The sequence below is a fragment of the Peribacillus acanthi genome, assembly GCF_003073175.1.
Lineage (GTDB): Bacteria > Bacillota > Bacilli > Bacillales > DSM-1321 > Bacillus_BN > Bacillus_BN acanthi.
The window spans coordinates 110940-168610 of the sequence record NZ_QBBX01000005.1 but is presented as its reverse complement, the minus strand read 5'-3'; the positions used below and the strand labels follow the sequence as shown (position 1 = coordinate 168610).

The following is a 57671-nucleotide window of genomic DNA, read 5'->3' as shown; positions in this document are numbered from 1 at the left end:
TTCAAAAACTACATGAACTTACAAAGATTGACCTATTTTTCCTATCGAGTTTTTCACAAATAACCGAAATGGAAAAGAAAATACAAGAGTCTTCCATATCCAATGTAACAGAAGAATTCATGTTATATATCAAAGAAAAAGGTTTTTCTGATGCGTATCTTGCAACCAATTGGAACGTCACCGAAATGGAAATTCGTCAAAAGCGTAAGTTCTTCAATGTGGCGGCTACCTATAAAACGGTGGACACTTGTGCAGCAGAATTCGTATCACATACTAGATACTATTACTCGTCCTACTTTGGAGAAAATGAACAAGTAAAATCTGATAAGAAAAAAGTATTAGTGATTGGCAGTGGTCCCATTAGAATCGGTCAAGGAATAGAATTTGATTATTGTTCAGTCCATGGAGTATTCGCGCTACAAAGCGAAGGAATTGAAACCATCATGATCAATAACAATCCAGAGACTGTAAGCACGGATTTTGCTACTGCAGATAAATTGTATTTTGAACCATTGACCTTTGAACATGTGGTAAATGTAATGGAAGCTGAAGGTATTATCGATGTGATTGTTCAATTTGGGGGACAAACGGCAATAAATTTGGCACAAAGACTAGAAGAATACGGCGCAAATTTACTTGGTACCTCTTACGAAGTATTAGATCAGCTTGAAGATCGTGACCGATTTTATTCATTGCTTCGAAAGCTAAAGATTCCGCATGTCCAAGGCACTATTGCTAATAACATGGTGGAATTACTCCAGAGTGTGGAAGAAATTAGCTTCCCGATTTTACTTCGTCCATCCTATGTAATTGGTGGAAGAGGTATGGAAATTTTTACGGATAAAGAAGAATTGAAAAAGAATATTTCGTTGCGAACGAATATGGAATATCCCATCTTAATGGATCGCTATCTGCCAGGAAAGGAAGCGGAATTAGATTTAGTGACTGATGGAGAAACCATCCTGGTACCGACTATTACAGAACACATAGAAAAGGCGGGTGTCCACTCTGGGGATAGTATGTCTATCATACCTGCAAAGAGCCTTTCAAATCATGTCCAAAAAACGATGGTTTCTTATGCAAAAAAACTAGTTCAGGAACTACAGTATAAAGGCTTAATGAACATCCAGTACGTCATTGAAGGCGAAAATGTTTATGTGTTGGAAGTAAATCCCCGAGCTAGCCGTACTATTCCAATCATCAGTAAAATTACGGACACTGCCATGGTACAAATTGCGACAAAAATATTGCTCGGGAAATATAAATTGTCAGAATTAGTAGATTCTACAGGACTTTTAGAACCTCTTCCATACACAGTTATTAAATATCCAGTGTTTTCGACCTTTGCATTAAACGGTCTTGATCCAAAAGTGGGTCCTGAAATGAAATCAACTGGAGAGGGAATTGCCATTGGTAAGGATTTGGAGAATGCATTATTTAAATCATTCCATTATTTGGGGAGACAGGGGAAAAAGGGAGCTTTACAAGTTTATGTAGATTCTACAGTTCAAATTAGTGAAAAGATAGCAAATTATAGCAAAGTGGTTGGTGTTGAATTTGTTAATCAGGAAAACTTTGACGACTGGGTGAAAAGCGATCAAGCGATGGCGGTTCTTGCTTATGGTAAAAGTGGAGAATCCTTACGAATAAAAGGGACTAAATATCGATTATTCACCTTTACAGAGGAAGAAACCTTCTTGGCTTTCTTGATTTCTAAAAAAGTGCTTCAATGGGATGTTACTCCATTGCAAACATGGCTATCACATAGAAAAGAAGGGGTTTTGAAATGATGAATGTAATGAAAGAGGTCAAAAAAGGGGAAATTATTCAACAAAAAGATTTTTTAAGTATGCAAGACATGACAAAAGACAAGATTCACTCACTTTTAAATCTTGCTATGCTGATAAAACGAAAATTCATATTAGGTGAAGCGTTTGTGCCTCTTAAAGGGAAAACGTTAGGGATGATTTTTGAAAAATCTTCAACTAGAACGCGTGTATCCTTCGAAGTGGGGATGCTTCAGTTGGGGGGACATGCATTGTTTCTAAGTGGAAAAGAGCTACAATTAGGACGTGGAGAAACCATTTCTGATACAGCTCAAGTACTTTCACAATACTTAGATGGAATAATGATACGTACGTTTGAACATAAAAAAGTTCAGGAATTGGCAAAGTATGCCTCTATCCCAGTGATTAATGGTTTAACGGATTATGACCATCCATGCCAAGCGCTTGCAGATCTCTTGACGATACAAGAAATCAAAGGTGAATTAAAAGGGCTAAAAATAGCTTACGTTGGGGACGGTAACAATATGGCGCATGCATTAATGATGGCAGCAGCTAAAACTGGAATGGATTTTACGATTGCTTGCCCTAAAGAGTATGTCCCTTCTGAAGAAGTAGTAAAACATTCTGTCGAAGCTGGCCAAATTAGTGGTAGTAACATTGTGGTTACAGAAGACCCAATCGAGGCTGTAAAAGAAGCAGATATCATTTATTCTGATGTATGGACTAGTATGGGACAGGAACAAGAAAATGAGGTCCGTTTAAAAGCATTTGAAGGCTATCAAATCAATGAAAATCTTGTGAAGTATGCAAAAGAAGATTATATTTTCATGCATTGTCTTCCTGCACATAGAGAAGAAGAAGTTTCAAGTGGAGTCATTGATGGCCCAAACTCTGTCATTTTTCATCAAGCGGGTAACAGGTTACACGCCCAAAAAGCGTTACTTGTAGATTTAATGGGTTAATACTTGAGAGCGATTTTCCACAATCGCTCTTTTCTAATTTCTTATAGATTTTTGACTCATTGAAAAAAAACGTTAGGTCATAATAATAGGGAAAGAAAAGGAGGGAAACAAAATGGGTCAATCACATCAGTTTAGATCAGGCCAAAAAGCTCCAAATAACGGCTATTACGTTGAAGTTGGAGATACTGGCAGCAATGTTACTAACCCTAAGAAAATCAAATTAAAAGCGGGAGATTCATTCCCAGAAACTTCAAACGATAAGCGCCACTGGACATACCATCCAAAACAGTAATAAAGAAATAAGCAATGACTAGCTCAAAATTTTCATATTAATCTAAAAAGGATGCTTAGAGGTTCATTTATTATGGAACTTCAAGCATCCTTTTGCTATTTAAGACAATATAATAGAAAAAAGGGCGACTAGCTAATGACTAGTCACCCTAAATTTCTTAGTGATGTGCGTGATCCACTGGATCATTTGGAATTAAGAAGCTAAGCACTGTAATTAAAACAAATACTACAACTGCTAGTGTAGTTCCTGTAGTGAATGAAAAATCAACTGAAATCATGGAACTAACTACGTATGTAAGCATTTGACTTAATAAAAACGTCCAGAAAAAGGTCATTACGTATTTCATGTTTTCACCTCTTTGTTTAACAATCCTTTATATAGTATCATACTTTTCATTTAATGAAAACGCTTTTTAAGCTTAAATTGCCCGTAATACTAAAAACCATGTAAGAAACCATTTTATCTCTTATCTAGGCTAATACGCTTTCGAAAAGCCAATCTTTTCATACATTGAAGTGAGAATTAGAGAAAGGGGACAGAAATGATGAAACGTTCTTTTCTAATGGACAGCCAATGGAATATTGTCTATTATCCAGAAAAACCAAATGGCTTTTCTGTCTTTCTCATTGGCGATCGAGAGCATTACGTGGAAGAGAAAAGTAGCTTCTGGGATCAACATCCTAGTCGGATTAAACTGATAGAGGCCATGATGAATCAGGGATATACCGCATTTTCTTCCCACTTGTACGGTAGACATTGGGGAAGCGAACGAGCTTTCCAATTATCCAAGCAATTATATTATATGATTATGAAGAGTGAAATATTGAATGATAAAATTCACCTTTATGCTGAGGGAATGGGAGTGATATTAGCTATTCGAATTATGAAGGAATGGCCAGATAAAGTCCGTTCCGCAGTATTTGTAAATCCTTGCCTCTGTTTTAAAGAGAAACTAGCCAATGAAAAGGAGAAAAAGTTTTTTTATAAAAGATTTATTCGCGAATTAGAAATGGCACATGGGTTACCAAATGGTAATTTTTCGTTATTAGGTGACACTTCACCCTTTGAGTTTAATTCATCTATTCCACTTAAGATTATTCATGTACTAGGACATCAAGGAGATAATCAATCGCATCTTTATCAGCGTATAAAACCTGTTATAGAGTCTGGTGCCAAGGTTGAATTTCAATATCTTGTTGCGGAGCAAAGATTTAAGTTGGCTCGTCAAGCGGTTTCTTTTTTTCACCAATTCGAGCAAGAACTTTAGTAACCCATTGGTAATTTTCAAATAATCTGCATAGGATACAACATGGCAAATGGGTTCGTATCCTGTGGTAATTTGAAAAAAGAGCGGACTAAAAACTTGGGGGAAGCTATGAAAAAGCATATAGTATTAGGTTGTTATCGGTTTGTAGGTTACCATTTATGTGAGTTTTTATTGGAAACGGGAGAAGAGGTAATTGGTTTAGATTGGAATTCCGGGATGGACGAAGATGAGAGAGAGGAAAAAGCCTTATCATTTGGCCGGAATTCTAATTTTACTTTTTACCCTATAGAGAATCGAAATACGCTTGATATTGAAGCTGATTCAATCATACATGTTCCTTACTATGATTTTGACGATCTTCTACTTGATATTAAAGAGCAAATAAAGGGAATAACAGATGAAGTCCGTTCAAAAGGAAATGTAATCATCGAGATTTATCCTTTTAGAGAAGAATTAATCGATGAGGAAGAAAAGATAAGGTTACTAGCACCGACTATTTATGGCCCTTGGCAACCAAAGGGAGCTTTGATTCGGAGTTTATTATCAGGAGAGTCTTTTTCTTCATTGACAGGTTTGCTAGATGATGCCATATACGTTCGTGACCTTGTGGAGGATTGGTCCCAAATAATTAACTTGCAACCAGGTGTATATGAATTAGTAAGTGATTTAGACCATCATCTAAAATCCTGCCTAGAACATGCAGGCAACAAAGAAGAAATTCCTCTTCTGACAACTAGAATTTCAAATCGAAAGACACACAAAATTCATGTGAAAACAAAGCCTGATGAAGGGATATCTAAACAAAAACAACATTTGGAAATTCAAAAGAAACTACAAGAGTGGAAAAAGAAATAATGAGGAAGCTATGTTACTTTTCAAAAATACCATCCAGAAGTAAAATAGATGTGAGAATTGAATAAGAATTTCGGGTGCATGTAAATGTCTAATAAGACAATGCGCCCGTTTTCTAGTAGCTTGGTTCATTTTGAATTGGACATCCAGCTCTAAAGGGTTAATCAACAAATTATTTTTCTATTAAAGGAGGCATGCAAAATGGAAGGAAATCAAAATATGCAATTCATGCAAATCGCCATGAAATACTTTCCTGAAGCGAAAGCAAAATTAGATGATGCAGGCATTCAATTATCTATGGAAGTCTTACCGACGTTTATGGAACTTTTTACAAAAGTTATGCAAGAAGCATACGACTTAGGAAAGCAAGACGCCCTAAAAGAAGAAAAGTAAAGTACATATGTAGATGAGCTGCCAATTCGGCAGCTTATTTTTTTTTCAATAGGCCTTCCATTAATGGTTTGAACTTTTGTATAGTTGGTTTTATCTGAGAGAATGCTTGCATGAGAGTATCAGCATGCACCATTAATTGTTCGAGGTCAACACCTTCTTGTTTGGTAGGTGGTGGTTCTATTTGTCTCTTTGTACCGAACATGAGTTGATTCATTTTAGAATTGCTTCGCATGGGTCTCTTGGGGTTATAGAACATATCATTACTCCTTTCCTTATAATTTAATAGTGTAGAATATGAATGGACAACTCTGAATGGTTTGGATTATTGTCCTATTTAAACTGATAGCTGTTTAAACATAACGAATTCTCTCTACAAAATATAAAGTTCTTGAAAGAAAAAAATTTTTTCGTTAATATTAGTACCAAGTCATAAAGTTTGGTAATAAAATTAGTGTCTAAAGTAAATAGAATGTTTATTATGAATAGAAAAGGGGCTACCGATTATGAATGCTGGAATATTAGGAGTAGGCCGTTGTTTACCTGAAAGAATCATGACCAATTTTGATTTAGAGAAAATTTTGGATACGTCGGATGAATGGATTCGAACCAGAACTGGAATTGAAGAGAGAAGAATCGCCGAAGAGGATATGGATACTTCTGACATGGCATATGCTGCAGCTTTGCGAGCAATTGAAAATGCAGGTATTACAGCAGAAGATCTAGATTTGATTCTCGTTGCGACTGTAACACCTGACCAGCCTTTCCCAACGGTTGCTTGTATGATACAAGACAGATTGGGAGCTAAAAAAGCAGCAGCCATGGATCTGAGCGCAGCATGTTCAGGGTTTATGTACGGAGCGGTTACTGCAGCTCAATTTATTCAATCAGGGGTCTATCAGAATATTTTAGTGGTAGGCGTTGAAAAACTCTCAAAAATTATGGATTGGAATGACCGTAATACTGCAGTGCTATTCGGCGATGGAGCTGGAGCAGTGGTCATTGGACCTGTTTCGGATGGAAAAGGAATCTTATCTTTTGAGTTAGGTGCTGATGGTTCAGGTGGAAAGTACCTCTATCAAGATAAAAACCTATACATGAACGGTAGAGAAGTGTTCAAGTTTGCAGTTCGTCAAATGGGTGAATCTTGCATTGAAGTGTTAAATAAGGCAGGATTGAATAAAGAAGATGTTGATTTTTTAATTCCTCACCAAGCCAATGTAAGAATTATGGAAGCAGCTAGAGAACGTCTTGAACTACCAATAGAAAAAATGTCCAAAACGATTCATAAATACGGAAACAATTCTGCAGCTTCTATACCTATCTCCCTAGTGGAGGAATTGGAAGCGGGTAAGATAAAAGATGGGGATTTAATCGTTATGGTTGGTTTTGGCGCTGGCCTTACTTGGGGTGCGATTGCGCTAAGATGGGGAAGATAATACAAAACTAATGTACCCTATAAATCACGAAAAAATGTTGAAATTCGTTATTACCTAACATATCCAATTATTACAAAGGAGAAAAATAAATGAAACGTAGAGTAGTAGTTACAGGATTAGGTGCTGTGACACCAGTTGGAAATGATGTAAGCACAGCTTGGGAAAATATTCTGCAAGGAAAGACAGGAATCGGTCCTTTAACGAGATTGAACGCGGATGAATATCCGGCAAAAGTAGCGGCAGAAGTAAAAGGTTTCAATATTGAAGAGTACGTTGATAAAAAAGAAGCTAGAAAAATGGATCGTTTCACTCATTATGCTGTAGCAGCTTCACTTATGGCTGTCAAAGATGCTAATCTTGAAATTACAGATGAGATTGCTCCTCGAGTAGGTGTGTGGATTGGCTCTGGTATCGGTGGAATGGAAACGTTTGAGAGTCAGTATGAAACCTTCTTGAATAGAGGATATCGAAGAGTAAGTCCTTTCTTCGTACCTATGATGATTCCTGATATGGCGACGGGTCAAGTTTCAATCATGCTTGGAGCTAAAGGCTTCAATTCATGTACAGTAACTGCATGTGCTACTGGAACGAATTCTATCGGAGATGCATTTAAAGTCATCCAACGCGGAGACGCAGATGTAATGATAACGGGTGGTGCTGAAGCTCCAATCACCAAAATGTCTGTAGCTGGTTTCTGTGCAAATACTGCACTTTCTACGAACACAGATCCAAATACTGCTAGTCGTCCATTCGATGCCAAACGTGACGGATTTGTAATTGGTGAAGGTGCAGGTATCGTGGTTCTTGAAGATTTAGAACATGCATTAGCACGCGGAGCAAATATTTATGCGGAAATCGTGGGGTATGGAGCAACTGGAGATGCCCATCATATCACAGCTCCAGCACCAGGTGGAGAAGGTGGGGCTCGTGCAATGAATATGGCATTGAACGATGCAGCTCTTAAAGCAGAAGATATCCAATATATTAACGCCCACGGAACGAGCACACCTTATAATGATAAGTTTGAAACGATGGCAATCAAAGAAGTGTTCGGAGACCACGCATATAAATTAGCGGTTAGTTCAACGAAATCCATGACAGGACATCTATTAGGTGCTGCAGGCGGTGTGGAAGCTATTTTCACCATTTTAGCCATTAAAGAAAATGTTTTACCACCTACTATGAACCTAGAAACTCCTGATCCTGATTGTGACTTAGATTATGTAGCTAACGCTTCTAGAAAGCAGGAAGTCTCTGCTGCAATGAGCAATTCACTTGGATTTGGTGGACACAACGCTACAATCGTATTTAAAAAATATCAATAATGCTAATTGAAACGAAGGCTAACGCCTTCGTTTCAGATTGTCGACAAAAGACATCGAGAGGCCTCCATCTTGATGTCTTTTGTCATTTTTGGATAGGATTGCGGGTAAAATACGTTGATTTCCACTCCAGGCACTTGCTTTCCGGGGGGCAGGCGGTGAGCTTCCTCGTCGCTAACGCTCCTGCGGGATCTCACCTGTCCTGCTAATCCCCCAGGAGTCAAGCGCCCTCCACTCCAATCAACTAGTTTGGCTCACACTCTAGTAGGTTACCAAGTCCAAGTTGCCATTTTCTTTACATTCATGGCAGCAAACGTAAGCATCGGCTGCATAGACAATTTTTTGAGACCTCGTAAGGTTGTCCATCGCATACCATGCTTTTCTTTCGCATCTGCAAAAACACGTTCAACCGTCTCCTTGCGTTTCGCGTATATCTGTTTGATTACATCGTTGTGACGTAGATGTTCTGCCTCTTCTAAGTAAGCTTCCCAAATATGACGTTGTATAAGTTTTTGATGGTTTTTACTTTCCGTACATTGCGATAGAAATAGAAGATATCCTCGAACACATCGGTATCGAGAAAACGACGCACATAATTTTTACCGAAGGTAGAGAAGTGAGGGACTTCTGTGTAGAAACCAAATCCTAGAAACCACCGATAGGCCATGTTTGTTTCAATTTCTTTTATGGTTTGGCGCATAGAACGTATGCCAGATATGTATTGGATGAATACCATTTTAAACAAGACTACTGGATCAATACTTGGACGACCGAGCTCAGAATACAGCTTTTCAACCAATGGATAGATAAAGGTAAAATCAATCGTTGCCTCAATTTTTCGTACTAAATGGTCATCAGGCACAAGTTGATCAATCGCCAACATTTCTAATTGTTCTCGTTCATTTGATTGGTTTCTCGTCATCATTTTGTACGTCACCTCTTCTATTTTAACCGGTTACTAGTTGATTGGAGTGGAGGGTGACGACTCCTGCAGGAGTAGTGTGAAGCTTGAGACCCCGCAAGGAGCATAGCGACTGAGGAGGCTCAAGTCACACCCCGCGGAAAGCGTTCGCCCGGAACGGAAATCAACGGATTATCTAGTATATAAATTATTTTAATTGAAGAAAGACTGTAGACAAACTCGTATTTTTACGAGTTTGTCTACAGTCTGAAACGAAGGCTAACGCCTTCGTTTTTTATTTTTCTTTCACAAAGTATAAATTGGCAGCGAAGAATTAAGGAGACATAGTAGCCAATTTCAGGAATAAAGGATAAATGAAAATAGGCCAATACCTACGCTTAGGCTTGTAGCTTCCCCCTGTTATCTATTGTTTTTTTCAGGTAGTGTCATAGGTAATTTACATCAAAAAGAAACAAACTTATCAAGAAGCTTTGATAAATGGAAGAAATTAGAATGGTTATGTTGGACTTTTAGAATAGGTACAAGCATATAATCCATTGTATGTCTGTTTTAGCAGGTTCCACTGTTTCCCACTTTGCATAGACTATCTCAGCAAATATTCATCAAAGAGGTGACCTAAGTGGGGTAGTGGATACGAAAGAATGGCTGGAAAAACATGCAGACAATCCTATTGAAATAACAAAATTACTATTAGATGCATTCCAAGAAGATGATGTTGAAAAGCTACATCAATACCTACAAAATCAAGGAATGTTTCGGGGTGGTAAAAAATCTGAGGAAGATTTCCGTAAAATGGTTGATAGATCTCTGTGGGCGGAAGCTGAAAAAATTTTTCAGAACTACAAGATCCAATGGAGTGGAGTAGACATTCCAATTTATCTATTCCCAATTAAATCAGCTTCATTATTCATCCGAGGCGAGCGTAAGTTAGGAATCGCTTTTAAGGATAAAATGATTCTTTTCCTTTCACCTAATGTGGAAGTTAAAGAATTAGAAGCCATAATGATTCACGAATATCATCATGTAAACCGATTAAATAAGATGACGAAGCCTGCTAAAGAAATGTCATTGTTAGATTCCCTCATCATGGAGGGGTTAGCAGAATATACAGTCAACCAAATATTAGGCGAACGGTATACGGCAAAGTGGACTTCTATCTATCAAGAAAGCGAAGTAAACAAGTTATGGGAAAAACATATAAAAGAAAATTTGACTATTCAAAAACATGAAAAATTACATGAAGCTATTATGTATGGAAAAAATGGATACCCTGCCTTGCTAGGTTATTGTATTGGCTATTACTTAGTAAAAGAATATTATTCAATTCATCATTATTCTACCAAAATGTCATTTTCTGTGACTTCTGACATCTTTCGAAATACTTACGAAAAAAAACGAGAAAAACCTTGATGTATCAAGGTTTTTTATTCAAATCTAAACATTTTTCCCAACATATCATGTAAAAAAAGTAAAAAATAGCTTGAAAATGTAAAAAGTTTGTAATATTATTTCATTAAAATATAATGAATTTACAGAAAATAATAACTATTAAAAAAATACTCTTAATTTAGTTAAATAAGAGTACTGTAGATTTAAGGGGTGACGTCATGCCAAATTACCGTTCCACAAAAGAAGAACCACTTCTTGAAGTGAAAAATCTAGAAACTGGTTTTCTTATTGAGGGTGAGTACTATAATGCAGTTGATAATGTCTCTTTTAAGGTTAAGCCTAAACAAGTTATCGGTATTGTTGGTGAATCTGGTTGTGGAAAAAGTGTAATGTCTCTATCTATTATGCAATTGCTTCCAAAAGGCACTGGTAAGGTCCGTAATGGGGAAATCAAGTTCCAAGGAAGAAATATTGAAGGATTATCAGATAAAGAGATTAATAAGATTCGAGGAAAAGATGTTTCAATGATCTTCCAAGAACCTATGACTTCTTTAAATCCCGTTTTTACAATCGGTTTTCAATTGATGGAAGTACTTTTCAACCATGAAAAGATTTCTAAAAGAGAAGCAAGAGACCGTTGCGTCAAACTTTTGAAAAGCGTAGGAATATCAAGAGCAGAACAAATTGTAGATGAATATCCACATCAACTGTCAGGTGGTATGAGACAAAGGGTCATGATCGCGATGGCAATTGCCTGCCAACCAAAATTGCTTATTGCGGATGAACCTACAACTGCACTTGATGTAACAGTTCAAGCTCAGATTCTGGAACTGTTAAAGGAAATTCAACAAGTGAATGATATGTCTGTAATCCTTATCACGCATGATTTAGGCGTTGTAGCCGAAATGTGTGATGACGTCATCGTAATGTATGCAGGTAAGGTTGTAGAGAGCACAACCGTTGACGCTCTATTTTATAACCCAAAACATCCATATACGAAACTCTTGATGGGATCGATACCAAAACTTGATGAAGAAGTTGAAGAGTTAGCATCCATAAAAGGAATCGTCCCTTCATTAAAAAACATGCCTAAACAAGGCTGTCGATTTGTGGATAGATGTCCTTCAGCAATGAGTGAATGTCGTACAATCTCACCTCTACTAGCTGAAAACGAGCCTGGCCATGAAGTGGCATGCTTACTATATGAATCTAGTAAACCGAAGGCTGAGGTGCATACATAATGAGCGTTACTGAAGTAAAGGACAAGAACAGTTCTGGAAACAAATCGTCAGAAAAGCTTCTAGAAGTTAAAAATCTTAAAACCTATTACCCTGTTAAGGGAGGGTTTTTAAGAAAAGTAATCGGTATGGTGAAGGCAGTAGATGACATCTCCTTTGAAATTAATAAAGGAGAAACATTAGGGCTCGTGGGTGAGTCAGGTTGTGGTAAATCGACTGCTGGTAGAACATTGCTAAGATTATTGAAACCAACAGATGGCACAATCCTATTTGATGGAAAAGACATCACAAAAATTGGTGGATCTACCCTTCGAAATATCCGAAAAGATATACAAATGGTTTTCCAAGACCCATATGCATCCTTGAACCCTACTCAGATGGTCGGTGACATTGTTTCTGAACCAATCCGTAATTTTACGAACAAGAGCAAGGCTGAATTGAAGGATGAAGTAATGGAACTTCTTGGAAAAGTTGGTCTCCCAGAGGATGCCTATTACAAATATGCACATGAATTCTCCGGAGGTCAAAGGCAACGTATTGGTATTGCAAGAGCACTAGCTCTAAGGCCGAAGCTAATCATTGCCGACGAACCTGTTTCGGCACTCGATGTTTCAGTGCAATCTCAAGTTTTGAATCTACTTAGAGAATTACAAGATGAATTTGGCTTGACCTACCTATTTATTGCCCATGATTTAAGTGTTGTTAAACATATGAGTGATCGAATCGGGGTTATGTATCTAGGAAACCTAGTGGAAATCGCGGATAAGAAGTCCATTTATGACGATCCGCTTCATCCTTATACAAAAGCATTAATATCAGCTATTCCTGAACCGGATCCAAGAAAGAAGAAGGAACGAATTGTACTTGAAGGCGATGTCCCAAGTCCAATTAATCCTCCATCTGGTTGTCCATTCCATCCAAGGTGTCCAGTTGCGATGCCGGAATGTTCTCAGGTTAAGCCAGCTTTAAGGGAGGTGAAGCCTGGGCAGAGAGTTGCTTGTCACTTATATAACTAGTAAGTCTTTAAATTAAAATCATACGATTTGGGGGGAAACAAATGAAAAAGAAAGCGTTTTGGCTAGCGTCCATTATGCTTGTTTTATCAATGTTCCTTGCTGCATGCTCGGGCGGAGAAAAAACAACAACTACTAAAAAAGATCCAGCAAAATCAGAAGAAAAGAAGCCTGTTGAAGGTGGAAGAGTTACATTCGGTTATACACAACCATTTAAAGGCGTATTATCTTACGCATTCTATGAAGGAGAAGATGATGCAAACATCCTTCAATTCATGCACGAAGGTTTATTCTCAGTAAATGATGAGCTTCAATCTGAGCCTAACTTGGCTACTTGGGAAATCTCTGAAGATAAAATGAAGCTTACGTTTAAGCTTAAAGAAGGCGTTAAATGGCATGATGGTGAAGAGTTAACTATGGAAGACATGGAGTATGCTTGGTACCTAATCGCTGATCCTACATACGAAGGCCCTCGTTTTGCTAACGTAGCTATGATCAAAGGTGCTCAAGAGTACAAAGATGGTAAAGCTGACAAAATCGAAGGTATTAAAGTCGTAGATCCTTACACAGTAGAAGTTACTCTAACAGAGCCTTCTATCAACGTAATTGACAATATCTGGTCTATTCCAGAACCAAAACACTACTATGGCGACATCTCTGCTAAAGAATTAGTAGATGCTGACCAAATCCGTAAAACTCCAATCGGGGTTGGACCATTCAAAGTTTCTAAAATCGTACCAGGTGAAAGCGTTGAGCTAGTACGCAACGACGATTACTGGCAAGGTAAACCGAAATTGGATGCTGTTGTTTACAAAATCGTTGATGGTGCTTTAGCGCAAGGTCTTATTGAAAACGGTGAAATCGATATTATCGAAGCACCAAAAGATCAATGGGAAAATATTTCTAAACTTGAAAACGTAAACGCTGTAACAACTCCAGCTCTTTCTTACAGCTATATCGGCTTTGACTGGGGTCATTATGACACTAAAAAAGGTGTAGTAGTATCTGATAACAAGAAGTTCCAAAACAAAAACCTACGTCATGCAATGGCTCACGCTTTAAATCGTGAAGCATTCATCGAATCTTTTGCTAGCGGACTTGGACAGCCGTTAAACGTTCCATTCCCATCAGTTTCTTGGGCGAAAATTGGTGACGATCAAATTAACACATATGAGTACGATGTAGAAAAAGCTAAGAAATTACTAGACGAAGCTGGATTCAAAGATAAAGATGGCGATGGATTCGTTGAAGATCCAAATGGCAAACCATTCACAGTTAACTTTGATGCTATGAGTGGTGCTGAAACTTCTGAAGCACGTGCACAATTCATCGTTCAATCTTGGCAAGAAATCGGTATCAATGCAAAAATTAATGGTGGAGCATTAAAAGACTTCAACCTATTCTATGACACAATCGAAAAAGACGATCCATCAGTTGAAACATTCATGGGTGCATGGGGACTTTCAAATGACCCAGATCCATCTGGTATTTGGTTATCCACTGACAAGTGGAATATGTGGAGATGGTTCTCTGCTGAATCTGATGAGCTAATCAAGAAGGGTGTTCAATTCCCAACTGATGGCACAGATGTTATGGAACACCGTAAAAATGTTTACTTCGAGTGGCAAAAACTTGTCAACGAAGAGCTTCCTGTAATCTTCTTCGAGCAACGTGAAGATCCATGGGCAATCAACAAACGTGTACAAAACGTAAAAGTTACTCCACTTGGAACTGATGATTTCCACTTATGGAGCGTAACTGAGTAATAGATTAGAAAGTTTTCTTGATAAGGAGAATGCCGAATGCTGCAATATACACTTCGTAGAATATTAGGTATGATTCCTTTGATTATCCTTATCTCAGTAGTGGTATTTTCCCTGGCCAAAATGATGCCAGGGGATGCCCTTACTGGCAAAATCGACCCTCTTAATTCAGATCCAGAATACATTGAAGATATGCGTGAAAAGATGGGACTTAATGATCCAATCTATGTGCAATATTTTAGATGGATGGGCGGAGTCGTAAAAGGAGATTTTGGGGATTCTTTTATACACAAAAGGGAAGTATCTGAACTGGTAGCATCTCGCTTACCAAACACGATTTTACTTGGCATCATGTCTTTAATGATAACTTATATGCTTGCATTCTTAATGGGAAGATACTCAGGTAGACATGCTTATTCTGTAGGTGATTATGGGATATCGGCCATTAACTATTTAGCACTAGCTATTCCAAGCTTTGTTGCTGCCTTAGTTGTTATCTACGTTTTTGCAATTAAGTTAGGTTGGGTACCTGCAAGTGGAAGTGTAAGCTTTGATTCAGAAATAGGCACTTTTGGTTATTATCTGGACAAACTTAAGCATACATTACTACCTGCACTTGTATTAGGTGCAATGTCCACTGCATCATATACTCAGTTCTTACGTAATGACATGATTGAAAGTGCTAGGAAAGATTATGTACGTACTGCAAGAGCTAAGGGTACTAGCGAATCTACTATCTTCAATAAACATATTTTAAGAAACTCAGTCATTCCAATCGTAACATTACTTGGTTTTGACATAGCCAATATCTTTGGTGGAGCAGTAATTATTGAATCGATCTTTACATATCCTGGTGTTGGCTCTCTATTCGTAGAATCAGTTAATGCCCGCGATTATTCTGTAATGATGGCTGTTACAATGATGCTTACAATATTGACCCTCATTGGAAATTTAATTGCAGATTTACTATACGGTTTAGTAGATCCACGAATTCGTTTAGGTTAGGCAGGTGAGTGTAAATGGAACCAACGTTATCAACCCGTAACAAAACAGCTGACATTAAGCATACTAAACCAAGAAAAAGTCAATCTCCATGGGCTATTGCTCGTAGACGTTTCTTGAAAAATAAAATTGCAATGGTCAGTTTACTATTCTTTTTAACTGTGGTCGCCTTATGCGCACTTGCTGAACCGTTAACGGTACCAGTTGAGGAAACAGCTAAAATTAAGTTAACACAAATTAGTAAAGAGCCTTCATCTGAATTTTTCCTCGGAACAGATAAATCTGGAAGAGAAATTTGGCCTCGTATTCTACATGGTGGCCAAACTTCTTTAAAACTAGCTATATCCATCACTGCACTTGTGATTATCACTGGAACAATCGTAGGTTCAGTTTCAGGGTACTTCGGTGGCTTTATAGATGGAGCATTAATGAGATTTACCGATTTCGTCATGACATTCCCATTCATCCTTTTAGTTATCGTAATTAGATCGATTTTTGTGGAATCTGGAGTCGGAACATTGATTCTCGTCATTAGTATTCTTGGTTGGACGAGTACAGCAAGGTTAATTCGAAGTAAAGTCATGGCGGAGAAAGAAAATGAATACATCCTAGCTGCTATCTCTATTGGTTGTAATTCATTCAAAGTCATTGTAAAGCACCTTTTACCGAACGTTTTATCAACCATCATCGTACAAGCAACAATCTTAATGGCTGTTATGATCGTTGCTGAAACAGGTCTTAGCTATCTTGGTTTTGGAGTACCTATGACCATTCCAACATGGGGTAACATGGTACAAGAAGCAAGAAGTCCGGATGTATTGGCGAATAAATGGTGGATTTGGATTCCTCCTGCTACTGTTTTAACACTAGTTATACTTTCCATTAACTTTATTGGTGAAGGTTTAAAGGATGCATTTAATCCTAAATCTGCTAAATAAAATCCATCTCTCCACTTGAGGTGGATTTTATTTTTTTGTGTCTTGCTAAAAGGCTTGTACTTTTCACCTTGATTTTGGCATATATAAATAAGAAGAAACAGGAAAGAAAACATGTAGGAGGTAGTCCATGTGACACGGAAAGACGATGGGTTAATTGAGTCTATCTTATATTATATAGTTCGTGTTTTATCAATATTTATTGGAAGTGGAATGGCAGTTTCAGGAGCGGTAAGCTGCATTGGTTATTTGAATATGTTAACCACTGGCCATACTCTCACTGAATTTGGAAAATTCATTGTTGGAAGACTCGAACTATACATTATTCCTATAGGGATGATTATAGTAATCCTTAGTTTATTAGACAGAATGCCTTTTTCCTCGAAATAAAGATAAGTTACTCTTTCTATGAAATTTTGCCGATTGTTTTTTTGAAATAGATAAAAACAATTGCTGCTGAGCCATCAGTAATTTTAGAAAAATGATGTTTCAGCTCGTCGCAAGGCAGCACACAGCTATGCTACGAAATCATGCATGAAGTGAGTGACGAAAAAAAACGAATTCCCCCTCAATTTCCAGTCCTCTAAAAATAAGTCCAACGATTTGCTAAAAAGGAATAATTTCTCCCTACAATGACTATACTTATGGACAAATAGCTTACAAGTAGGTGAGGGATCAAATATGTTATATCTCCATGATGTTTGGGTGAATTGGTTTGAAGGTGAAGAAAACGGCTATAATATATGCCATTTCCACGAATGGAGAAAAGAAGATGGTATAGAATTGCTTGACCAAGTACCTTTGCTAAAAGTAACAACCACGTTATTTCACTACATTGAGAATGATTTAGCCGAGCTCCCTCAAGATTTATTGAATGATGTTTATCAAAAAGCATTCTTGAGAAAAAACCATGAACGAACACAGTTGGACTATTGCTTTATCGTTACAGATGGAACAGGAATTCTAGCTGTAGACACGATTGGATACACGATTCCCATTCGAAAAAGTCGTTTAATTCCGAGGCAAGAACAATTAGTGTATGACATGGTGGAAAACCATCCTGTAAAGGAATACAGATTTAATAATGCTGGTCTTCAGAAAAAAGAATATCATATTTTGTCTCCCGCTCCAGATTATATGAGTGGATTGACAAGAAAAGAAAGACAATTAAAACAGTTACTTTTTATGGCACTTGATCAATTACATACTTCTAAGAATACTCCAGAAATAAGATATTGGTATACAGAATGGGCTCCCCATAAATACATGGACATTCAAGACTTAGAGTTTGAGAAAGCATGGGAAGAGCTCTTTGAAGAAGTTCAATATGGTTGGACAAGCAAACATCTACAATTATGTGAAAACTTAATTAAAGGACAACCATTTTTCGAGAAGCTATGGGAGATGGAAGTAGGGGACAGGCCTACGATGCTTTAATTAATCAGAAATCTAATCATAATAGAAAAACGGCTGGTCCCATTTTTGGGGACTCAGCCGCTTTTTTATCTTTTTCTTCCTAACCCCATTGCGTTCATCATTTTTTGAATCATTTTATTTGCATCTCTGTTTGCGACTTCTGCACCGCGGTCAAGAATATCATCAAGTTCCTTAGAATCAATCAATTCATAATAACGATCTTGAATAGGTTTAATCGTATCTACCACCACTTTGGCTAAATCGCTTTTAAAATCTCCATAGCCTTTACCTTCATATTTTTTCTCAAGGTTATCAATAGATTCACCAGTGAAAATTGAATAAATGGAAATAAGATTTGAGATTCCCGGTTTATTTTCTACGTTATATTTCACAATACCTTCAGAATCAGTGACCGCACTCTTAATTTTTTTCTCAATCTGTTTTGGGTCGTCCAGTAAAGTAATGAATGACTTCAGGTTCGGATCCGATTTGCTCATTTTTTTTGTAGGTTCCTGTAAAGACATGATTCGAGCTCCAACTTCAGGTGTACGAATCTCAGGAATCGTGAAAATCTCTCCATGTTTCTTATTGAAACGCTCAGCCAAATCCCTTGTCAGTTCGATATGTTGTTTTTGATCGTCACCAACTGGAACGACATCTGTTTTGTATAGTAGGATATCTGCTGCCATCAATGGTGGATATGTCAGTAATCCAGAAGAGACAGCTTCTCGACCTGATGATTTATCCTTGAACTGAGTCATTCTTTCAAGCTCACCAATATAGGAAATACATTGCATGATCCAGCCGGCTTGAGCATGAGCTGGTACTTCAGATTGAATGAAGATTGTTGCCTTATTTGGATCGATTCCAATTGCCAAATATAGAGCTGCAAGACTGCGAATGTTTTTTCTTAATTCTAGACGGTCTTGAGGCATAGTAATGGCATGCTGATCAACAATGCAAAAATAACAGTGATAATCATGCTGCAAATCAACAAATTGTCTCATCGCTCCAATATAGTTACCTAACGTAACGGAGCCGGTAGGTTGAATACCTGAAAAAATGTTTTTCAATGCTGGACACTCCTTTATAAACCTTACAAATGTATTATTTCATTATTTCATATGTCAGAAATACTAGACAAGGAAAATGTTTTTTATTCTTATTGATAATAAAACAAGAGACCTATTAACATAAACCCAAATAAAATGAGTCCTGTCCATAATGTCCAAGAATAGTCAAAAGTGATTAAATCTGAAAGGCGAGTAAACCCTTGTTCTTCATCCTCCTCTGCCAAATGACCAAATCTCTTTTTATTATTACGTGAGAAAAGTAAACGAAAGCTGTGACTGATTACATCGAAAAACCCCTTCTCTAGTACAAGAAGTAATAGTGAAAAAATAATCAATGTGCCTGATACATAAAAAGTTAAATTAATAAAATCTACTAAATGAATCCTTTTATATAGAAATAAGCAGGATAAAAGGATAAGTGCCATTAAAACTAAAACAGAAACGCTTATACGCTTCAATTAATTTCATCTCCTTAGAATAATATGCTACCCAATGAATTAATTAAAAGTATATCAAACTGACAACGAATTGAAAAAGTGTATAGAAGTTATATTTGAATAACATTATATAGAGGGAAGTGCTGTCAAATAAATTTCTTTGGTAAAAAAGGAATAATTAACTAGTGTTTTTTACTGATTTTGGAATGGGGAATAAACATGAATGTAGCTTAAATTCATTAGTACTTTACCAAAATAAAATGTTTTATTATAGGTATAAAGACCTATTTTTTGTAACGGAAATATGATTTTTATAATATTTCTGTAAATTTTATTGAAAAAGTTAATTTACAAATAATCAGAAAAATGTATAATGAACATTGTAAGAATTTTTAAAACATAAAAGGGGTGTCAAATTTGAAAAAGTCAAAATTTTCATTACTTTTAGTTCTTACATTAGTCCTTAGCATTTTCTTATCGGCTTGTACCGGTGGAAAAGAGAAGGAAAAAGCAGAAGGAGAAAACGAAGGAAATACTCCTGCTGAAACAGCTAATGTACCTCAAGAACTAAAAACACTAGATTCTGCTGAAATTCCAACTATGGACAGCGCTCTTGCTGAAGGTTCTACAAGTTTCTTATACTTGAACCAAATGAGTGAAGGTCTATACCGTATTAACGCTGATCAACAGCCAGAACTTGGACTTGCTGCTGAAGAACCAACAGTAAGTGAAGATGGAAAAACTTACACTTTCAAAATCAGAGACGCAAAATGGTCTAACGGTGATGCTATCACTGCTGCTGATTTCGAATTTGCATGGAAACGTGCTATCGATCCAGAAACTGCTTCTCCTTACGGTCCATACATGATGGGCGGTAAAATCGCTGGAGCACAAGAGATCACTGATCTTGCAGCTGCTAAAAAGCCTTACGACATCAACACTTTAGGAGTTAAAGCTCTTGATGAGAAAACTCTAGAAGTTAAATTAGTAAAACCAATTCCTTTCTTTAAAGCTCTTATGGCTTTCGGAACTTTCTATCCGATCCAACAAAAGTTCTTTGAATCTACTGCTGGTAAATATGCTAGCAACGCTGAAAACCTACTTGCTTCTGGTCCATTCAAAATGACTAAGTGGGACGGCCCTGCTGCTACTGAGTGGGTAATGGAAAAGAACGAAAACTATTGGGATGCTGAAAACGTTAAGTTAACAAAAGTAACTACAAACGTTGTTAAAGATTCTCAATCTGCTGTTAACGCTTTCGAAGCTGGTGAAGTTGATATCACTGGTAAGTTATCTTCTGACATCGTTCCTCAATACGATGGCGACGAGCGCTTACTTCGTTACTTAGAAACTACTGTATTCTGGTTAAAACTTAACCAAAAGCAAAACCCAGCACTTAAAAACGAAAACATTCGTCGTGCAATCGCTATGGCATTCAACAAAGAAGACCTTACAGCTAGCATCTTGAACAACGGTTCAATTCCTGCTAACTATGCTGTTCCTAAAGATTCTTTCTATGACGAGAGCGGAGCTGACTTCCGTGAGAAAAACGGAGACATGCTTGAGTATAACGTAGAAGAAGCTAAGAAGTATTGGGAACAAGGTCTAAAAGAACTTGGTACTGACAAAGTTACAATCGGCTACCTAGGTGGAGACACTGAAACATCTAAGAAAACTGACGAGTACATGAAAAACCAATTAGAAACTAACCTTAAAGGTTTAACAATTAAGCTTGAAAGCGTTCCTTTCGCTATCCGTTTAGAGCGTGACAATGCTCAAACTTATGACATCCAATTCGCTGGATGGGGTGCTGACTACTTAGATCCAATTTCATTCTCTGACCTTTGGGTAACTAAAGGTGGAAGTAACCGTATGGATTACTCTAACCCAGAGTATGATAAAAACATCAAAGCTGCTATGGGCGAGCTTGCTGATAAGCCTGCTGAGCGTTGGGCTGCATTACAAGAAGCTGAAAGAATCCTTCTTGAAGAAGATGCTGGTCTAGCTCCAGTTTACCAACGTGCTACAAACCTATTAATCGCTCCTAAGGTTAAAGGTTTCGTATACCACAACGTAGGTTCTGACTACAGCTGGAAATGGATCGAAATCACAGACGCAGAATAATTACCAATTGCTTTTTAAAAAAAGGTGTATATAATTCTGTACTAGGAACAGAAGAGAGTATATTTTCTCAATATACTCTCTTTTTCCCTGTTAAGGAAATTGTCTAACTTTGCGAAATATTAAGATTTTTCAGGAGGTGTCGAGATGGTTAAATACATTGGACAACGTATACTGTACATGCTTATTACTCTATTCATTATCGCATCCCTCACATTCTTCCTCATGAAGTTAATCCCGGGTACCCCGTTTGCTAGTGCATCCAAGTTACCCCCTCAGCAATTACAAATCATGAAAGACAAATATGGTTTGGATGAGCCAATCCCGGTTCAATATATGAATTACATGACTAATCTGGTACAAGGTGATTTGGGGATCTCTTTCCAATTCAGTAACACTCCAGTTACAGACTTGTTGGTTAATCGTATTGGTCCTTCTTTACAACTAGGATTACAAGCTATGTTTATAGGTACAATCATTGGAATTATTTTAGGAGTAATTGCTGCTCTCAGACAAAACACTTGGGTGGACTACGGTTCGACATTTGTTGCCGTAGTAGGTAAGTCTGTACCGAGTTTTGTATTGGCAGGATTATTACAATATTATGTAGGTCTTAAATTAGGATGGTTTCCAGTTCTGTTCTGGAAAGGTTTCGAATACACCATCCTACCAACAATTGCTTTGGCAATGTTCCCAATCTCAATTGCAGCGCGTTTCATGAGAACGGAAATGATTGAGGTTTTAGGATCGGATTACATTACTTTGGCAAAAGCTAAAGGTGCAAACTACTTTGAAATCGCATTCAAACATGCTTTACGTAATGCATTAATCCCAGTAGTTACAGTATTAGGTCCTTTAGCTGCAGGTTTAATGTCTGGTTCCCTAGTAGTTGAGCGTATTTTCGCAATTCCTGGAATTGGTGAGCAATTCGTTAAATCCATTCAGGTTAATGATTATCCTACAATTATGGGTACTACCATTCTTTTTGCAGCATTGTTTATTACAATCATTCTTATTGTAGATATTTTATATGGAATTATTGACCCACGTATCAGACTAGCAGGAGGTAAGAAGTAATGGCAAAAAGCGAAATTCACATTCCAAAAGAAAAATTCCAACCTGCCATTATCGATGCTTCTAAAGGTGAGGAAATTTCTAAACCTAGCTTAAGCTTCTGGCAAGATGCATGGTTGCGTGTACGTAAAAATAAGGCTGCTGTAGCCAGTATGGTCATTATGTCCATCATTATCATTATGGCGTTCTTAGGTCCTGTTATTAGTGGAAAAGACGGTGAAACACAAAAAGTGGCTCACAACAATTTACCACCAAGAATTCAAGGATTAGAAAACATTGAATGGCTTCCGTTTGATGGAGTTAAAACCATGAAGAGTGGTAAGGAAGTCAATATGTACGAACAAAAGAAAGTAGAAGAGTATTACTGGTTCGGTACGGATGCTTTGGGCCGTGACCTATTTACTCGTGTTTGGGAAGGAACACAAATTTCCCTTTATATTGCTGTATTGGCTGCATTAATCGATTTAGTGATTGGTGTTACTTACGGGGCAATCTCCGGATACTACGGTGGAAGACTTGATACGTACATGCAACGTTTTACAGAAATTCTGGTAGGTATTCCAACACTAGTTGTTGTAATCTTGATGATCTTGGTCCTTGAACCAGGTATACTTTCTATCACGATTGCGTTAAGTATTACTGGTTGGGTTGGTATGTCCCGCGTTGTTCGTGCCCAAGTTTTAAAACTAAAAGAGCAAGAATACGTATTGGCATCTAGAACATTAGGAAATGGAAACTCAAAAATCATTTTCAAGCATTTAGTTCCAAACCTAGTGGGTGTCATGATTATCAATACAATGTTCACAATTCCAAGTGCTATTTTCTTTGAAGCATTCTTAAGCTTCATCGGTTTAGGATTACAAGCACCATTAGCTTCTCTTGGTACATTAATAGATGAAGGTTACAAATCTTTACAGCTTCATCCACATGAAATGTTCATTCCGGCACTTATCATCAGTATCATCATGGTATGTTTCAACATGCTTGCGGATGGACTTCGTGATGCTCTAGATCCAAAAATGCGAGATTAAGGTAGGTGAATTCAATGGAGAAAATCTTAGAAGTGAAGGATTTGCATATATCCTTCCATACTTTTGGTGGAGAGGTTAAAGCCATTCGTGGTGTTGATTTCGACTTATTCAAAGGTGAGACATTAGCGATTGTTGGAGAATCAGGTTCGGGTAAATCAGTAACGACCAAGACAATCATGAGACTACTTCCTCCAGGAAATTCAGAAATTAAAAGTGGGCAAATCTTGTTTGACGGTAAAGATTTAACAAAACAAACTGACGGTCAAATGCAAAAGATTCGTGGTAAAGATATTTCAATGATTTTCCAAGACCCAATGACATCCTTGAATCCAACGATGAAAATTGGTAAGCAAATCATGGAGCCGATCTTAAAACACCAAAAATTAAGTAAATCAGAAGCAAAGCAACGTGCAATTGATTTATTGCGTCTAGTTGGAATTCCACAACCTGAAGTACGTTTTGAACAATATCCTCACCAATTTTCAGGTGGTATGAGACAAAGGGTTGTTATCGCAATTGCACTAGCATGTAACCCAAAAGTATTGATTGCAGATGAGCCAACCACAGCTCTAGACGTAACAATCCAAGCTCAAATCCTTGAATTGATGAAGGATTTACAAAAGAAAATCGATACATCCATCATATTCATCACGCATGACCTTGGAGTGGTAGCTAACGTAGCTGACCGCGTTGCTGTTATGTACGGTGGGAAAATTGTTGAAATCGGTACCGTTGATGAGATTTTCTATAATCCACAACATCCATATACTTGGGGCTTATTGAGCTCAATGCCAGATCTTGATATTGCTGGAAGTGAGTTGTATGCTATTCCAGGTACACCACCGGATTTAATGAACCCTCCAAAAGGAGATGCATTCGCACCTCGTAATGAGTATGCGATGCAAATCGACTTGGAAGAGCAACCTCCAATGTTTAAAGTATCTGACACTCACTACGCGGCAACATGGTTATTACACCCTGACGCACCAGAGGTTACACCTCCTGACGCAGTCGTGAAGCGTAGAAGTCACTTCCTTTCCATGAAGGGGGCTAAATAAAATGGCAGAAAATCAAGTTCTTCTTGAAGTTAAGAATTTAAAACAGCACTTCAACGTTGGAAAACCTAATATGGTTAAAGCAGTAGACGATGTTTCATTCCAAGTTTTCAAAGGTGAAACGCTTGGTTTGGTAGGAGAATCGGGTTGTGGAAAATCTACAACAGGTCGTACGATTATTCGTCTATACGATGCTACAGATGGTGAAGTAATTTTCAACGGCAAAAATGTTCATGGTAAGAAGTCTGCCAAAGAATTACGTGAGTTTAACCGTAATATGCAAATGATCTTCCAAGATCCATATGCATCTTTAAACCCACGTATGAAGGTAGTTGATATCATAGCTGAAGGAATCGATATTCATGGGTTGGCAACTTCTAAAGAAGACCGCATGAACCAAGTAATCGATCTTCTTAAAACAGTTGGATTGAATAAAGAGCATGCGAACCGCTATCCACATGAGTTCTCTGGTGGACAACGTCAACGTATTGGTATTGCCCGTGCGCTAGCAGTTCAACCTGAATTCATCATTGCAGACGAGCCTATTTCTGCTTTGGACGTTTCAATCCAAGCACAGGTTGTCAACTTGATGAAAAAGCTGCAAAAGGAAAAGGGATTAACGTATCTATTCATCGCTCATGACCTATCTATGGTTAAATACATCAGCGACCGTATCGGCGTTATGTATTTTGGTAAACTTGTAGAATTGACTACTAGTGAAGAATTGTACAATAACCCAATCCATCCATACACTCGCTCATTATTATCTGCGATTCCTCAACCGGATCCAATTAGCGAGCGTACTCGTAAGCGTATCACTTACAACCCTAACATGCATGATTATGCTGAAGGTGAAGAAGTGAAAATGCGAGAAGTTAAACCAGGACATTTCGTATATTGCTCAGAGAAAGAACTTGAGCAATACAAGAAAATGTCTAAATAAGTTTTCAATAAGACTCAACAGACAGTCAACTGATTCTGTTGGGTCTTTTTTTTATCTGCTACAAAGATTTTGAAAACTGTCCGTAAAGGCCCGATTGGCTCAGCTAACCTTTTGTGGAAAAAATCGCCCCACAAAAGGAAGTTTCGCCGTATAATGTAAGTAAAGTATTTATATGGGAGAGGGGCTCTGTCATGCAGCTTAGGAATACAATCATTGCGGCCGGGTTTTTAGTTTCAGCTTTATTTTCAATGGGTCCTACCTCTGCACTAGCAGAAGGAAATGAAGGTAATCAAGTGGTGGGTAGTCATTCGAATAGATTGATTGCTTTAAAGACAAAAGAAAAGGTTCAATCACTACCTCGTTTTACATATGATTCAGGACTCATTTTTCAGTATCCTGATGCGGTCCGTGGTGTGTATGTTACAGGACATTCAGCAGGTGGAAGTAAGTTTAACAAACTATTAGGATTAATGGATAGCACAGATCTAAATGCGATGGTTATTGACATTAAGGATGACTGGGGAAATATTACGTATAAGCCAGAACCTAATTCACCGTATGCAGGAATCGGGCAGAATTTCATCAAAGATCCAAAGGCGATGTTAAAAACTTTAGAGAAAAAGCAAGTGTATCCTATTGCTAGAGTAGTAGTTTTCAAAGACTCCATTCTTGCTAATAAAAAACCTGAATGGTCCTATAGAGAGGGTAATACCGTTTGGAAAAATGGAAGAGGAGAATCATTCGTAAACCCTTTCTTGAAAGAAGTTTGGGATTACAATATCGGGATTGCCATTGAGGCAGCTAAAATGGGCTTTCAAGAAGTACAATTTGATTATGTTCGTTTCCCTGAAGGATTCGAAAAACGAGATCAAACGTTAACCTATAGTATGGGTGACTATGAAAAGAGAAGTGAAGATAATATCCAAAAACGGGTGTCAGCAGTCACTGACTTTGTTGCCTATGCTAGGGAAAAGTTAAAGCCATACGGTGTAAAGGTATCTGTTGATATCTTTGGTTATACAGCAACCTTACCTGAAGCACCAGGTATAGGTCAAAATTTCTCGAAGATATCTGAAAATGTAGATGTCATTTCATCAATGATTTATCCTAGTCATTGGACATCATATTTTGGGATTGCAAAGCCTGATGTGGAGCCATATAAATTGGTTACCGAATACGTAAAGGTTGAAAAGCTTAAACTAGCTCAGCTTCAAACACCACCTATTTCTAGGCCATGGTTACAGGACTTTACGGCTTCTTGGCTAGGTAAAGGAAATTATAAAAAGTACGGAAAGGCAGAGGTTGAAGCCCAAATTAAAGCGTTAAATGACCAAGGAATTAAAGAGTATCTTTTGTGGAATGCAGGTAATTCGTATACATCAAACGTAGATTATACTCCGTAAAAACTAACTCCAGAGACTGAAAACAAAATGAGCGAATAACGCGTCATTTGTTTTCAGTCTCTTTTTAGTTGTCGAATCTTTCACAACTCAGTTGTCTTGTTCCAATTATATGCCCTTAAAGCGATGTATCATAAATATAAGTATTAATGAAGCTATTTGAATCAGTCAAAGAGAGTGGTATTAATACATCTTTAGTCTTAGGTAGGCTAATTACATGGAGAAATTTTGAGAGAGAATAAAAGAGCATTGTAGAATGCTCTTTGAAAATAATGAGGTTATGAAACTATGGTTAGTTTTTTTTACCGCCTACTGCTTTCCAACCAGTTTGAGTTTTGGCTGAATGATCTTTAAAAATGCTTTTTTCCTTACCGCCAAAAAACCTTTCACCAATGCCATTCACAATGACACCATTTAATGCCGTAAAACCAATCACTAGTACAGTCACAATCGTTAAATCGAGCAAATAACCAGCCATTGTGTTTCTCCTTTCGTGTGGAGCGAGTGCCTCACATTGCTATTACCTATATTGTATAAAATTGTATAAAGATTGAAAAGGGAAAATTCTGATAGTTAACGATTTGTTCAAAAATAATTTCTTAAGGGAAAATTAAGCTTGGAAAGATAAAATAATATTAATCTTTTTAAAAAATATGTTTACGAGTTGCTTCAATAGGGAATATCCAGATTGGAAGTGCAAATTACTTAAATATAATCTGAGAGTTAAGTCTGATTAATTGAGAATGAAAGCTGATAATTTTCAATTGTTTGATAAAAGATAGTTTGATAGATTTGGGTATTAAGTACTATAAAATGACAAAAATACCATTGTGTTCAAGGTTTGTATAACAAATTTCGTATTTTTTAAAAAAGGTATTCTTTTTAATGAGATTGATGTATAATTGTGATAGAAATTACTTGTTTATAGTAATTTCAAAGTAGAGTGGATAAACAATAAAAGAAGCTGTCGTATAAATAGATAGATGGCATACACTTTTACATTCATTAAAAAGTTTTCCCAGCATAGATCTACGATTCTATAATTCGGGAGTGTGATTAATATGGTAACATTGTATACTTCTCCAAGCTGTACTTCTTGTAGAAAAGCAAAAGCTTGGCTTGAAGAAAATGATATTGGATATGTAGAAAGAAATATTTTTTCTGAGTCATTATCCATTGAAGAGATTAAGGAAATCCTGCGTATGACGGAGGATGGAACGGATGAAATTATTTCTACCCGCTCCAAAACGTTCCAAAAATTAAACGTAAATGTAGAGTCTCTGCCTCTACAACAGCTATATACTTTAATCAAGGAAAATCCAGGTTTACTTCGTAGGCCGATCATCCTTGACGAGAAGCGTTTGCAAGTGGGTTATAACGAAGATGAGATCCGTCGTTTCCTTCCAAGGAAAGTTCGTACCTTCCATCTTCGTGAAGCTCAGCGAATGGTTAACTAATAGGAAAGACTCTGACACTATGTTGTTGGGGTCTTTTTATTTTATCTGAACGGTAATGATATTCCAAAAATGTACAAGGTTTATAAAAAAATATAGGGATTTTAAGCGAAATGAAGATGTTTTCAATTGCTTCCTGATTCTAGAAATTTGCAGGGCTGTTTTTGATATTGCAAATTATCTAAAAATTATGTAAAATCAAATAACTAAGTAGGCATTTCAATCGTTTTTATTTGTTTTGTGCTTTTCATTTTCCTTCTTACGCTTTTTATCATAAAATAGAATAAATATAACTTATCCACTTTTATTGATTATTATCAGAGTTAGAGGGGTAAAGTTATAGATAGAAAAGCTTAATTTTCGGGGGTAATTCCCTTCAAAATTTGAAGAGAAGGGAGAGGGAATTTATGGAGATTGAACGCATTAATGAACATACCGTAAAATTTTACATTTCGTATATTGATATTGAGGAAAGAGGCTTTGATCGCGATGAGATTTGGTACAATCGTGAGAAAAGTGAAGAACTATTCTGGGAAATGATGGATGAAGTTCATCATGAAGAAGAATTTGGCATTGAGGGACCTTTATGGATTCAAGTCCAAGCACTAGATAAAGGATTAGAAGTACTTGTAACAAGAGCTAATCTGGCTAAAGATTTGATTAATGGTGAAAATCTTGATGATAAGCTAAAAGATATGCCCGTTCATGAGAAAATTGAGTCCCTCCTCGATCACCATATGCAAGGAAAAATACCAGAAGAAGAACAAATTATTGTTGAAGATGGTATTTTAGAGTTTGTTATTATGTTTAAAGATTTTGAGGATGTGATTTCTTTAAGTAAGAGACCAGGTCTGGAAGGTTTTGAGACCAAATTATTCGCTTACGAAGGAAAATATTTTCTGTTCGTTGAATTCTTAGAAGAAGAAATGGACGAAGAAGAGATGGATAATGTACTAAGCATTCTTCTTGAATATGGAGATGAATCTCAAATGACGATTCATCGACTTGAAGAGTATGGGAAAGTAGTTATGAACGAAAATGTATTTGATACGGTACGTCAATATTTCGTATAGATATACTCTACCGATTTCTTTTGCAGGAAATCGGTTTTTGTTTGTTTTCCTGTTTACATTACATTGTAGAAGCTCAATAGAGGATTTAATATAATCTTTTTGGGTATATGTAGTTGTACAGTATGTTTAGGGATTCTCGAGGTGGAATAATGAAAAATACAGTTCGGTTACTTTTATTTGTTGCTCTTTTATGGGGTGTTTGGTTTTTCTTTCATGATAAAGTCCAAGGAGGTCTTTTTGGATTTTTCAGTTTAATTTTGACACTATCTGCTGTCATCATTGGGTTTGTGATTTTCTTGGAAAATAGACATCCTACCCAAACCCTTACCTGGCTCGTTGTATTTGGAGCATTCCCGTTAGTTGGTTTTATCTTTTATTTGTTGTTTGGAAGAAATTATCGTAAAGAAAAAATGTTCCGTAAAAAATATTTTTTAGATAAGCAGGCATTCCTAAAAATTGATGGTGAACGTGATATCAGTGTTGATAAGCTTGCCAATATGGGAGAACATCAGAGGAAGTTGATCACATTGGCCCAGCGTATTGGGAATAGTCCCATTTCATTTGCAACTGAAACGAAGATTTTGACGAACGGGGAAGAGACTTTTTCTCAAATTCTTTCTGCATTGAAAGAAGCAAAGCACCATATCCACATTCAATACTATATTGTTCGTGATGATGAAATTGGACGCGATATTAAAAATGCCTTAATGGAACGAGCAAGAAATGGCGTGAAAGTACGATTCTTATATGACGCAGTAGGGGCTTGGACATTAACGAAGGAATATATTCAAGATTTACGCAATGCAGGAGTGGAAGTCTCTCCATTTGGTCCTGTACGATTACCGTTTTTAAACAATAAATTTAATTTTCGTAACCATCGAAAAATCATCGTCATTGACGGAGACACTGGATTTGTTGGGGGCCTCAATATAGGAGATGAATATTTAGGTAGAAATAAAAACTTTGGATTCTGGCGTGACACACATATGATGGCAAAAGGTGAAGCGGTACGTACCCTTCAATTGATTTTCCTGCAAGATTGGTATTATAGTACAAACCATAGCTTTTTAACGGATGAGTACCTACCCCAAAGCGTACCGATTGAACATCATCAAGGCGGAGTCCAGATGATTGCTGGTGGTCCGGATAATGAATGGAGTGTCATAAAAAATATGATTTTCTCCATGATTACTACAGCGAAAGAGTCGGTTTACATTGCAACTCCTTATTTCATTCCGGATGAGGATGTATTTCAGGCTCTAAAGGTAACAGCGCTAAGTGGGATTGATGTGAGATTGCTTGTACCTAAAAATCCTGATAAGTGGATTGTATGGCATGCATCACGATCGTATTTCCCTGATTTATTAGAGGCAGGTGTACGAGTTTACGAATACAAAGAAGGATTCATGCATAGCAAGATTGTAATCGTTGACAATGAACTTGCCTCGATTGGGACCTCTAATATGGACATGAGGAGCTTCCATCTGAATTTCGAAGTTAATGCGTTCCTCTATAAAACGGGTAGCACACAAAAGCTCGTCAAAGATTTTATGGATGATCTCGAACAAGCCCAAGAAATCCATGTAGACTCTTTTAAGCAACGTAATATTGGCATGAAAGTGTTAGAGTCGTTTTGTAGATTACTTTCACCATTATTATAAAAATGGAGTGCAGTAGTGCACTCTATTTTTTTTTTTGCTTTATACATGTATAAATGGCTTGCAATCAAGTAATTTGACGTTATTACCAATTTTAAAGGGGGAGGATAGGTTCAAATAGGTATTCTCCATTGTTAAGGATTGTGGATAGCTAAGTTTACAAAAGTTCTTATTTCATAAAAGGAAATTCGTTTTTCCTGTTGAATATGTCCAACAGGAGGTGTAAAGATGTTAGTTGCATTAAATACACAAGGAATTCACGTATTGTTGTCAGAAAGATTACCTAGTGAGAAAATAAACGCATTAAGAAGGGAAATGTTCTTTTGTCCAGGGTGTAAAGAAAAAGTTATATTGAGAAGTGGAGCTATTAAGATTCCCCATTTCGCACATAGGAGTAAATCAAAATGTGATGTGGATAGTGAGAATGAATCGAAAGAGCATTTAGTAGGTAAGCTGCAATTGTATTCGTGGTTACAGGATCAATATTTACATCCAACTATAGAAAAATATATTCCTGCTATTTCCCAAAGAGCGGATATTTATTTGGAAGATAAGATGGGAAGAAAATTTGCGATCGAATTTCAATGCTCATCATTGGCTTTTGATTCTCTAGAAAAGAGGACAATTGCCTATAAAAAGGCTGGAATCACCCCAGTATGGATATTATCCTCTACTTGGCTCCATCAGAAAGGTCCTCATGAATTTAGAATTTCTCCAATGATCTGGTCTTTTTTGCAAACCTCATTTGTATTGTTCTATTCTACTATCGAACAAACTTTCTTCATTTTACACGAACTTTATCCTTTTTCCTCACAAACCGTTTTCGCCAATCTCACTAAAAAGTCATCCCAAATATTTTCATTTACACAGCTCTTCGATTTGTCATTCCCTTCATCTTCTTTACATATACTCAATTGCTGGAAAACAAAAAGGAGTGGCTGGAAGGAGAATGCTTATCGATATTTAAATCCAACAAGTACATTTTGGCAGGCAATTTATCGAAGTCGTTTAAGTATTGGATCATTACCAAATGAAATTGGACTGCCTGTTAAAGGTATGCAGAACTTACAAACTTCAGCGGTCGAATGGCAATTTTGGATTTGGTATGATTGTTTTAGACTTAGAAAGCCTGGAAATCGGTTTTCCATGAAATTTATCCAGGGTCATTTTTTAAATCGCATCAGAAAAGGAAACATTGTAGTTCGGAAGTTTGCACTCTGTGAACAGAATCCTTACATAGCACCATCTAACTATATTGATTTTCTGGTTGCCATTGGTGTCATGAAGAATAGTGATGAATCCTATGAATGGTTAGGTTTTGACCAGTCTATTGATATAGAAGACAGAATTAAGAGGGCTTGGCAGCTTCTTAATAAAATTAATTAGGAAACCGAAATATAAAAAAGCAGGATTTTTTTTTGGAATGAAGAAATAGTAGTAGGTAGGGTAAATTTTTTATGCTGATTGGAGGAAGATCATGGCACAAGAAACTGCTGTTAAAACATTGCCATCACGAAAAGACATCGCTGTAGAGGATACCTGGAGATTGGAAGATATCTTTGCATCAGATGAAGCCTGGGAACAGGAGTTAAACGAATTAAAGGAAGAAATCAAGAAAGCCGGTTCCTTTAAAAATACGCTTGGAGATAGTGCTGATGCACTATATTCAGCACTTCAATTCCAAGATGCGCTAACTGAAAGATTAGGTAGGCTGTATGCTTATTCACATATGAGATACGATCAAGACACGACAAATTCACACTACCAAGGTATGGATGACCGTGCAAAAACATTATACACACAAGCAGCTAGCGCCTTGTCGTATATCGTGCCAGAGGTTTTGGGAGTTGAGGAGAATAAAATTCAACAATTTCTAAATGAAAAGGAAGAGTTGAAGCTTTATACACATGCTTTGGAAGAGATTAATCTTCAAAGACCTCATGTTCTATCTGCAGAGGCAGAAGCGCTATTAGCTCAAGCATCTGAAGTGATGAGTGCTTCAAGCAATACGTTCGGTATGTTGAATAATGCTGATTTGGAATTCCCGACGATTAAAGGTGAAGATGGAGAAGATGTACAAATCACGCATGGCCGATATATTCGATTCCTAGAAAGTGAAAATCGCCAAGTTCGTGAAGATGCATTTAAAGCCGTTTATGCAACGTATGGAAAATATCAAAATACGTTCGCGAGTACATTGTCTGGTACAGTGAAAAAGGATAATTTCAATGCGAAAGTACGAAACTATGATTCTGCCCGCCATGCTGCATTAAGCAACAATAATATTCCAGAATCCGTTTACGAGAATTTAGTGAATACGGTAAATGAAAACCTTCATTTACTTCACAAATATGTGGACTTACGTAAGAAGGTACTAGGGTTGGATGAATTACATATGTATGATTTATTCACCCCATTAGTGAAAGAGGTAAAAATGGAAGTATCCTACGAGGAAGCCAAGGACTATATCTTAAAAGGTCTTGCTCCACTAGGTGAAGAATATGCAAACGTATTACAAGAGGGCTTTGAAAATCGTTGGGTAGATGTGCATGAGAATAAAGGAAAGCGTAGCGGAGCTTATTCATCTGGATCATATGGAACAAATCCATACATCTTGATGAACTGGCAGGATAACGTGAACAACTTGTTCACTCTTGCTCACGAATTCGGGCATTCTGTACACAGCTATTACACACGTAAGACTCAACCGTATCCATATGGAAACTACTCGATTTTCGTGGCAGAGGTTGCATCTACTTGTAACGAAAACTTGTTGAATGATTATTTATTAAAGACAATAGACGACGAGAAGAAGCGTCTGTATTTATTAAATCACTATCTAGAAGGCTTCCGTGGCACTGTATTCCGTCAAACAATGTTTGCTGAATACGAACACTTAATCCATAAAAAAGCTCAAGACGGTGAAGCACTTACAGCTGAATTATTAACGAAAGAATACTATGCTTTAAATAAGAAGTATTTCGGAGAAGAAATTACAATCGATGAAGAAATCGGTTTAGAGTGGGCTAGAATTCCTCACTTCTACTACAACTATTATGTTTATCAATATGCGACTGGATTCAGTGCAGCAACTGCATTGAGCAAACAAATTTTAGAGGAAGGCCAACCAGCTGTTGACCGCTACCTAGAATTCTTAAAAGCAGGAAGCTCTGACTATCCAATCGAAGTATTGAAAAAAGCAGGAGTGGATATGACAACTGCAGATCCAATCCGTGAAGCTTTAAAAGTATTCGAAGAAAAGTTAGCTGAGATGGAAGAGTTATTGAAATAATCAAGGAAAACGGCCAAAAGCTTTAATGCTCTTGGCCGTTGTTTTTTTATTTTGCATGGAGGTGGATGAAGTAGGGGAGTCGGAATGTAAATATGGGTTGATGATTCGAAGGTTGGCCAAGGTACCATGCACTTACCTATGGAATCCCTTCACCTGACCCCATTTACCCTTCACATTCGTCCTAAATCCCTTTCACTTTTCAAAATTTACTCTTTGCTTTTGAGGAAAAACGGAAGTTTACTCTTCACTCATATTGGGTTACCCTGTACTCTCCAGCTTTTCTCTTCACCCGAATGAATAAAGTATGCACAAACCTACCTATTTCCTTGAATCGGGTGGGTTTACAGTGCAGGGTCCAGCCGATTCACCTCGCCTGAATGATATAACATTTACAAGCTTACCTTTTTCCTTTAGTCTCGACCACCATTTTTTTCGATGTTTCCCTTCACTCATCCAAAGAACCCTCCGCTTTCAAATAGGGAGAAAGGCTTTATAGAATTTAAACTAATAGAAAGAGAAAAGCTTTCGAAAAATAGTAAACATGAATTAAAATCCCTTAAATCTTTTGCGATTGTTGATAACTAGTATGAAAAAAAGGATACTGATAAAAAGTAAAGGTGCGCTTATTAAGAGAGGGAATAGGTTCATTAATGCTAGAATGTGCAAGAAAAATGAGGTTAGGATAAGGCAAGGAATGATCCAAATCAAATAGTTTTTCATCGTTTCCTCCTATGAAAAGTTGTCCTTGTTTTATTTTTATGGAGGGCTGACATGCAATATTCTAAGAATTTGACAATATTGTGAAATAACTAACAAACGAATTGAAATGCTAATCTTTCCTTGTTATAGTAGGGGTGTGAAGTTGATCACTTAGCAAACATATACCCCTTTGTTTGACCGTGAAAAACTCTCCCATCCCCTTTGTTCGTATATATAGAAAAAACCCTGCCCATCCCTGCAGGGTTTTTTCATTGTATTGCGCTTTTGTTCTTAATTACATTCACCGATATACTTCCAGAAGGTACCGTATTTAACCGGCACTTTTTCAACCTTTTGCTGTAGAACCAGTTTCTTCATTTCTCGTTCTACATCTGAATCTTTCATGTTATATACAACTGCAATTTCCTTTGTTGCTACAAGTCCAAAATATTGAATGAATGTTTCGATAGGTGGCAAATCGGCGGGAGAAGGGAGTTCACCAAGCATTTCCTCCAGAATGGTGACGTAAACTTCATATGAATATGCACCAGATATTTTTATGCCTTCTTCTTCAATATTCTGATTAAAAAATACGACAGTGGGACTTTCTGTAACTTCCATTTCAGATGAAATTTTCAAATCGCATTGGAAAGCTTTTGCTGCAGCTTCGGATGTAACATCCTTAAGGAATTCTTCTACATCTAAACCAATAATTTGGGCACATTCGGTTAAAACGTTCATATCAGAAATATTTTGTTTTTCCAAGAACATGAGCTCCCGTAATTTACGGAGGAATTTGGTCCCTGCTCGCCTTCCTTGTAGCTCAGCAGCTTTAATGGCGATTGATGCATTATAAGGTGATGAGATAGGGTTTTGAAACCAGAGGCTACCATCGCATGACATGCCCGTACGACTTGCTGTCCGTTCCCATACTTGTGCCATGTTTTCTGAAACTTTACTGCAAAAATTCAAATCTGTTAATTTTCCAGTAAGGATATGTTTAATACTAAAAAATTGTCCGTATTCCACTAGGAGTTTCTTCAGGTTTGGTTCCATTGCCCAGCATTCAGGACATAATGGATCAATGAATACATATATTTCAACCGGTTTGTTTCCGGTCCCCACACAGTGCTGTGAATTAAACCATTCAGAAATCTTGAAAACGGGCTTTTGAGAACTCAACTGCATTCTCCTTTCTCGGTTAAATTCATTAACCTATGATTTTCATGATGTCGTGTTTTCAATTTTCAGGTGTATTAATCATGTGATTGGCGGTTAATTCTAATCGTTGGTAGAAAAACTCTCGAATTGGACCAGAAAGCCCTACTTCATCCATTGCTTCTTGCATACATGCGAGCCATGCTTCCGATCTTTTAGGAGTTACTTCAAATGGCATGTGGCGAGCTCTTAACATAGGATGTCCATGTTCGTCTGTATATAGTGATGGCCCACCTAAATACTGGGTCATAAATTGTTTTTGTTTACGTGCAGTTTCCGACAAATCATCTGGAAAGATTGGCTTTAGAACAGCATTTTGACTTACCTTTTCATAAAATAAGTCAATAAGTTCATGTAGTTTGTCCTCACCGATTGCTTCAAAAGGGGTGATGGATCGCTCAGTCATAATAATTCTCCTTTAACTTCCCATTTCTTCATTTATTTTATCAACTGAAATCAAATATCTCAAACAACTAGCTCGGGCATAAAAAAAGAGGTCGACTGAAAAATGTCAGACCCCAGGAATTTTTTTTATTTGACATGTATTCTGAACAAGCTTCAATGCTTCTAACTCATCAATTAAGGTAGGATATCATGATCTTTTTAACATAGTTTTGTGTTTCCCTAAAAGGGGGAATGCCGTTATATTTATCTACGTTACCGGGACCAGCATTGTAAGCAGCTAATGCTAATTCGGTATTGCCATCATATTTATCTAGCATCTGCCGTAAGTATTTACTTCCACCCATAATATTTTCATAAGGGTCAAACACGTTTTTAACTCCAAGCCATTTAGCAGTTGAAGGCATAAGTTGCATGAGCCCCGATGCACCAGCGTGGCTTTGAGCGTTAGGATTGAAAGCGGATTCCTGCTGAATGACGGATTGAATCAACTTTACAGGCAAATTAAATCGTTCTGCAGCTTGTTCTATTACATCATGGAATCCCTTTGAAGATACAGCCTCTACTTTTTCAGACACTTTTTCTATGGTTTCTGACATGATAGGTGTGAACGTGGAAGGAAGCATCGAAGCGAAAGATAGTAGGTTATCTTTCTTTTCTTCCACCATTTCAAGGATATTTTCAACACTGCCTAGAGATGAAAGGTTTGGATTTGTGTCTGTCCCATCATTGATGAATTGAGATAATAGCTGTTGAAACATATCGTTCCCAGCTACATTCGTATTGTCAGAAGTTCGGTCTAAATTTTGAAGTGCTTGTACTTCGAATAATGCTTTTATTTCATCTATTTTCAATGTATTCACCTCTAATAAGGTTACTCGTTAATCTGGAGTAGTTTTTGTTTATAGAATCGCTCAATTTTATTTTCGGTTTTGCGGACAGGAATGTTAAGCTCTTTTAGTAAATTGTGAAATATTTCCTTGCCAGATTCAAAATCTGCTACTTCGTATTCAACCTCAAAATCTTCTATTGAAAGATAGCAACTATGGTCAAGTACAAGAAGTCCTCCTTCATAGGGGAATTCCACTCTAGAGGTTGTCAAGGAACCAAAATGGTGAAGGCCATCCAATTTATCTATGATTGAATGAACTGCTGTTTTAACCTCGCCATTGGGGAAATCATTGCTTTTAATAAAAGCATGTGCTGTTATCTCATCAACGTCTTGGTTCGTTTCAAGCAAGCCAATATTTGCCGGCTGCTTCAATGTCATTTCCCATTTTCCTTTTTTCTCACGTAAGCGTAAGGCACTACTAGCACCCTTTAAGTCAAATCCTTTTGTATCGAAATAATGATTGGTTTGGGTGATGAAGGAATTGTTCTTTATTTTAAAATAATCGCATAAACGTAGAAATTCCACTTTCGTAAGTAGGTTTTTGAATTCGATTTCCAGATGGATAGACAGGTGGATTCATTCCTTTCGATATTAGAGTGCATATATGAAGACTACACGGTCCGGTATTTTGATAGAAACTTTTTCGTTTTTCTAACGATTATCATACTTGATTCTTAGGAAAGAAGTAAGTCTTATGGTAAAATATAAGAGTCTTTTTTGTACTTTAGGAAAGTATAAATTGGGCAACAAAGAAGTAAGTCGACGTATTGGCCAATTTTAGGAATAAAGTATAAGTGTCACTAGGCAAATGCCGGCGCTTTAGGCTTGGATCTAGTCAAGTTTTCTAAAATACATAAATAGAACGGGTAATGCAGGAGGAACAGTCATGAGAAAGAAAATTACCATTGAAGATGCAAAGATATCAGATCAACAAGTGCAGTTGTATTGTGGAAAGAACATTGTGTTAGAAAATGCAGTGGCAACGGGACAAATGTTGGTCGATTCAGACAATTTATCATTCATTTATATCATAGAACATCAAGAAGAGTATCAATACATAGAATTGACGAAATGTATATGGGAAGAGCTAAAAATCGGATTAGAACAAAATCTTCCGGTTTATCTTTATGGCGAAGGGAATTTAGAATTAACCAATTTTCAAGATGAATTAAGATACTTGATTGATAACATTGAAGGCAATAGCAATTATGGGGAAGAAATGGTTGCTGAGGTTGAACGAATCTTCAAGTAAGTCTTGTTAAGGTGGTGGGATTGTGAAGCATTGGGATGATTTTTTAGCTCCGTATAAACAAGCGGTTGAGGAGCTAAAGGTTAAATTAAAAGGGATGAGAAACCAATTTGAAAGAGAAGGGATACATTCCCCGATTGAATTTGTAACGGGGCGGGTAAAGCCAATAGCAAGCATTTTGGATAAAGCCAATAGCAAGGGTATCCCTTTGAATAGGCTTGAACATGAAATGCAGGACATCGCTGGCTTAAGGATGATGTGTCAGTTTGTTGATGACATTCGAGTGGTTGTCGAGATTTTACGAAAACGTAATGACCTCGAAATCGTGGAAGAGCGTAATTATATTTCACATAAAAAAGTGAGCGGTTACAGATCGTACCATGTAGTGATAAGATACCCGGTTCAAACCATTCATGGTGAAAAGAAGATTTTGATTGAAATACAAATTCGCACACTGGCGATGAATTTTTGGGCAACGATTGAGCATTCTTTGAATTATAAATATAAGGGGCAATTTCCAGTGGATATCCGAGATAGGTTGCAACGTGCAGCAGAAGCGGCGTTCAGATTGGATGAAGAAATGTCACAAATACGACTTGAGATTCAAGAAGCACAACGAGTATTTTCAAGGAAAAAGGAATCACAGGAAGGCTAATATGGTTGGAGGAGGGAAGTCATGAAGTTTGCTATAACCTCAAAAGGCGATCAGAAATCGAATACTCTAATGCATAAAATGAGATCGTACCTGATTGATTTCCAATTGGAATATGATGAAGAGCAGCCAGATATCGTAATCTCTGTTGGAGGAGACGGAACATTATTGTATGCATTCCACCGGTACAGAAGCAGGCTTGATAAAACTGCCTTCGTAGGGGTGCATACCGGTCATCTTGGATTCTATGCCGATTGGACTCCAGATGAAATTGAAAAGTTAGTGATTGCAATTGCTAAAACTCCTTATCAAATTATTGAATATCCTCTACTTGAGGTTATTGTCCGCTTTTCAAACGGAGGACGTGAGAAAAAGTATTTGGCATTAAATGAGTCAACTGTAAAGAGTGTCGAGGGCACACTAGTTATGGATGTGGAAATAAAGGGGCAGCATTTTGAGACTTTCCGTGGTGATGGTTTATGCGTATCGACTCCATCAGGAAGTACAGCGTATAACAAAGCACTAGGTGGAGCGATTCTTCATCCTTCCATCAATGCAATTCAATTAGCTGAAATGGCTTCGATTAATAACCGTGTTTTCCGTACGGTAGGTTCACCATTGATTTTGCCAAGCCACCATACATGCATGTTGAAGTCTGTGAAGCAGGTGGACTTTATCGTGACTGTCGATCATTTGCAAATCCTTCATAAAGAAGTGAAATCCATCCAGTTTAGGGTAGCAGATGAAAGGGTTCGTTTTGCTCGCTTTAGACCTTTCCCGTTCTGGAAAAGAGTGCATGATTCATTTATCTCGGAAGGTTAATAGGTTAATATGGAAAAACGTTTTTGTTTGAAATGGAAGGCTGCTACCAAAGAGAACGGAATGATTTTGCGGGATTTCCTAAAAAACCACCATATCTCCAAAGCAGCCTTAACCGACATAAAATTTAATGGTGGTACAATTCTCGTGAACGGTGAAGAAGTGACTGTACGTCGTCAGCTTGTAGTAGGTGATGAAGTGACTGTTTATTTTCCATTAGAAGTATCGAGTGAGGGACTGATTGCAGAGAGATTTGCGCTCGATATTGTATATGAAGATGACTTTGTACTAGTGGTCAATAAGCCACCTTACATGAATACGATTCCTTCCCGTGAGCATCCGACAGGGAGTTTAGCAAACGGTTTGGCCGGCTATTACAAAGAAAAAGGGATTGGTTCAACCATCCATATCGTGACTAGACTAGACCGTGACACATCTGGACTAGTGTTAATTGCTAAACATCGGCACGTTCACCATTTGATGAGTGAGCAACAAAAGGCTGGCGGTGTGAAGCGTATTTACGAAGCTTTCGTTCATGGAGAATTAGCAAGTGATGCAGGAGAAATTGAGGCTCCGATTGGTCGAAAATTAACAAGTATTATTGAACGGGAAGTAAGGGATGACGGACAATATGCTTGCACATTTTATGAAGTACTAAATCTATTTAATGATTTTTCACACATAAAGCTGAGGTTGATGACAGGTCGCACACATCAAATTCGTGTGCATATGAGTTATATTGGACACTCCTTATTAGGGGACAATCTATATGGTGGCAAAAGGGATCTAATAGAACGACAAGCACTACACTGTCAAAGCATTACATTTTATCACCCCTTTTTAGTAAGGGAGTTATCCTTCACGATTGAATTACCAAAAGATATGAAGAAAATAATAGGACTGGACCTTAAGTAATCTAGGTTTCAGTCTTTTTGCATATGAAAGGGAAAAGACTAGAAATCAGTATGAATTCGACTTTTTTATAGAAAAAGTACCATATTTCGATTATTTCCGCGGAAATGAAAAGGAGTATTGAATTGAAGAAATACACCATATTACTTCTGTCCATTATACAAATAGGCCTCTCTATAATCAGCATATATAAAATCTATCAACCAAAAGTAGGACCGATTGGTGATGGGAACATTTCTCCTTTGTTTTGGGTTTCTACCATTTCATTTTTAGTGAGTGGATTAAGTTTTTTAAGTCTTAGTGTGTATATGTTTTGGAATGAAAAAAATAGGGAGATTTAGAATGTCTCCCTATACCCTAATCTCAGTCAAACGATCTAAATTTCTCCGGTACAAACGGCATACTTGAAGGTACATCGACCAACTCCAATTCTGGATATCGCAAGGCCGTCAATTTCCCTCCGAATACGCATCCTGTGTCGATATTGTATGTATTTTCAATCTTACGTGCATCTTTTACAGGGGTATGGCCGTAAACAATCAATGGTTTTCCTCGATAATGTATGGCCCAGTCGCGTCTAACGGGAGAACCGTCTGGATGTTTTTCGCCTGTAATATCTCCGTAAAACACAAAGGTCCTTACTTTCTCATCCGTTCGTCCAATATATTTTTCTGAGATACCAGCGTGGGCGATAATTAGTTGCTTATTATCTAGTGTTTGATACAATGGGGCCTTTTCATATAGCTCCATGAATTTTCTTCGTATTTCTTTTTGCTCACCCGTTGAAAGGGCTTCATATTCAGCAACAGTGGTCTCTAATCCGTGTGAGATTTGGACTTTATTTCCTTTAAAATAACGATATAGTTTATTGCAGTGATTTCCTGGAGTATAATAGGCATCTTGTTTTTCGACAGCTAACCTCCAAACCACCTCAATCACATTGAGTGACATTGGTCCTCGATCTGTCAAATCTCCTACAAAAGCTAATTTTCTTCCTTCAGGATGAACAGGAATGTCATCCTGCCACAGGTACCCCATTTTTACAGTTAATGCTTGAAGCTCCTCATAACATCCATGAATATCTCCTATAATATCTAGCTTCATGTATCAACATCCTATCTAAAGTATGTTTCTTCTCATTTGTAGTATCTTACCATAGTTTAGGCATTATAAAGGAAGGTATTGACAAAAGTGTGTTTCCTTTTGAATGTTGCTTGAGTAATATATTTGGGTATGGTAGTTCTAAGACTAAATAATCGGTTGAATAATAGGTGTAAGAATAAATTCCCTTCATTTTAGTAGCGACAAAGCTGTTTAGTTTTGCTAGTATAATGAAGGGTAAAAATAATTTATAATTGATGATTTTTCAATAAAAATGTCATTAGATTGAGAGGGGGGGAAGTAATGAGTGAACAGCAGGAACGCGATCGTGAAATGGAGAAATTGAACGAAGACCTGATAATTGAAGCTCTTGAAAAAGATAATTTAGATGCTTTTCGAGACGAGTTTACTGAATTACATCCGTATGATCAAGCAAAGCTTTATATGAAGCTGGATAAGGAAATAAGGTCGAAAATTTATCATTACTTATCCCCTGAAGAAATGGCTGGCTTATTTGAAAATCTTGAAATAGAAGAAGATGAATACGAAGAGCTTCTTTCTGAAATGAATCCAACCTATGTTGCCGACATGCTCGCGCAAATGTATGCGGATGATGCGGTTGACGTCTTAAATGAGTTGGATAAAGACCAAGTAGTTAGTTATCTGACTATCATGGATGATGAAGCAGCTCAGGAAATCAAAGAGCTTCTGCATTATGAGGAGTATACGGCTGGTAGTATCATGACAACGGAGTTCATTGCTATCTCCAAGAACCAAACCGTTCGATCCGCCATGTACATTTTGAAAAATGAAGCTCCGCGTGCAGAAACGATTTATTATGTATATGTGGTAGATGAAGATAAAAAACTTGCAGGAGTTATATCTCTTCGTGATTTGATTGTATCGGATGACGATACGATGATAGCAGAAGTGATGAGCGATCGTGTTGTATCAGTTTCAGTAAGTGAGGACCAAGAAGAAGTCGCAAGGAAAATGAGAGATTACAATTTCTTGGCCGTACCAGTGGTAGATTTCCAGAACCATTTGCTAGGAATCATTACGGTCGATGACATTATCGATGTTATGGATGAAGAGGCTTCAGACGACTATTCCAAGCTTGCCGGGGTATCTGACCTTGATAGAATGGACAGAAATCCAGTTGGTGCTGCAAAAAAACGACTTCCTTGGCTCGTGATTTTATTGTTCCTTGGAATGATGACTGCCAGCTTGATTGGAAGGTTTGAAGAAACATTGAATCAAAAAGCAATATTGGCGGTTTTTATACCGTTGATTGCAGGGATGGCAGGAAATACAGGAACACAGGCACTAGCGGTAGCAGTCCGTGGTATCGCTACAGGTGATTTAGAACAAGAAAGCAAATGGAAATTGATTCTTCGAGAAGCGGGAACAGGTGTCATCACTGGAACAACCTGTGGGGTATTAGTGACATTTGTAGTTTATTTATGGCATGGGGATTGGTTTTTAGGCTTTTTAGTGGGATTATCCATTTTCTCTACATTGATTGTTGCAACATTAGCTGGATCACTCGTTCCACTTTTAATGCACCGTATGAAAATTGATCCTGCGGTAGCATCAGGACCGTTTATTACAACCATCAATGACTTAATCAGTATTTTAATCTACTTTGGAATGGCTACCTTATTTATGAGTTATTTAAAGTGAAAACCTGCGGATTCGCAGGTTTTTATTTTTGGGACGGTTATTCTAAGTACCTCTAACGGATTTTTGATTTAAGTAGAAGGTGATGGGATTATTAATCCTTCACTTTGTAATGATTATCCGTCACTTACCCCCGTTAATCCTTTGGTTTGTATAGTTTTATCCATCACATTTTTATATAACTGAGAATTTATCCATTTTTTATTCCATTTATCCTACGCTATGGAATTCATCTTATTCACTCCAATTGCTTTATCCATCACATTTTTCCTTTGAAATTAACTTGATAGAAGGATTGTTATAGCTCTAAAAAGTATAAGGTTGGTATTCAATATTTCTGTATACAGCTGGAACGGAAATCAACAGGAAAATTTAACAGTGCCTAAAGAATAAAAAACTTTCTCGCTGCATTTTTTTCTGTTATGATTAGTAGTAGGTACTAATAACTTGTATAAATAGGAGGACATATAGAAATGACTCTTTCATTAGATGGAAAAACTTATGTAGTAATGGGCGTAGCAAATAAACGAAGCATCGCATGGGGAATCGCTAGATCTTTGCACACTGCTGGAGCTAAATTAATCTTCACATACGCAGGTGAAAGATTAGAGAAAAGTGTTCGAGAGCTTGCAGATTCTCTTGGTGCCAATAGTCTAGTTCTTCCTTGTGATGTAACAAATGACCAAGATATTGAAAAGTGTTTCGCTGAGATTAAAGAAGAAGTAGGCGTGATTCATGGAGTAGCACATTGTATCGCTTTCGCTAATAAGGAAGAATTAGAAGGCGATTATATGAATACAACAAGAGAAGGTTTCTTATTAGCTCATAACATTAGCTCATATAGCTTAACGGCTGTTTCAAAAGTAGCTGAAGGATTAATGACTGAAGGCGGTAGCATTGTTACATTGACATACCTAGGTGGAGAGCGTGTCGTTCCTAACTATAACGTAATGGGTGTTGCCAAAGCTTCTTTGGATGCTAGCGTAAAATATTTAGCGAATGATTTGGGTAAAAAAGGAATCCGCGTTAATTCAATTTCTGCTGGTCCAATCCGTACGTTATCAGCAAAAGGTGTTAGCGATTTCAACTCCATTCTAAAGGAAATTGAAGAAACAGCTCCGCTTCGCCGTACAACAACTCCAGAAGAAGTGGGAGATACTGCATTGTTCCTATTCAGTGATTTGTCTCGCGGAATTACAGGAGAAAACATTCACGTTGACTCTGGATACCATGTCCTATAAGAAAATATAAAAGAAAAGGGTGGCGATTTTGCCACCCTTTTGCATATGGAAAAAGATGCGCTGAAATTCAAAATTCTATTAAATTATGTCGACTGATATCGAATTGAATAGGGCAGGATTTAAGTTTGTTTTACGTACCGATGGACGACCTAAAAAGTACCCTTGGGCAAAAGGAATGCCAAGTTCCATACAGGTGGACAATTCTCGCGCCGTTTCAATTCCTTCTGCGATGATATTGCTGTCCATTTTACTAGCCAATGTCGTGAACACTTCAACAATATGCCTTTTCATTGGATGTGTATCAATCGAGCTAATTAGAGAGCGATCTATTTTTATGTAATCAGGCGTGAGCTCACAGATTGCCTGCAAAGAAGAATATCCAGCCCCTGCATCATCAACTGCTATGAGAAATCCTTGATTGCGATAATGTTGAATAACTTCTCGAAAAGCCTCAAAATCCTCAATCGCACTTCTCTCAGTTATTTCAAACACGATATCTGAGGGCTCAATCCCATATTTCTTTAATAACTGAATTGTATGGCCAGGTGTGAAATTAGGATCGTAAATAACTTGAGCACTGATGTTTAAAAATAATTTTTCTCCTTGTTTTAAAAAGGGGGTACTTCTCTCAATGGCAAGCTCTCTTGCCGCTTTCTCCAACCCATACAAATGTCCTGTTTTTTCTGCATACGAAAATAATGCGATGGGAGAGAAAACAGGACTATCAATTGGCCCTCTTGTTAAAGCTTCAAACCCATATGGTTGCCCTTTCGAAAGTTGAACGATGGGTTGGAAGTGAGTAATTAAATTACGTTTTTGTATTATTTGATTCAATAAATACCTCTTTGAGTGTGATAGACCCCCTACACTCCATTCCTCGTTAATTAATGACAATTTTATTCCCTCTCCTAGCCCTATGTTGATTACAGTCGTATTGTATCAATCCGATGTAAATTTTTTATTAAGAGAAGGTAAATTTATCCTACCATTCATAATTCAATGAATTCTGAATATATATAGAAAAAAATACTGCCTTCGGGAGTGATTCCGAGGTATTTCTTGGAGGGTGGGACATGAGTAGGAACAGTGACGATAAAAAAGCGAAGCCGTTTATGTATATCGTTCAGCCAGATATTGCTCCTCCCGAACAAAATATGCAAGACATTTATAGGATTTCCAAACATGAACCTGAAGTAGTCGAAATAGATGATGCGAACCCTGAAAATGAATTGCACAATGGGGAGAAAGCAAAAGTCAAAGTGGTAAGAAAAATTCAGGTGGATGCAGAGGAAAATGTGGTTGTCGAATTAGGTACAAGTGTCGCCACAAAAACCGAGCAAAGTGTAAACGATGAGATAGAAGTAAAACCTTCTGATGAATCGGTCATGAAAGGGCAAGAACGAAAAAAATTCAGTGAAATGACGAAAGAAGAACTTATTAATTTTTTGGCGAGGATTCCATTAGTTGTACCCAAACCTACCTGTGATATGAAAATCAAAGGGAAGATGGTTAGAGGCCATATCGAAAAGAGGAAAGGTGACCTTTACTATGTACGGACGGGGTTTGGGCAAAAACCTTTAGAATGCAAGCTAGAAGATTTCGAGTCAATCGTCGTTCTTAACTTATAAAAAAAGAAGAAAGGCTACTGCTGGGCAGTAGCCTTCCGTTTAGTTACGGAACGTTCTTACAGGTGGTAAGCAAGAAACGGATGTGAAGTTCTTTAAGTCAACAGTGATACAAATACCAGTGCGTAGTACACGATCAGTATTTTTCAATTTCCAAAGGAATTTGTCAAAATCTGTGATGATGTCTACTGGAATTGCCCAACCGCCACCTCTTAGAGCTTCTGTTCCATTTTCATCTGAACCAGTATAGCAAGGATCTAGTTCTAGAAGTTCAAGCGTTGCACAGCAAGAATCCTCGTCAACTTCACTTACACGGAAAAGGAAGCTTTTCTCTACATCAAAGATACCGCAACCTCCACGGTCTCTTCTTACTCCAATGCCTTGGAACGGTTCGCAACCGCAAGTTAATAACACAGGAATAGTGTCAAACGGATTCCGTCTTGTTCTTGCAGGATTAACTAGTTCTTCAATAGCCATATTACAACTTGTTCTACAGCTATCATCATTACGGTCATCTACTCTATCTTGTGCATCAGCAATTGCAGCTAGTGTGTCACATACGCAATCGTTTGAAAATTTGTGATGTCCACAACCCATTTTATTTCCTCCTAATAATATGATTGACATTTGTCACTTACAGAATATGAAGGAATGTGCAAAAAGGCATGAGTTAGAAGCCTAAATTACATAGAAATTCATGACAAGTGTACAAAAAATTCTATTCTAAAGAGTTAGGAAGTGTACCATGTTCGAAAATAGTTTTCATTTTTTTCTGTTGGCGCTTGCAAGTTTTAGACTTACGCGCCTCGTCGTCTATGATAAAATTACTGAATTTATCCGGAATCCTTTTTTTGATGAAATTGAAGAGGTTAACGAAAAGGGAGAAAAGGAGTATTTTATTACACCAAAAACAAAAGGGATCAGAGGTTGGATTGGGGCTTTGCTAAGTTGTCATTGGTGTACAGGTGTTTGGTCAGCGATATTTTTAGTTCTAGCCTATCGGTTTGGTCCAAATTGGTTTGGAGTGGTGATTGTCATTTTGGCGGTTGCAGGACTGGCAGCCTTAATTGAAACATTGGTTCAAAAATGGATGGACTAAAAAACATGGATGGATTAGGCTTTTGACAGAAACCACCTTTGTACAACCTCATATGATGTAAGGGAAGTAGGTATCTTTTTAGATTGGAGGCGCATGATAACATGATGCAAAATCAACCAAAAATTTATCCAAAACCAAGGCCTCAAGCCCAATCTCAATCTCAATCTCAACCTGTTCAACAACCTGTCAAAAAAGGCGGCTGTGGCTGCGGAAGTAAAAAAAGGCCTCGATAAATACATCAAGTAGAAATGTAGCACTGCTGCATTTCTATTTTTTTTGTCAAAGTGTCTGTTTGGTAATATGTTCTGTTGATTTGGTAATAAAATTGAGATTTCGGTAAAAAAACTCTTCCATTCGGTAAAATATTTAACCCGTTCGGTAATTTCCTGATAATGAGCACAATCTGCCTTTAGGCGTCCCTTATATATATATGAATTCCAGCATTTCCAACCAAAATTCTGTGACTTTTAGTAGTCTAGCAGCGAAAATCATCCAGAAATCCTTAACTTTCATACATAGATATCCATTGAAACCGTTCACATTTCCTTTGACCACGTATTTTCCTATTCCTGCTGAAGAATAACTTGCATTATAACAGCTTTTATTCTTTATAGTGCAAATGGTGTTTCCTTTCATTCCCATAATTATGAAACATATTTTCTGCTTCTTTGTAAAAAATAACAAAAAATGAAATCCATAAGGGGGTGGAAGTATGCGAACAAGAATAGGTTTCATATGTGTAGTGGTTTTAGCTTTATTGACCGTAATGGGTTGTTCAGCGCAGGATAAATCCAAGGATACAAGATTAGCCCTTTTAAAGACAACGAATCCTCATCCAGCTGTTTTGAAAGAGACGGAAAAAGAGTTTGAATTCGCTGAAGGCATGCAGAAATATGTGTTGTCTTACCCCGAAATCTATGATGTTGCAATTGTGACAGGAGAGAAGAAAATTCTAGTCGCATATAAAGTAAAACATTTACATAGGTTCCGAATGAAGAAAATTGAAAAAGAGTTGACGAAGAAACTAGAAAAAAAATATCCCGACCATAAATTTGTTGTATCAAGCGACTACAAGATTTTCATGGAAGTAGTGGAGTTAAATGATCATTTGAAGGATCCGAATTATTCGAGGGAAAAAGCTAACAAATGGTTTAAAGATATATTAGAGCTGAAGAAAGAACAAATATAGGAAGAAGGAACATCATGAGCAAACAGGAAAACCTAACGCCTCAACAACAGAAATACCAACAGCTTCAATCTAAGCATGAAATAAAAAGGCCAGTTTTTATGAATTGTGTACGTGCTTTTTTAGTAGGAGGAACCATTTGTCTGATTGGACAGGCAATTACTTATATGTATATTTATTTCTTTAACTTTACTGAGCAAAGTGCTGGAAACCCTACTGTAGCCACAATGGTGTTCCTCTCCATGCTGTTGACGGGTTTTGGTATTTATGACCATTTAGGACAGATTGGTGGTGCAGGCAGTGCCGTCCCAGTTACCGGTTTTGGAAATGCGGTTATCTCCGCAGCGATTGAACACCGGACGGAAGGATATGTTCTCGGAGTGGGCGGTAACATATTTAAGCTAGCTGGTTCTGTGATCGTATTTGGAGTTTTCTCAGCGTTTGTAGTAGCTCTTATCAAAACAATCTTTTTAAAACTGGGGGGATAAACGATGCTCGTAGGCTCACAATCTTGGCAATTTGCAAATCATCCTGTCATTGTTTCTACCGGAGTGACAGGTGGTCCTTTTGAGGCAAGAGGAAACCTGGCCGAAGATTTCGATATCCTCCATGAAGACTTATGGATGGAACAGGATACGTATGAAAAGGCACATCGTATTTTATTGGAAGAAGCTATTGAAACGGCATTAAAGAAGGGTTCAACCAAGGAGAAAGATATTCAATTTTTATTGGCTGGGGATTTAATTAACCAAATTACGCCAACTTCTTTTGCGGCAAGAACAACAGCCATTCCCTATTTCGGATTGTTTGGAGCGTGTTCTACCTCAATGGAAGGTCTTGCTCTAGCCGCTTTCATCGTCAATTATGGAGGGGCAAAAAAAGTCCTGACGGGTGCATCCAGTCATAATGCAGCGGTAGAAAAGCAATTTCGGTATCCAACTGAATATGGTGGACAAAAGCCACCAACAGCTCAGTGGACCATCACTGGAGCGGGAGTAGCCATGCTTGCTCAAAAAGCCGATTATCCAGAACCTTTGCCGTATATAACTGCTGCAACCATTGGGAAAGTTATTGACATGGGGTTAACAGACCCTTTTAACATGGGTGGAGCAATGGCACCTGCCGCAGTGGATACCATTATGGCGCATTTCCAAGATACAGGATTGAATCCTAGTCATTATGACTTGATCGTGACTGGTGACCTTGGTCAAATTGGAAATGAGACAGCTTTTGATTTATTGACGACTAAAGGGTTATCCATCAATAAAGAAAAGTTCAAGGATTGCGGATTATTAATATACAAAGACGATCAACCGGTGATGTCTGGCGGTAGTGGTGCTGGCTGTTCTGCGACCGTCCTATACGGACATTTATTGAATGAAATGAAAAAAGGGACGTACAAAAGGATTTTAGTTGTAGCAACTGGAGCTTTATTATCTCCACTTTCGTTTCAACAAGGTGAGTCCATTCCATGTATTGCCCATGCAGTCGCTATTGAATTTGGAGGCTAGAAGAAGAGGAGGGATATCAATGTTACCAATGTTTTTCTGGGCATTTGTTGTGGGTGGAGCCATTTGTGTAATTGGTCAGCTATTATTTGACGTCGCAAAGCTTACTCCGGCCCATACCTTGAGCTTACTCGTTGTCATCGGTGCAGTCATGGATGGACTCGGATTATATGAACCACTTATTGATTTTGCAGGTGCAGGAGCGACAATCCCAATTACAAGCTTTGGAAATGCTCTCACCCACGGAGCGATGCATCACGCGGAAATGCACGGACTTGTTGGGGTGTTAACAGGTATGTTCGAAGTCACTAGCTCAGGGATATCAGCAGCGATTGTCTTCGGATTTATTGCCTCATTGATTTTTAAACCAAAGGGGTAAGTATATGAATAGAGAATCAATTGAAGTACTGACCGAATTGAAAGCAATGACAGATTACATGGAAGCTGAGTTGAGTAACTGGGCGATTCTAATGGGTTCCGAACATGATGCTCAGCAGCTCCATTCGTGTATGTTAGAAGTGATTTCGGTCGGAGATGCTTTGCAAAAGAGAATGAATGATTTAGAACGACAGGGGAAGTAAGGTGAAAGAATGCCTGAATATGTAGAAGTCGCGATCCGCTCAGTCTGCATCATTGTCGGACTTTTCTTCGTGACTAAGCTTTTAGGAAAAAAACAGCTCTCAAAATTGTCTTTTTTTGAATATATAGCAGGGATCACAATCGGCGATATAGCTGGAACCTTATCTATGGATGCAGAACTGAATCTGGCAAACGGAATCACAAGCATATTAATTTGGTCATTGTTTCCTATCATCGTTTCATATTTTTCGATTAAAAATCGGTTTTTCCGTGATTTTGTGGAAGGGAAACCTACCACTCTTATCAAAGACGGGAAATTATTAGAGAAAAATATTCGAAAAGAACAATATACAGCTGAGGAACTGTTGGAGCAGCTAAGGAAGAAGGATATTTTTAGAGTAGCTGATGTAGAATTTGCAGCTTTGGAAACAAATGGTGAAATAAGTGTATTGCTAAAATCTGAAAAGCAACCAATCCTTTACGGTGATATCTTTCAAGAGAAACGAAAAACCGGCGTTACACAAACGATCATTGAGGACGGGGAAATATTTGATGATGGTTTAGCAGGTGCTGGTTTGAACCGTAAGTGGCTACAAGGGGAACTAGGGAAAAAAAATCTTACTGTAGAAAATGTATTTCTTGCACAAGTGGATCCCAATGGAGAGCTTTTCATCGACACTTACGATGACACATTGAATGTTCCAAAAAACAAGGATAAAGAGCTTCTTCTCTCTGCATTTCAAAAGCTTAATGCTGATTTGAATTTCCTTTCTGTAAGTGAAAAAGATCCGGAAACAAGGGGGCTTTATAAGAATCTTGCCCAAAAAATATCAAAGAGTCTTAAAATGGTCAATGACCTAAAAAGGGCTCAAAACCATTGAGATATAAGCATTTCTTTATATTTTTATCTTCAATAATCTAACGTTAACTGGGCATGAGCCCATACACCTTTTGCTTTTTTTACATATGTTATGAGTGAACTAAGCGAAAGCGTGGTGAAATATATGTACGGATACGGATACGGCGGATGCTGCTCACCTGGTTACGGCGGTGGCTACGGTTCTACTTTCGTTTTGATTGTAGTATTGTTCATCCTATTAATTATCGTAGGTGCTTCTTTCTGCTAATATGTAATAACGAAAACGGAATGGGAAACCATTCCGTTTTACTTTTTTTCAGGGTATATATTTATGTTTTTAGACGTATCGTCGTTCCTCACTCATTTTCCAACTTGTTCATTTTCTCCGCATAAATTATACATTCTTTCACCATTATCTAGCCCATACTTATGTACCCAAACCCCCAAAGCGCACTATGAGGGGGGATTTTATACAGTCGAAAAGCTCATTGATTAGGCGATTTAGTAGTCATAATCATAGTCGTAATCGTAATCGCCATTAGAATTTTCTCTGTAAGACCTTCTTTTTGAACATTTATTGTAGCATTTAGATCTGCAGCAATTACATTTATGGTCCTCTTTTTTTTCACATTTGTCTTTCTTATCGTGTTTCGGTTTCGGTGGCTTAGGTGGCTTTGGTTTTTTCTTATGTTTCTTTTTATGATCATGATTACTTTGTTTGCAGTCCTTATGCTGATCTTGTTGGTTGCTAGACATGTTCTTATCCCTCCTTCTACTATGGAATGAGTTTACAGATGCATGTCTTTGCTATCGCACATCTTATAGACTCAACATAATATATGAGGAAAATATAACGAGTGCATGGACGAGTATCATGATGAAATTGGTGGATAAGGAAAAAATTCTTGTTTATCCACGGCTTTACATTTTTTCTGCACCATTTCAAATGCCCATCATACGATAGAAAGACAGAGAAGGAGGGCATGAAAATGGATTCAAATTTTTTTAAGAACATGGAAAAGAAAACGGGCGTTAACATGGGGGATATTTTAAATCTTGCTAACTCTCTGCAAGGTGCAAATTTAAGAGATGAAACGACCATTCGTAACCTGATTAAACAAGTATCTAAAATGGCCAATAAACCTGTGAACCAGGAAATGGAAGACAAAATTGTCCAGTCAATTGTGGCTGACGGCAAAAGCATTGATTTTAGTACAATTGCTAACATGATTAATAATAAAAAATAGTAGCATATAGTAAAAAAATCGAGTTTACGCTCAGAATCAATGTAAACTCGATTTTTTTTCTTCGTTAATTCACTATAGATATAAAATCCTTGTAAAATATGTATTCTTAAGAATAGGCTGTTCTCGTAAACTTTGTTGCTATATTAAATTTTAAAAGTCCGAGTTGATTGGAGCGGAAATCAACGGGCAACTATATAGTGTTAAAACAACATTCTTTGCGAAAAGAGCCTAAGAAAAAGAGACCATACTTGTCCAATATGATCTCTTCTTATAAGGGAATGATATTTTCCAGAAAAGATTAAGCTAATCTGAAAGCAACGATTTCGCTAGGATCGATATACGCATTGGCTACTAGAATTGTACCGTTAAGGATACCGCGGAATACACCAGTAATTGTGGTACCACCTTCTAAAATGACTGTAACTTCAGTCCCAATGGATACGCTGTTGGCGAAAAATTGGCTTGGGTTACCATTTTGGCCGTTTTGTCCTCCACCATTATCTTTTTTGTGGTGATGATGTTTTGGCATGTAAAATCACCTCTTCCCTATTAGGATAGAATATTCTATGGATTTTCTACAAAAGGGTGAGGGGCATGTCTACTATTTATATAAAAATGTATGTTTTACTCAGTTTTTGATAGTTTTAGCTTTTTATATACTTGATTGATACTATGATATCCGTGACTTTCTACCATATATCCGTAACTTTCCACCATATATCCGTGACTTTCTACCAAAAATGCGTTTTAAAAATATCATTTATGTGAGATCTAAACATATATCCTATTTACATAAAAACGAGGTCGCACTTCTAAGAGTGCGACCTCAATTAAACTATATTTTTAAAAATCTAGAAGGATGTGCTTTTTTTCCTCTTCGGGTCTGAGGAACTGATAGAATAAGCTCTTCCTTTGCACGGGTGCACGCTACGTACATTAATCTTCGTTCTTCTTCCAGTGCCGATGGATCGCCTTGCCTATGTGCCTCTAGTGCAAAATCATGTGGAATTCCGCCTTCCACTGCACTTAATATATAGACACATTTGTATTCCAAGCCTTTTGAACGATGGATGGTAGATAGTTGGATGGCTTGACGAAAATGCTTTGAGAGCTGTTTCACTTCTTTATTCATTGCCATCATATGGTCACAATGATCGAGGAACTCCTCTACTGACACAAATCGCTTAGCCGCAACTTTTAAATCACGGACATCATCTGAACCCTTATCCTGCATACTACCTTCGTTGCCTCGTTTCTTCACATAATCAGAAAAGCCCAGATCCTTTTCAATGATTTCAAGCGCGATGCTAGGCTTCATATCTTTCAAATTACGAACAAGGGAAGGGAGCATACGTAGCTTCCTCTCTTGAAAACTATGACCAGTTTTAACGAAAGAAAAAGCCGCAACGTAATCGCAATCTTGCAAAATGGATTGAGCCTTGATTTCCTGAAGAACACTTTGCTTTAAGAAAAGGGCCGGAAACACATCGCTTACCGCTTTGCTGTCATGTGGGTTTTTGCTTAAGCGTAAGAATGCCAGCATGGCTTTAACTATACGACGTTCATAAAATGATTCTGCATCACGTTCAATTGCAAATGGTAGATTCGATGAAGCTAATCGTTCAAAAATGGCACGACTCATCGAGTGGGTACGATAAAGAATAGCAAAATCCTCAGGGTTGTACCCATGCTTTTCTATCTTCTCTGACATATCCGCTACAATCATTGTTGCTTCGAGTTCCTCATCATATGGGAAGCATAGGGTAGGGATCTTACTATCATCATATTGAGCATGCATGTTCTTTACACGACGGTTATTATTTTTAGAAATAATTCGATTCGCAGTAGAAACAATACCATGGGATGAACGATAGTTTTCGTTCAAGGTGACAATAGTGGCAGTCGGAAAATCTTTCTCAAAATGTAGGATGTACGATGGATCACTGCCACGGAAGGAATAAATCGCCTGATCGTCATCACCAACCGCACACACATTTTTAGTTTCGGCTGAAAGGAGTTTAATCAATTCATATTGAACTCTATTAATATCCTGGAATTCATCTACAAGAAAATAGCGGAATCGTTGCTGATACCTTGATAGAATGTCGGGCTGCTCTATGAACAGCTCGTAGCAACCAATCAACATATCATCAAAGTCATACCGTCCGTTCATTCTTTTTTCCTTTTCATACCGTTCATATAAATACAAACAAGACTCTTCGAATTCTGACTCAGCCTTTATATCAGAGGGAAACAGCAATGAGTTTTTCCATAATCCAATTTGCTGAATCGCTTGATCATAAGCGAACTCCTTATCATCGAGACCTTTATCCCATCCTGCTTTTTTCAATATAACTTCTTTCTCCCAGTCCCATTTAATCAAGCTTTCTTTTTGCCACCGTTCCCGTTCATGGAACATAAGTATCTTATAAAAAATGCTGTGGAAGGTCCCAGTCACAAGTCCATTCAATACAGCTGGTGTAATACCAGGGTACGATTGAAGACGTTCTTTCATTTCCTGAGCAGCTTTGGCTGTAAAAGTGACTAGCATAATTTCTTTAGGTGAAATGCCCTTTGACAACATATAGGCTGTTCGCGAGGTTAGGACTCTAGTTTTTCCACTGCCAGCACCTGATAGAACGAGTAACGGTCCTTCTATATGAGTTACTGCTTGCAGCTGTTGATGATCTAGTATGACGCCAGAGGTTGCTAACCGGTCTAAATATTCATCTTCTATTGAAACTGGTAGGCGCTCGTTTTTGCTATATGCTGGGACTAGTGGGCTGATGGGTTTACTAGCTTTATAGAATTCAAGTTCAGTTATTGTTGACGTGGAAGTTCCAATGCTTCGAGAAACTGGGACACGAAAACCATTTCGTTCTATATATATAGAGGTTGATTCAGTCGGTTGGACGTCTTCAACTTGTTTTTCCATACATGGCTCGTCCGGTCTTTGAACATGAAAAAAGTACGGCTCCCTATCCATTCCGATATACAAACGTACGGACTCGTGACAAAGCGGGCAGCTTAACAGCCCCTTTTTCCCACGCTCATATGTAAGCTGCAGGGCATCTGGTGAAAGATAAGGCAATGTAATATTTTCTTGCTGGAACAACGCTTTCTTCATGCAGAACCCCCTACGAAAAATAAAAAATTTATATGCTTATCCAAAAAAATAGTCAATCCCCATGATAGCAGAACATAGACTAAAGCTAAAGACTATATTCATAGTCAGATTATGTTAGTACGAACAGACTAAAGTTTCATTTTTGAAAAAAAGGGTACAAAATCCGTAATTCATATCGAACGCTTTAAGGAAAATATAACTTGTATCTGACTTTTAACAAAAATGAAGAAGGGGTGGAATCATGGGGTATATTGCACCAGTAACTCATTACGACTATTTACAATACGCGAAACGAATCGACAGTGGAAATAAAAAACCGTTACCTTTCGTACAAGGGGTTAACGCCATTTTACCAGTCAAATTTTATACGCAAACGGATGAATGGGTAGACGAGACTCATGAGGAAACTCCAAAAGAAGAACCGAAACGAAAATTCCCGTTCTTTATTCAAAACAAATACAAAAAACAGGTTGAATCAGAAACCATTCAAAAAACAGCAGCCGAAATAACAGGAAAAGGCAGGCTCTTTAACGAAATGATATGACAAGACCCATAGGAAATTATTGTCTAATGTTGAAGTTAACAGAGATTGCAAGGAACTGTTATTATTTTCAAGGAGACATCAATATAGGTTATGTACGTTCTGAACATGAAGGATTGCTGATAGACGCGGGTCTTGAAGCAAGTACGATGAAAAAAGTTCTTCGTCAATTAGATGAACTTCACATGCCGGTCACCCATTTGATTTTGACGCATTGTCATGCAGATCATTATGGGGGAGCGGCTTATTTGCAGTCCAACCGTGATGTGTCCGTTTATAGTACGAAACTCGAAGCAGCCATTGCTGAAAACCCCATCATGGGATTTTTGAAAAGGATTATCAAGGAACGATCTGGAAGAATTTACAGAAACATGAACAAATTACTTCTGATTTGCGGACCATTTTAAGAGATTCTCATGGTAAAATAGAGTTTCA

Annotated in this window: 61 protein-coding genes and 1 pseudogene (1 of these 62 only partly in view); 46 read left to right on the top strand and 16 right to left on the bottom strand. The window is 37.6% G+C overall.

Annotation, left to right across the window (positions count from 1 at the left end; genetic code table 11):
• The 3 genes from DBX25_RS06990 to DBX25_RS06980 all read left to right on the top strand — a co-directional run.
• Window positions 1–1790 carry the 3' portion of a carbamoyl phosphate synthase large subunit gene (locus DBX25_RS06990; RefSeq protein ID WP_108670065.1) on the top strand. The gene continues 1333 nt to the left of window position 1, outside the view, so only the last 1790 of its 3123 coding nucleotides appear in the window; its start codon lies beyond the left edge, outside the window; its stop codon occupies window positions 1788–1790.
• Entirely contained in the window at window positions 1790–2749 is a 960-nt protein-coding gene (gene argF / locus DBX25_RS06985; protein ID WP_108670140.1) for an ornithine carbamoyltransferase, read from the top strand. Before DBX25_RS06990 ends, argF begins: the two co-directional genes overlap by 1 nt.
• Before the next feature lie 112 nt (window positions 2750–2861).
• A complete protein-coding gene (locus DBX25_RS06980; RefSeq protein WP_108670064.1) occupies window positions 2862–3041 on the top strand; it encodes a YjzC family protein in 180 nt (59 codons plus the stop codon).
• A gap of 157 nt (window positions 3042–3198) precedes the next feature.
• Here DBX25_RS06980 and DBX25_RS06975 read toward each other — a convergent pair whose 3' ends face one another.
• Complete coding sequence (locus tag DBX25_RS06975) at window positions 3199–3387, bottom strand: YjzD family protein (RefSeq protein WP_108670063.1); 189 nt, start codon at window positions 3385–3387, stop codon at window positions 3199–3201.
• 195 nt (window positions 3388–3582) lie between these two features.
• Between DBX25_RS06975 and DBX25_RS06970 the strand changes: the two genes are divergently transcribed.
• The 3 genes from DBX25_RS06970 to DBX25_RS06960 all read left to right on the top strand — a co-directional run bounded on the left by DBX25_RS06970 (window position 3583) and on the right by DBX25_RS06960 (window position 5553).
• On the top strand, window positions 3583–4308 hold the full coding sequence (locus tag DBX25_RS06970; protein WP_157950902.1) for a hydrolase: 726 nt from the start codon (window positions 3583–3585) through the stop codon (window positions 4306–4308).
• Window positions 4309–4416: 108 nt separating this feature from the next.
• Window positions 4417–5163: a hypothetical protein gene (locus tag DBX25_RS06965; protein ID WP_157950901.1), complete on the top strand. Its 747-nt coding sequence runs from the start codon at window positions 4417–4419 to the stop codon at window positions 5161–5163.
• A 198-nt stretch (window positions 5164–5361) separates the two neighbouring features.
• A complete protein-coding gene (locus DBX25_RS06960; protein WP_108670060.1) occupies window positions 5362–5553 on the top strand; it encodes a ComZ family protein in 192 nt (63 codons plus the stop codon).
• Window positions 5554–5587: 34 nt separating this feature from the next.
• Here the strand turns inward: DBX25_RS06960 and DBX25_RS06955 are convergent, their stop codons facing one another.
• Entirely contained in the window at window positions 5588–5809 is a 222-nt protein-coding gene (locus tag DBX25_RS06955) for a hypothetical protein (RefSeq protein ID WP_108670059.1), read from the bottom strand.
• Between the two features lie 247 nt (window positions 5810–6056).
• On the opposite strand from DBX25_RS06955, the gene DBX25_RS06950 reads away from it, so the two are divergent.
• Both DBX25_RS06950 and fabF read left to right on the top strand, forming a co-directional pair.
• The gene (locus DBX25_RS06950; RefSeq protein WP_108670058.1) at window positions 6057–6989 is read left to right on the top strand and encodes a beta-ketoacyl-ACP synthase III; all 933 of its coding nucleotides are present in this window, start codon (window positions 6057–6059) and stop codon (window positions 6987–6989) included.
• Window positions 6990–7078: 89 nt separating this feature from the next.
• Window positions 7079–8314: a beta-ketoacyl-ACP synthase II gene (fabF, locus tag DBX25_RS06945; RefSeq protein ID WP_108670057.1), complete on the top strand. Its 1236-nt coding sequence runs from the start codon at window positions 7079–7081 to the stop codon at window positions 8312–8314.
• Between the two features lie 266 nt (window positions 8315–8580).
• On the opposite strand, the pseudogene DBX25_RS06940 reads toward fabF, so the two are convergent.
• A pseudogene (locus tag DBX25_RS06940) lies at window positions 8581–9236 on the bottom strand (transposase).
• 624 nt (window positions 9237–9860) lie between these two features.
• Between DBX25_RS06940 and DBX25_RS06935 the strand changes: the two are divergent.
• From DBX25_RS06935 to DBX25_RS06900, 8 genes are all read left to right on the top strand, one after another.
• Window positions 9861–10643 (top strand): DUF2268 domain-containing putative Zn-dependent protease, encoded by a 783-nt coding sequence (locus DBX25_RS06935; protein WP_108670056.1) that lies wholly within the window; start codon window positions 9861–9863, stop codon window positions 10641–10643.
• 197 nt (window positions 10644–10840) lie between these two features.
• A complete protein-coding gene (locus DBX25_RS06930) occupies window positions 10841–11863 on the top strand; it encodes an ABC transporter ATP-binding protein (RefSeq protein ID WP_108670055.1) in 1023 nt (340 codons plus the stop codon).
• Entirely contained in the window at window positions 11863–12876 is a 1014-nt protein-coding gene (locus DBX25_RS06925; RefSeq protein WP_108670054.1) for an ABC transporter ATP-binding protein, read from the top strand. Before DBX25_RS06930 ends, DBX25_RS06925 begins: the two co-directional genes overlap by 1 nt.
• A gap of 41 nt (window positions 12877–12917) precedes the next feature.
• Window positions 12918–14639, top strand: coding sequence for an oligopeptide ABC transporter substrate-binding protein (gene opp4A / locus DBX25_RS06920; RefSeq protein WP_108670053.1), 1722 nt, complete (start codon window positions 12918–12920; stop codon window positions 14637–14639).
• A gap of 36 nt (window positions 14640–14675) precedes the next feature.
• Complete coding sequence (gene opp4B, locus DBX25_RS06915) at window positions 14676–15641, top strand: oligopeptide ABC transporter permease (RefSeq protein ID WP_108670052.1); 966 nt, start codon at window positions 14676–14678, stop codon at window positions 15639–15641.
• A gap of 14 nt (window positions 15642–15655) precedes the next feature.
• A complete protein-coding gene (gene opp4C / locus DBX25_RS06910) occupies window positions 15656–16576 on the top strand; it encodes an oligopeptide ABC transporter permease (RefSeq protein WP_108670051.1) in 921 nt (306 codons plus the stop codon).
• Window positions 16577–16705: 129 nt separating this feature from the next.
• Complete coding sequence (locus DBX25_RS06905) at window positions 16706–16963, top strand: YuzI family membrane protein (protein WP_108670050.1); 258 nt, start codon at window positions 16706–16708, stop codon at window positions 16961–16963.
• Between the two features lie 291 nt (window positions 16964–17254).
• Window positions 17255–18010: a YjbA family protein gene (locus tag DBX25_RS06900; protein WP_108670049.1), complete on the top strand. Its 756-nt coding sequence runs from the start codon at window positions 17255–17257 to the stop codon at window positions 18008–18010.
• Window positions 18011–18075: 65 nt separating this feature from the next.
• On the opposite strand, the gene trpS is transcribed toward DBX25_RS06900, so the two are convergent.
• Complete coding sequence (trpS, locus tag DBX25_RS06895) at window positions 18076–19062, bottom strand: tryptophan--tRNA ligase (protein ID WP_108670048.1); 987 nt, start codon at window positions 19060–19062, stop codon at window positions 18076–18078.
• Window positions 19063–19151: 89 nt separating this feature from the next.
• Window positions 19152–19520 (bottom strand): DUF3899 domain-containing protein, encoded by a 369-nt coding sequence (locus DBX25_RS06890; RefSeq protein ID WP_108670047.1) that lies wholly within the window; start codon window positions 19518–19520, stop codon window positions 19152–19154.
• Between the two features lie 396 nt (window positions 19521–19916).
• Between DBX25_RS06890 and DBX25_RS06885 the strand changes: the two genes are divergently transcribed.
• The 6 genes from DBX25_RS06885 (at window position 19917) to DBX25_RS06860 (ending at window position 27126) form a co-directional block, all read left to right on the top strand.
• Window positions 19917–21623 carry a peptide ABC transporter substrate-binding protein gene (locus DBX25_RS06885; protein WP_108670046.1) on the top strand — a complete coding sequence of 569 codons (1707 nt, stop codon included), beginning with the start codon at window positions 19917–19919 and terminating at the stop codon, window positions 21621–21623.
• A 144-nt stretch (window positions 21624–21767) separates the two neighbouring features.
• The gene (gene opp3b / locus DBX25_RS06880; protein ID WP_108670045.1) at window positions 21768–22697 is read left to right on the top strand and encodes an oligopeptide ABC transporter permease; all 930 of its coding nucleotides are present in this window, start codon (window positions 21768–21770) and stop codon (window positions 22695–22697) included.
• Window positions 22697–23725: an oligopeptide ABC transporter permease gene (opp3C, locus tag DBX25_RS06875; protein ID WP_108670044.1), complete on the top strand. Its 1029-nt coding sequence runs from the start codon at window positions 22697–22699 to the stop codon at window positions 23723–23725. The genes opp3b and opp3C overlap by 1 nt, the downstream gene beginning before the upstream one ends.
• A 14-nt stretch (window positions 23726–23739) precedes the next feature.
• Window positions 23740–24783: an ABC transporter ATP-binding protein gene (locus tag DBX25_RS06870; protein ID WP_108670043.1), complete on the top strand. Its 1044-nt coding sequence runs from the start codon at window positions 23740–23742 to the stop codon at window positions 24781–24783.
• A 1-nt stretch (window position 24784) separates the two neighbouring features.
• Window positions 24785–25723 (top strand): ABC transporter ATP-binding protein, encoded by a 939-nt coding sequence (locus DBX25_RS06865; protein ID WP_108670042.1) that lies wholly within the window; start codon window positions 24785–24787, stop codon window positions 25721–25723.
• A gap of 191 nt (window positions 25724–25914) precedes the next feature.
• Window positions 25915–27126, top strand: a complete 1212-nt coding sequence (locus DBX25_RS06860) for a putative glycoside hydrolase (RefSeq protein WP_108670041.1) — start codon at window positions 25915–25917, stop codon at window positions 27124–27126.
• Between the two features lie 289 nt (window positions 27127–27415).
• On the opposite strand, the gene DBX25_RS06855 is transcribed toward DBX25_RS06860, so the two are convergent.
• Window positions 27416–27601, bottom strand: coding sequence for a hypothetical protein (locus tag DBX25_RS06855; protein WP_108670040.1), 186 nt, complete (start codon window positions 27599–27601; stop codon window positions 27416–27418).
• A gap of 583 nt (window positions 27602–28184) precedes the next feature.
• Between DBX25_RS06855 and spxA the strand changes: the two genes are divergently transcribed.
• From spxA to pepF, 5 genes are all read left to right on the top strand, one after another.
• Window positions 28185–28580 carry a transcriptional regulator SpxA gene (gene spxA / locus DBX25_RS06850; protein WP_108670039.1) on the top strand — a complete coding sequence of 132 codons (396 nt, stop codon included), beginning with the start codon at window positions 28185–28187 and terminating at the stop codon, window positions 28578–28580.
• Window positions 28581–28984: 404 nt separating this feature from the next.
• Window positions 28985–29650, top strand: a complete 666-nt coding sequence (gene mecA / locus DBX25_RS06845) for an adaptor protein MecA (RefSeq protein WP_108670038.1) — start codon at window positions 28985–28987, stop codon at window positions 29648–29650.
• Between the two features lie 149 nt (window positions 29651–29799).
• Window positions 29800–31311, top strand: coding sequence for a cardiolipin synthase (gene cls, locus DBX25_RS06840; protein WP_108670037.1), 1512 nt, complete (start codon window positions 29800–29802; stop codon window positions 31309–31311).
• Window positions 31312–31536: 225 nt separating this feature from the next.
• The gene (locus DBX25_RS06835; RefSeq protein WP_108670036.1) at window positions 31537–32694 is read left to right on the top strand and encodes a competence protein CoiA; all 1158 of its coding nucleotides are present in this window, start codon (window positions 31537–31539) and stop codon (window positions 32692–32694) included.
• Window positions 32695–32785: 91 nt separating this feature from the next.
• Window positions 32786–34600: an oligoendopeptidase F gene (gene pepF / locus DBX25_RS06830; RefSeq protein ID WP_108670035.1), complete on the top strand. Its 1815-nt coding sequence runs from the start codon at window positions 32786–32788 to the stop codon at window positions 34598–34600.
• 990 nt (window positions 34601–35590) lie between these two features.
• Here pepF and DBX25_RS06825 read toward each other — a convergent pair.
• The 4 genes from DBX25_RS06825 to DBX25_RS06810 form a co-directional block, all read right to left on the bottom strand.
• Window positions 35591–36487, bottom strand: coding sequence for a ClpXP adapter SpxH family protein (locus tag DBX25_RS06825; protein ID WP_108670034.1), 897 nt, complete (start codon window positions 36485–36487; stop codon window positions 35591–35593).
• Between the two features lie 52 nt (window positions 36488–36539).
• Window positions 36540–36923, bottom strand: coding sequence for a globin domain-containing protein (locus DBX25_RS06820; protein ID WP_108670033.1), 384 nt, complete (start codon window positions 36921–36923; stop codon window positions 36540–36542).
• Between the two features lie 169 nt (window positions 36924–37092).
• Window positions 37093–37773 carry a lytic transglycosylase domain-containing protein gene (locus DBX25_RS06815; protein ID WP_240620191.1) on the bottom strand — a complete coding sequence of 227 codons (681 nt, stop codon included), beginning with the start codon at window positions 37771–37773 and terminating at the stop codon, window positions 37093–37095.
• A gap of 20 nt (window positions 37774–37793) precedes the next feature.
• Window positions 37794–38363: a CYTH domain-containing protein gene (locus DBX25_RS06810; protein ID WP_338066672.1), complete on the bottom strand. Its 570-nt coding sequence runs from the start codon at window positions 38361–38363 to the stop codon at window positions 37794–37796.
• A gap of 334 nt (window positions 38364–38697) precedes the next feature.
• Here DBX25_RS06810 and DBX25_RS06805 point away from each other — a divergent pair, with 334 nt between their 5' ends.
• From DBX25_RS06805 to DBX25_RS06790, 4 genes are read left to right on the top strand one after another with little or no spacing between them, the layout of a single operon-like run.
• Window positions 38698–39063, top strand: coding sequence for a UPF0738 family protein (locus DBX25_RS06805; RefSeq protein ID WP_108670031.1), 366 nt, complete (start codon window positions 38698–38700; stop codon window positions 39061–39063).
• Window positions 39064–39085: 22 nt separating this feature from the next.
• Entirely contained in the window at window positions 39086–39715 is a 630-nt protein-coding gene (gene yjbM / locus DBX25_RS06800) for a GTP diphosphokinase (RefSeq protein ID WP_108670030.1), read from the top strand.
• Between the two features lie 21 nt (window positions 39716–39736).
• Entirely contained in the window at window positions 39737–40534 is a 798-nt protein-coding gene (locus tag DBX25_RS06795; RefSeq protein WP_108670029.1) for an NAD kinase, read from the top strand.
• Between the two features lie 9 nt (window positions 40535–40543).
• Window positions 40544–41446, top strand: a complete 903-nt coding sequence (locus tag DBX25_RS06790) for an RluA family pseudouridine synthase (RefSeq protein ID WP_108670028.1) — start codon at window positions 40544–40546, stop codon at window positions 41444–41446.
• Window positions 41447–41806: 360 nt separating this feature from the next.
• Here DBX25_RS06790 and prpE read toward each other — a convergent pair whose 3' ends face one another.
• Window positions 41807–42547 (bottom strand): bis(5'-nucleosyl)-tetraphosphatase PrpE, encoded by a 741-nt coding sequence (prpE, locus tag DBX25_RS06780; protein ID WP_108670026.1) that lies wholly within the window; start codon window positions 42545–42547, stop codon window positions 41807–41809.
• Between the two features lie 330 nt (window positions 42548–42877).
• Here prpE and mgtE point away from each other — a divergent pair, with 330 nt between their 5' ends.
• The gene (gene mgtE, locus DBX25_RS06775; protein WP_420812929.1) at window positions 42878–44227 is read left to right on the top strand and encodes a magnesium transporter; all 1350 of its coding nucleotides are present in this window, start codon (window positions 42878–42880) and stop codon (window positions 44225–44227) included.
• 470 nt (window positions 44228–44697) lie between these two features.
• The gene (fabI, locus tag DBX25_RS06770; protein WP_108670024.1) at window positions 44698–45465 is read left to right on the top strand and encodes an enoyl-ACP reductase FabI; all 768 of its coding nucleotides are present in this window, start codon (window positions 44698–44700) and stop codon (window positions 45463–45465) included.
• Between the two features lie 78 nt (window positions 45466–45543).
• On the opposite strand, the gene DBX25_RS06765 is transcribed toward fabI, so the two are convergent.
• A complete protein-coding gene (locus DBX25_RS06765) occupies window positions 45544–46299 on the bottom strand; it encodes an EAL domain-containing protein (RefSeq protein WP_157950900.1) in 756 nt (251 codons plus the stop codon).
• 239 nt (window positions 46300–46538) lie between these two features.
• On the opposite strand from DBX25_RS06765, the gene DBX25_RS06760 reads away from it, so the two are divergent.
• The gene (locus tag DBX25_RS06760) at window positions 46539–47093 is read left to right on the top strand and encodes a CotO family spore coat protein (protein ID WP_108670022.1); all 555 of its coding nucleotides are present in this window, start codon (window positions 46539–46541) and stop codon (window positions 47091–47093) included.
• Between the two features lie 39 nt (window positions 47094–47132).
• On the opposite strand, the gene DBX25_RS06755 is transcribed toward DBX25_RS06760, so the two are convergent.
• Complete coding sequence (locus DBX25_RS06755; RefSeq protein ID WP_157950899.1) at window positions 47133–47687, bottom strand: CotY/CotZ family spore coat protein; 555 nt, start codon at window positions 47685–47687, stop codon at window positions 47133–47135.
• A gap of 148 nt (window positions 47688–47835) precedes the next feature.
• Between DBX25_RS06755 and DBX25_RS06750 the strand changes: the two genes are divergently transcribed.
• The 9 genes from DBX25_RS06750 (at window position 47836) to DBX25_RS06710 (ending at window position 52589) form a co-directional block, all read left to right on the top strand.
• Window positions 47836–48189 carry a DUF1360 domain-containing protein gene (locus DBX25_RS06750; RefSeq protein ID WP_108670020.1) on the top strand — a complete coding sequence of 118 codons (354 nt, stop codon included), beginning with the start codon at window positions 47836–47838 and terminating at the stop codon, window positions 48187–48189.
• 101 nt (window positions 48190–48290) lie between these two features.
• Entirely contained in the window at window positions 48291–48422 is a 132-nt protein-coding gene (locus DBX25_RS21615) for a hypothetical protein (RefSeq protein WP_276309589.1), read from the top strand.
• Window positions 48423–48901: 479 nt separating this feature from the next.
• Entirely contained in the window at window positions 48902–49378 is a 477-nt protein-coding gene (locus tag DBX25_RS06740; protein ID WP_108670018.1) for a YhcN/YlaJ family sporulation lipoprotein, read from the top strand.
• A 14-nt stretch (window positions 49379–49392) separates the two neighbouring features.
• The gene (spoVAC, locus tag DBX25_RS06735; RefSeq protein WP_108670017.1) at window positions 49393–49863 is read left to right on the top strand and encodes a stage V sporulation protein AC; all 471 of its coding nucleotides are present in this window, start codon (window positions 49393–49395) and stop codon (window positions 49861–49863) included.
• 3 nt (window positions 49864–49866) lie between these two features.
• Complete coding sequence (gene spoVAD / locus DBX25_RS06730) at window positions 49867–50886, top strand: stage V sporulation protein AD (RefSeq protein ID WP_108670016.1); 1020 nt, start codon at window positions 49867–49869, stop codon at window positions 50884–50886.
• A gap of 19 nt (window positions 50887–50905) precedes the next feature.
• Complete coding sequence (spoVAE, locus tag DBX25_RS06725) at window positions 50906–51262, top strand: stage V sporulation protein AE (protein WP_108670015.1); 357 nt, start codon at window positions 50906–50908, stop codon at window positions 51260–51262.
• Window positions 51263–51266: 4 nt separating this feature from the next.
• Window positions 51267–51464: a hypothetical protein gene (locus DBX25_RS06720; RefSeq protein WP_108670014.1), complete on the top strand. Its 198-nt coding sequence runs from the start codon at window positions 51267–51269 to the stop codon at window positions 51462–51464.
• Window positions 51465–51473: 9 nt separating this feature from the next.
• Window positions 51474–52343: a DUF421 domain-containing protein gene (locus DBX25_RS06715; protein ID WP_108670013.1), complete on the top strand. Its 870-nt coding sequence runs from the start codon at window positions 51474–51476 to the stop codon at window positions 52341–52343.
• Window positions 52344–52466: 123 nt separating this feature from the next.
• A complete protein-coding gene (locus tag DBX25_RS06710; RefSeq protein ID WP_108670012.1) occupies window positions 52467–52589 on the top strand; it encodes a YjcZ family sporulation protein in 123 nt (40 codons plus the stop codon).
• A gap of 217 nt (window positions 52590–52806) precedes the next feature.
• Here DBX25_RS06710 and DBX25_RS20520 read toward each other — a convergent pair whose 3' ends face one another.
• Window positions 52807–52950, bottom strand: a complete 144-nt coding sequence (locus tag DBX25_RS20520) for a hypothetical protein (protein WP_157950898.1) — start codon at window positions 52948–52950, stop codon at window positions 52807–52809.
• A gap of 360 nt (window positions 52951–53310) precedes the next feature.
• Between DBX25_RS20520 and spoVIF the strand changes: the two genes are divergently transcribed.
• Window positions 53311–53568, top strand: a complete 258-nt coding sequence (spoVIF, locus tag DBX25_RS06700; protein WP_108670010.1) for a sporulation-specific transcription regulator SpoVIF — start codon at window positions 53311–53313, stop codon at window positions 53566–53568.
• A gap of 298 nt (window positions 53569–53866) precedes the next feature.
• Here spoVIF and DBX25_RS06695 read toward each other — a convergent pair whose 3' ends face one another.
• On the bottom strand, window positions 53867–54097 hold the full coding sequence (locus DBX25_RS06695) for a hypothetical protein (RefSeq protein ID WP_108670009.1): 231 nt from the start codon (window positions 54095–54097) through the stop codon (window positions 53867–53869).
• Between the two features lie 306 nt (window positions 54098–54403).
• On the bottom strand, window positions 54404–56695 hold the full coding sequence (locus DBX25_RS06690) for an ATP-dependent helicase (RefSeq protein ID WP_108670008.1): 2292 nt from the start codon (window positions 56693–56695) through the stop codon (window positions 54404–54406).
• A 241-nt stretch (window positions 56696–56936) separates the two neighbouring features.
• Between DBX25_RS06690 and DBX25_RS06685 the strand changes: the two genes are divergently transcribed.
• Both DBX25_RS06685 and DBX25_RS06680 read left to right on the top strand, forming a co-directional pair.
• Entirely contained in the window at window positions 56937–57239 is a 303-nt protein-coding gene (locus tag DBX25_RS06685; RefSeq protein WP_108670007.1) for a hypothetical protein, read from the top strand.
• A 26-nt stretch (window positions 57240–57265) separates the two neighbouring features.
• Window positions 57266–57643: an MBL fold metallo-hydrolase gene (locus DBX25_RS06680; RefSeq protein WP_157950897.1), complete on the top strand. Its 378-nt coding sequence runs from the start codon at window positions 57266–57268 to the stop codon at window positions 57641–57643.
• Window positions 57644–57671: the final 28 nt, after the last annotated feature.

Bases quoted from the DNA above. Each gene is read 5' to 3' on its own strand.
- fabI (WP_108670024.1), top strand. From the start codon at position 44,698: ATGACTCTTTCATTAGATGGAAAAACTTATGTAGTAATGGGCGTAGCA.
- DBX25_RS06870 (WP_108670043.1), top strand. From the start codon at position 23,740: ATGGAGAAAATCTTAGAAGTGAAGGATTTGCATATATCCTTCCATACT.
- opp4A (WP_108670053.1), top strand. From the start codon at position 12,918: ATGAAAAAGAAAGCGTTTTGGCTAGCGTCCATTATGCTTGTTTTATCA.
- DBX25_RS06720 (WP_108670014.1), top strand. From the start codon at position 51,267: ATGAATAGAGAATCAATTGAAGTACTGACCGAATTGAAAGCAATGACA.
- DBX25_RS06900 (WP_108670049.1), top strand. From the start codon at position 17,255: ATGTTATATCTCCATGATGTTTGGGTGAATTGGTTTGAAGGTGAAGAA.
- prpE (WP_108670026.1), bottom strand. From the start codon at position 42,547: ATGAAGCTAGATATTATAGGAGATATTCATGGATGTTATGAGGAGCTT.
- DBX25_RS06860 (WP_108670041.1), top strand. From the start codon at position 25,915: ATGCAGCTTAGGAATACAATCATTGCGGCCGGGTTTTTAGTTTCAGCT.
- DBX25_RS06865 (WP_108670042.1), top strand. From the start codon at position 24,785: ATGGCAGAAAATCAAGTTCTTCTTGAAGTTAAGAATTTAAAACAGCAC.
- argF (WP_108670140.1), top strand. From the start codon at position 1,790: ATGAATGTAATGAAAGAGGTCAAAAAAGGGGAAATTATTCAACAAAAA.
- opp4B (WP_108670052.1), top strand. From the start codon at position 14,676: ATGCTGCAATATACACTTCGTAGAATATTAGGTATGATTCCTTTGATT.
- cls (WP_108670037.1), top strand. From the start codon at position 29,800: ATGAAAAATACAGTTCGGTTACTTTTATTTGTTGCTCTTTTATGGGGT.
- DBX25_RS06790 (WP_108670028.1), top strand. From the start codon at position 40,544: ATGGAAAAACGTTTTTGTTTGAAATGGAAGGCTGCTACCAAAGAGAAC.
- DBX25_RS06690 (WP_108670008.1), bottom strand. From the start codon at position 56,695: ATGAAGAAAGCGTTGTTCCAGCAAGAAAATATTACATTGCCTTATCTT.
- DBX25_RS06795 (WP_108670029.1), top strand. From the start codon at position 39,737: ATGAAGTTTGCTATAACCTCAAAAGGCGATCAGAAATCGAATACTCTA.
- DBX25_RS21615 (WP_276309589.1), top strand. From the start codon at position 48,291: ATGATGCAAAATCAACCAAAAATTTATCCAAAACCAAGGCCTCAAGCC.
- DBX25_RS06930 (WP_108670055.1), top strand. From the start codon at position 10,841: ATGCCAAATTACCGTTCCACAAAAGAAGAACCACTTCTTGAAGTGAAA.
- DBX25_RS06820 (WP_108670033.1), bottom strand. From the start codon at position 36,923: ATGACTGAGCGATCCATCACCCCTTTTGAAGCAATCGGTGAGGACAAA.
- DBX25_RS06965 (WP_157950901.1), top strand. From the start codon at position 4,417: ATGAAAAAGCATATAGTATTAGGTTGTTATCGGTTTGTAGGTTACCAT.
- DBX25_RS06970 (WP_157950902.1), top strand. From the start codon at position 3,583: ATGATGAAACGTTCTTTTCTAATGGACAGCCAATGGAATATTGTCTAT.
- DBX25_RS06835 (WP_108670036.1), top strand. From the start codon at position 31,537: ATGTTAGTTGCATTAAATACACAAGGAATTCACGTATTGTTGTCAGAA.
- DBX25_RS06760 (WP_108670022.1), top strand. From the start codon at position 46,539: ATGAGTAGGAACAGTGACGATAAAAAAGCGAAGCCGTTTATGTATATC.
- spoVAC (WP_108670017.1), top strand. From the start codon at position 49,393: ATGAGCAAACAGGAAAACCTAACGCCTCAACAACAGAAATACCAACAG.
- opp3C (WP_108670044.1), top strand. From the start codon at position 22,697: ATGGCAAAAAGCGAAATTCACATTCCAAAAGAAAAATTCCAACCTGCC.
- DBX25_RS06710 (WP_108670012.1), top strand. From the start codon at position 52,467: ATGTACGGATACGGATACGGCGGATGCTGCTCACCTGGTTACGGCGGT.
- DBX25_RS06755 (WP_157950899.1), bottom strand. From the start codon at position 47,687: ATGGGTTGTGGACATCACAAATTTTCAAACGATTGCGTATGTGACACA.
- mecA (WP_108670038.1), top strand. From the start codon at position 28,985: ATGGAGATTGAACGCATTAATGAACATACCGTAAAATTTTACATTTCG.
- DBX25_RS06750 (WP_108670020.1), top strand. From the start codon at position 47,836: ATGTTCGAAAATAGTTTTCATTTTTTTCTGTTGGCGCTTGCAAGTTTT.
- DBX25_RS06925 (WP_108670054.1), top strand. From the start codon at position 11,863: ATGAGCGTTACTGAAGTAAAGGACAAGAACAGTTCTGGAAACAAATCG.
- DBX25_RS06695 (WP_108670009.1), bottom strand. From the start codon at position 54,097: ATGCCAAAACATCATCACCACAAAAAAGATAATGGTGGAGGACAAAAC.
- DBX25_RS06680 (WP_157950897.1), top strand. From the start codon at position 57,266: ATGTTGAAGTTAACAGAGATTGCAAGGAACTGTTATTATTTTCAAGGA.
- spoVIF (WP_108670010.1), top strand. From the start codon at position 53,311: ATGGATTCAAATTTTTTTAAGAACATGGAAAAGAAAACGGGCGTTAAC.
- pepF (WP_108670035.1), top strand. From the start codon at position 32,786: ATGGCACAAGAAACTGCTGTTAAAACATTGCCATCACGAAAAGACATC.
- fabF (WP_108670057.1), top strand. From the start codon at position 7,079: ATGAAACGTAGAGTAGTAGTTACAGGATTAGGTGCTGTGACACCAGTT.
- mgtE (WP_420812929.1), top strand. From the start codon at position 42,878: ATGGAGAAATTGAACGAAGACCTGATAATTGAAGCTCTTGAAAAAGAT.
- opp4C (WP_108670051.1), top strand. From the start codon at position 15,656: ATGGAACCAACGTTATCAACCCGTAACAAAACAGCTGACATTAAGCAT.
- DBX25_RS06855 (WP_108670040.1), bottom strand. From the start codon at position 27,601: ATGGCTGGTTATTTGCTCGATTTAACGATTGTGACTGTACTAGTGATT.
- DBX25_RS06685 (WP_108670007.1), top strand. From the start codon at position 56,937: ATGGGGTATATTGCACCAGTAACTCATTACGACTATTTACAATACGCG.
- DBX25_RS06955 (WP_108670059.1), bottom strand. From the start codon at position 5,809: ATGTTCTATAACCCCAAGAGACCCATGCGAAGCAATTCTAAAATGAAT.
- DBX25_RS06825 (WP_108670034.1), bottom strand. From the start codon at position 36,487: ATGCAGTTGAGTTCTCAAAAGCCCGTTTTCAAGATTTCTGAATGGTTT.
- DBX25_RS06740 (WP_108670018.1), top strand. From the start codon at position 48,902: ATGCGAACAAGAATAGGTTTCATATGTGTAGTGGTTTTAGCTTTATTG.
- DBX25_RS06980 (WP_108670064.1), top strand. From the start codon at position 2,862: ATGGGTCAATCACATCAGTTTAGATCAGGCCAAAAAGCTCCAAATAAC.
- DBX25_RS06715 (WP_108670013.1), top strand. From the start codon at position 51,474: ATGCCTGAATATGTAGAAGTCGCGATCCGCTCAGTCTGCATCATTGTC.
- spxA (WP_108670039.1), top strand. From the start codon at position 28,185: ATGGTAACATTGTATACTTCTCCAAGCTGTACTTCTTGTAGAAAAGCA.
- DBX25_RS06975 (WP_108670063.1), bottom strand. From the start codon at position 3,387: ATGAAATACGTAATGACCTTTTTCTGGACGTTTTTATTAAGTCAAATG.
- spoVAD (WP_108670016.1), top strand. From the start codon at position 49,867: ATGCTCGTAGGCTCACAATCTTGGCAATTTGCAAATCATCCTGTCATT.
- spoVAE (WP_108670015.1), top strand. From the start codon at position 50,906: ATGTTACCAATGTTTTTCTGGGCATTTGTTGTGGGTGGAGCCATTTGT.
- DBX25_RS06960 (WP_108670060.1), top strand. From the start codon at position 5,362: ATGGAAGGAAATCAAAATATGCAATTCATGCAAATCGCCATGAAATAC.
- DBX25_RS06805 (WP_108670031.1), top strand. From the start codon at position 38,698: ATGAGAAAGAAAATTACCATTGAAGATGCAAAGATATCAGATCAACAA.
- DBX25_RS06950 (WP_108670058.1), top strand. From the start codon at position 6,057: ATGAATGCTGGAATATTAGGAGTAGGCCGTTGTTTACCTGAAAGAATC.
- opp3b (WP_108670045.1), top strand. From the start codon at position 21,768: ATGGTTAAATACATTGGACAACGTATACTGTACATGCTTATTACTCTA.